This is a genomic window from Ruegeria sediminis, from assembly GCF_005938215.1.
Taxonomy (GTDB): domain Bacteria; phylum Pseudomonadota; class Alphaproteobacteria; order Rhodobacterales; family Rhodobacteraceae; genus Ruegeria; species Ruegeria sediminis.
The window spans coordinates 57,672-114,797 of the sequence record NZ_VCPD01000008.1 but is presented as its reverse complement, the minus strand read 5'-3'; the positions used below and the strand labels follow the sequence as shown (position 1 = coordinate 114,797).

The 57,126-nt window shown below is 61.4% G+C and carries 51 protein-coding genes and 1 pseudogene (2 of these 52 running past the window's edge); 23 read left to right on the top strand and 29 right to left on the bottom strand.

Annotated elements, in window-relative coordinates; translation table 11 throughout:
- Together FGK63_RS18520 and FGK63_RS18515 are read left to right on the top strand one after the other, a co-directional pair.
- A protein-coding gene (locus FGK63_RS18520) for a GH3 family acyl-acid amido synthetase (protein WP_171052709.1) crosses the window boundary here: on the top strand, positions 1-401 show its 3' end. It extends 1,189 nt beyond the left edge of the window; 401 of the gene's 1,590 nt are visible here — the last part of the coding sequence; its start codon lies off the left edge, out of view; its stop codon occupies positions 399-401.
- Positions 398-1,453, top strand: a complete 1,056-nt coding sequence (locus FGK63_RS18515) for a hypothetical protein (RefSeq protein WP_138845074.1) — start codon at positions 398-400, stop codon at positions 1,451-1,453. The genes FGK63_RS18520 and FGK63_RS18515 overlap by 4 nt, the downstream gene beginning before the upstream one ends.
- A gap of 5 nt (positions 1,454-1,458) precedes the next feature.
- Here FGK63_RS18515 and FGK63_RS18510 read toward each other — a convergent pair whose 3' ends face one another.
- Both FGK63_RS18510 and FGK63_RS18505 read right to left on the bottom strand, forming a co-directional pair.
- The gene (locus tag FGK63_RS18510; RefSeq protein ID WP_138845072.1) at positions 1,459-2,241 is read right to left on the bottom strand and encodes an SDR family NAD(P)-dependent oxidoreductase; all 783 of its coding nucleotides are present in this window, start codon (positions 2,239-2,241) and stop codon (positions 1,459-1,461) included.
- 10 nt (positions 2,242-2,251) lie between these two features.
- Positions 2,252-3,517 (bottom strand): aminotransferase class I/II-fold pyridoxal phosphate-dependent enzyme, encoded by a 1,266-nt coding sequence (locus FGK63_RS18505; RefSeq protein WP_138845071.1) that lies wholly within the window; start codon positions 3,515-3,517, stop codon positions 2,252-2,254.
- A 279-nt stretch (positions 3,518-3,796) separates the two neighbouring features.
- Here FGK63_RS18505 and FGK63_RS21060 point away from each other — a divergent pair.
- From FGK63_RS21060 to FGK63_RS18455, 11 genes and pseudogenes are all read left to right on the top strand, one after another.
- Positions 3,797-3,946: pseudogene (locus tag FGK63_RS21060) on the top strand (IS6 family transposase); the annotation flags it as partial.
- Positions 3,947-4,320: 374 nt separating this feature from the next.
- Entirely contained in the window at positions 4,321-5,517 is a 1,197-nt protein-coding gene (locus FGK63_RS18500) for an ABC transporter substrate-binding protein (RefSeq protein WP_218961164.1), read from the top strand.
- A gap of 81 nt (positions 5,518-5,598) precedes the next feature.
- Positions 5,599-7,761, top strand: a complete 2,163-nt coding sequence (locus tag FGK63_RS18495; RefSeq protein WP_218961163.1) for a YbhB/YbcL family Raf kinase inhibitor-like protein — start codon at positions 5,599-5,601, stop codon at positions 7,759-7,761.
- A gap of 16 nt (positions 7,762-7,777) precedes the next feature.
- Positions 7,778-8,182: a hypothetical protein gene (locus FGK63_RS18490; protein ID WP_138845068.1), complete on the top strand. Its 405-nt coding sequence runs from the start codon at positions 7,778-7,780 to the stop codon at positions 8,180-8,182.
- Positions 8,183-8,194: 12 nt separating this feature from the next.
- On the top strand, positions 8,195-9,148 hold the full coding sequence (locus FGK63_RS18485; protein WP_138845066.1) for an alpha/beta fold hydrolase: 954 nt from the start codon (positions 8,195-8,197) through the stop codon (positions 9,146-9,148).
- A 76-nt stretch (positions 9,149-9,224) separates the two neighbouring features.
- On the top strand, positions 9,225-10,562 hold the full coding sequence (locus FGK63_RS18480; protein WP_138845064.1) for an ABC transporter permease: 1,338 nt from the start codon (positions 9,225-9,227) through the stop codon (positions 10,560-10,562).
- On the top strand, positions 10,559-11,980 hold the full coding sequence (locus FGK63_RS18475; protein ID WP_138845062.1) for an ABC transporter permease: 1,422 nt from the start codon (positions 10,559-10,561) through the stop codon (positions 11,978-11,980). The genes FGK63_RS18480 and FGK63_RS18475 overlap by 4 nt, the downstream gene beginning before the upstream one ends.
- A gap of 9 nt (positions 11,981-11,989) precedes the next feature.
- Entirely contained in the window at positions 11,990-12,679 is a 690-nt protein-coding gene (locus FGK63_RS18470; protein ID WP_138845060.1) for a bacteriorhodopsin, read from the top strand.
- Between the two features lie 32 nt (positions 12,680-12,711).
- Positions 12,712-14,916: a flotillin domain-containing protein gene (locus tag FGK63_RS18465; RefSeq protein ID WP_138845058.1), complete on the top strand. Its 2,205-nt coding sequence runs from the start codon at positions 12,712-12,714 to the stop codon at positions 14,914-14,916.
- A 20-nt stretch (positions 14,917-14,936) separates the two neighbouring features.
- The gene (locus FGK63_RS18460; RefSeq protein WP_138845056.1) at positions 14,937-15,404 is read left to right on the top strand and encodes a hypothetical protein; all 468 of its coding nucleotides are present in this window, start codon (positions 14,937-14,939) and stop codon (positions 15,402-15,404) included.
- Positions 15,401-17,326 carry an SLC5/6 family protein gene (locus FGK63_RS18455; protein ID WP_138845054.1) on the top strand — a complete coding sequence of 642 codons (1,926 nt, stop codon included), beginning with the start codon at positions 15,401-15,403 and terminating at the stop codon, positions 17,324-17,326. The genes FGK63_RS18460 and FGK63_RS18455 overlap by 4 nt, the downstream gene beginning before the upstream one ends.
- 177 nt (positions 17,327-17,503) lie before the next feature.
- On the opposite strand, the gene FGK63_RS18450 is transcribed toward FGK63_RS18455, so the two are convergent.
- From FGK63_RS18450 to FGK63_RS18415, 8 genes are all read right to left on the bottom strand, one after another.
- Complete coding sequence (locus tag FGK63_RS18450; RefSeq protein ID WP_138845052.1) at positions 17,504-18,661, bottom strand: acyl-CoA dehydrogenase family protein; 1,158 nt, start codon at positions 18,659-18,661, stop codon at positions 17,504-17,506.
- A gap of 120 nt (positions 18,662-18,781) precedes the next feature.
- The gene (locus FGK63_RS18445) at positions 18,782-20,287 is read right to left on the bottom strand and encodes a fumarate hydratase (RefSeq protein ID WP_138845050.1); all 1,506 of its coding nucleotides are present in this window, start codon (positions 20,285-20,287) and stop codon (positions 18,782-18,784) included.
- A 1-nt stretch (position 20,288) separates the two neighbouring features.
- Positions 20,289-21,773, bottom strand: a complete 1,485-nt coding sequence (gene citF / locus FGK63_RS18440) for a citrate lyase subunit alpha (protein WP_138845048.1) — start codon at positions 21,771-21,773, stop codon at positions 20,289-20,291.
- Positions 21,766-22,590 carry an HpcH/HpaI aldolase/citrate lyase family protein gene (locus tag FGK63_RS18435; protein ID WP_138845046.1) on the bottom strand — a complete coding sequence of 275 codons (825 nt, stop codon included), beginning with the start codon at positions 22,588-22,590 and terminating at the stop codon, positions 21,766-21,768. Before FGK63_RS18435 ends, citF begins: the two co-directional genes overlap by 8 nt.
- A 39-nt stretch (positions 22,591-22,629) precedes the next feature.
- Positions 22,630-23,379 carry a glucose 1-dehydrogenase gene (locus tag FGK63_RS18430; protein ID WP_138845044.1) on the bottom strand — a complete coding sequence of 250 codons (750 nt, stop codon included), beginning with the start codon at positions 23,377-23,379 and terminating at the stop codon, positions 22,630-22,632.
- Between the two features lie 8 nt (positions 23,380-23,387).
- Positions 23,388-23,816, bottom strand: coding sequence for an ester cyclase (locus tag FGK63_RS18425; protein ID WP_138845043.1), 429 nt, complete (start codon positions 23,814-23,816; stop codon positions 23,388-23,390).
- A 34-nt stretch (positions 23,817-23,850) separates the two neighbouring features.
- Complete coding sequence (locus tag FGK63_RS18420) at positions 23,851-24,801, bottom strand: glutathione S-transferase family protein (protein ID WP_138845041.1); 951 nt, start codon at positions 24,799-24,801, stop codon at positions 23,851-23,853.
- A gap of 113 nt (positions 24,802-24,914) precedes the next feature.
- Complete coding sequence (locus FGK63_RS18415) at positions 24,915-26,060, bottom strand: CaiB/BaiF CoA transferase family protein (RefSeq protein ID WP_138845039.1); 1,146 nt, start codon at positions 26,058-26,060, stop codon at positions 24,915-24,917.
- A gap of 114 nt (positions 26,061-26,174) precedes the next feature.
- Here FGK63_RS18415 and FGK63_RS18410 point away from each other — a divergent pair, with 114 nt between their 5' ends.
- Positions 26,175-27,125, top strand: a complete 951-nt coding sequence (locus FGK63_RS18410) for a LysR family transcriptional regulator (protein WP_138845037.1) — start codon at positions 26,175-26,177, stop codon at positions 27,123-27,125.
- A 5-nt stretch (positions 27,126-27,130) separates the two neighbouring features.
- Here the strand turns inward: FGK63_RS18410 and FGK63_RS18405 are convergent, their stop codons facing one another.
- From FGK63_RS18405 to FGK63_RS18360, 10 genes are all read right to left on the bottom strand, one after another.
- Entirely contained in the window at positions 27,131-27,493 is a 363-nt protein-coding gene (locus FGK63_RS18405) for a FixH family protein (RefSeq protein ID WP_138845035.1), read from the bottom strand.
- Positions 27,487-28,206, bottom strand: a complete 720-nt coding sequence (locus FGK63_RS18400; RefSeq protein WP_138845033.1) for an ABC transporter ATP-binding protein — start codon at positions 28,204-28,206, stop codon at positions 27,487-27,489. The genes FGK63_RS18405 and FGK63_RS18400 overlap by 7 nt, the downstream gene beginning before the upstream one ends.
- The gene (locus FGK63_RS18395) at positions 28,200-28,952 is read right to left on the bottom strand and encodes an ABC transporter ATP-binding protein (RefSeq protein WP_138845031.1); all 753 of its coding nucleotides are present in this window, start codon (positions 28,950-28,952) and stop codon (positions 28,200-28,202) included. Before FGK63_RS18395 ends, FGK63_RS18400 begins: the two co-directional genes overlap by 7 nt.
- Positions 28,937-29,827, bottom strand: a complete 891-nt coding sequence (locus tag FGK63_RS18390; protein ID WP_138845029.1) for a branched-chain amino acid ABC transporter permease — start codon at positions 29,825-29,827, stop codon at positions 28,937-28,939. Before FGK63_RS18390 ends, FGK63_RS18395 begins: the two co-directional genes overlap by 16 nt.
- Positions 29,828-29,830: 3 nt before the next feature.
- Positions 29,831-30,733 carry a branched-chain amino acid ABC transporter permease gene (locus FGK63_RS18385; RefSeq protein WP_138845027.1) on the bottom strand — a complete coding sequence of 301 codons (903 nt, stop codon included), beginning with the start codon at positions 30,731-30,733 and terminating at the stop codon, positions 29,831-29,833.
- 16 nt (positions 30,734-30,749) lie between these two features.
- On the bottom strand, positions 30,750-31,469 hold the full coding sequence (locus tag FGK63_RS18380; RefSeq protein ID WP_138845025.1) for an ABC transporter ATP-binding protein: 720 nt from the start codon (positions 31,467-31,469) through the stop codon (positions 30,750-30,752).
- Positions 31,462-32,229 carry an ABC transporter ATP-binding protein gene (locus FGK63_RS18375; protein ID WP_138845023.1) on the bottom strand — a complete coding sequence of 256 codons (768 nt, stop codon included), beginning with the start codon at positions 32,227-32,229 and terminating at the stop codon, positions 31,462-31,464. The genes FGK63_RS18380 and FGK63_RS18375 overlap by 8 nt, the downstream gene beginning before the upstream one ends.
- Complete coding sequence (locus FGK63_RS18370; RefSeq protein ID WP_138845019.1) at positions 32,229-33,161, bottom strand: branched-chain amino acid ABC transporter permease; 933 nt, start codon at positions 33,159-33,161, stop codon at positions 32,229-32,231. The genes FGK63_RS18375 and FGK63_RS18370 overlap by 1 nt, the downstream gene beginning before the upstream one ends.
- Before the next feature lie 12 nt (positions 33,162-33,173).
- Positions 33,174-34,064 carry a branched-chain amino acid ABC transporter permease gene (locus tag FGK63_RS18365; RefSeq protein ID WP_171052708.1) on the bottom strand — a complete coding sequence of 297 codons (891 nt, stop codon included), beginning with the start codon at positions 34,062-34,064 and terminating at the stop codon, positions 33,174-33,176.
- Between the two features lie 119 nt (positions 34,065-34,183).
- Positions 34,184-35,383 carry an ABC transporter substrate-binding protein gene (locus tag FGK63_RS18360; RefSeq protein ID WP_138845016.1) on the bottom strand — a complete coding sequence of 400 codons (1,200 nt, stop codon included), beginning with the start codon at positions 35,381-35,383 and terminating at the stop codon, positions 34,184-34,186.
- A gap of 362 nt (positions 35,384-35,745) precedes the next feature.
- On the opposite strand from FGK63_RS18360, the gene FGK63_RS18355 reads away from it, so the two are divergent.
- Genes FGK63_RS18355 through FGK63_RS18340 form a run of 4 tightly spaced genes read left to right on the top strand, consistent with a single transcriptional unit; the run spans position 35,746 to position 40,164 of the window.
- Positions 35,746-36,543 carry an SDR family NAD(P)-dependent oxidoreductase gene (locus FGK63_RS18355; RefSeq protein ID WP_138845014.1) on the top strand — a complete coding sequence of 266 codons (798 nt, stop codon included), beginning with the start codon at positions 35,746-35,748 and terminating at the stop codon, positions 36,541-36,543.
- Between the two features lie 9 nt (positions 36,544-36,552).
- Entirely contained in the window at positions 36,553-37,149 is a 597-nt protein-coding gene (locus tag FGK63_RS18350; protein ID WP_138845011.1) for a glutathione S-transferase family protein, read from the top strand.
- 47 nt (positions 37,150-37,196) lie between these two features.
- On the top strand, positions 37,197-38,657 hold the full coding sequence (locus FGK63_RS18345; protein WP_138845009.1) for an aldehyde dehydrogenase family protein: 1,461 nt from the start codon (positions 37,197-37,199) through the stop codon (positions 38,655-38,657).
- A gap of 28 nt (positions 38,658-38,685) precedes the next feature.
- Positions 38,686-40,164 carry an aldehyde dehydrogenase family protein gene (locus tag FGK63_RS18340; protein ID WP_138845007.1) on the top strand — a complete coding sequence of 493 codons (1,479 nt, stop codon included), beginning with the start codon at positions 38,686-38,688 and terminating at the stop codon, positions 40,162-40,164.
- Positions 40,165-40,269: 105 nt separating this feature from the next.
- On the opposite strand, the gene FGK63_RS18335 is transcribed toward FGK63_RS18340, so the two are convergent.
- The 6 genes from FGK63_RS18335 to FGK63_RS18310 form a co-directional block, all read right to left on the bottom strand.
- Positions 40,270-41,217, bottom strand: coding sequence for a phosphotransferase family protein (locus tag FGK63_RS18335; protein WP_246044081.1), 948 nt, complete (start codon positions 41,215-41,217; stop codon positions 40,270-40,272).
- Positions 41,218-41,312: 95 nt separating this feature from the next.
- Complete coding sequence (locus tag FGK63_RS18330) at positions 41,313-42,521, bottom strand: acyl-CoA dehydrogenase family protein (RefSeq protein WP_138845004.1); 1,209 nt, start codon at positions 42,519-42,521, stop codon at positions 41,313-41,315.
- A 92-nt stretch (positions 42,522-42,613) separates the two neighbouring features.
- The gene (locus FGK63_RS18325) at positions 42,614-44,347 is read right to left on the bottom strand and encodes a thiamine pyrophosphate-binding protein (RefSeq protein WP_138845002.1); all 1,734 of its coding nucleotides are present in this window, start codon (positions 44,345-44,347) and stop codon (positions 42,614-42,616) included.
- 36 nt (positions 44,348-44,383) lie between these two features.
- Entirely contained in the window at positions 44,384-45,895 is a 1,512-nt protein-coding gene (locus tag FGK63_RS18320) for a class I adenylate-forming enzyme family protein (RefSeq protein WP_218961161.1), read from the bottom strand.
- Positions 45,896-45,918: 23 nt separating this feature from the next.
- The gene (locus FGK63_RS18315; RefSeq protein ID WP_218961160.1) at positions 45,919-46,584 is read right to left on the bottom strand and encodes a GntR family transcriptional regulator; all 666 of its coding nucleotides are present in this window, start codon (positions 46,582-46,584) and stop codon (positions 45,919-45,921) included.
- Between the two features lie 350 nt (positions 46,585-46,934).
- Positions 46,935-49,301 carry a 1-deoxy-D-xylulose-5-phosphate synthase N-terminal domain-containing protein gene (locus FGK63_RS18310; protein ID WP_138844996.1) on the bottom strand — a complete coding sequence of 789 codons (2,367 nt, stop codon included), beginning with the start codon at positions 49,299-49,301 and terminating at the stop codon, positions 46,935-46,937.
- Positions 49,302-49,722: 421 nt separating this feature from the next.
- Here FGK63_RS18310 and FGK63_RS18305 point away from each other — a divergent pair, with 421 nt between their 5' ends.
- The 5 genes from FGK63_RS18305 to FGK63_RS18285 all read left to right on the top strand — a co-directional run bounded on the left by FGK63_RS18305 (position 49,723) and on the right by FGK63_RS18285 (position 54,902).
- On the top strand, positions 49,723-50,913 hold the full coding sequence (locus tag FGK63_RS18305) for a CaiB/BaiF CoA transferase family protein (RefSeq protein WP_138844994.1): 1,191 nt from the start codon (positions 49,723-49,725) through the stop codon (positions 50,911-50,913).
- A 90-nt stretch (positions 50,914-51,003) separates the two neighbouring features.
- Positions 51,004-52,299, top strand: coding sequence for a TRAP transporter large permease (locus FGK63_RS18300; protein ID WP_138844992.1), 1,296 nt, complete (start codon positions 51,004-51,006; stop codon positions 52,297-52,299).
- A 27-nt stretch (positions 52,300-52,326) separates the two neighbouring features.
- Positions 52,327-53,364, top strand: coding sequence for a TRAP transporter substrate-binding protein (locus FGK63_RS18295; protein ID WP_138844990.1), 1,038 nt, complete (start codon positions 52,327-52,329; stop codon positions 53,362-53,364).
- A gap of 73 nt (positions 53,365-53,437) precedes the next feature.
- On the top strand, positions 53,438-53,944 hold the full coding sequence (locus tag FGK63_RS18290; RefSeq protein ID WP_138844988.1) for a TRAP transporter small permease: 507 nt from the start codon (positions 53,438-53,440) through the stop codon (positions 53,942-53,944).
- 55 nt (positions 53,945-53,999) lie between these two features.
- Complete coding sequence (locus FGK63_RS18285) at positions 54,000-54,902, top strand: hydroxymethylglutaryl-CoA lyase (RefSeq protein WP_138844986.1); 903 nt, start codon at positions 54,000-54,002, stop codon at positions 54,900-54,902.
- On the opposite strand, the gene FGK63_RS18280 is transcribed toward FGK63_RS18285, so the two are convergent.
- The 3 genes from FGK63_RS18280 to FGK63_RS18270 all read right to left on the bottom strand — a co-directional run.
- A complete protein-coding gene (locus FGK63_RS18280; RefSeq protein ID WP_425471872.1) occupies positions 54,899-55,432 on the bottom strand; it encodes an Lrp/AsnC family transcriptional regulator in 534 nt (177 codons plus the stop codon). The two genes, FGK63_RS18285 and FGK63_RS18280, sit on opposite strands and share 4 nt — an antisense overlap.
- 120 nt (positions 55,433-55,552) lie before the next feature.
- Positions 55,553-56,533 (bottom strand): NADPH:quinone reductase, encoded by a 981-nt coding sequence (locus FGK63_RS18275; protein ID WP_138844984.1) that lies wholly within the window; start codon positions 56,531-56,533, stop codon positions 55,553-55,555.
- On the bottom strand, positions 56,530-57,126 hold the 3' portion of the coding sequence (locus tag FGK63_RS18270; protein WP_138844982.1) for a mandelate racemase/muconate lactonizing enzyme family protein. Its footprint extends 558 nt past the window's final position; only the last 597 of its 1,155 coding nucleotides appear in the window; its start codon lies beyond the right edge, outside the window; its stop codon occupies positions 56,530-56,532. Before FGK63_RS18270 ends, FGK63_RS18275 begins: the two co-directional genes overlap by 4 nt.

Sequence of the window (57,126 nt, the reverse complement as noted above, 5' to 3'; positions counted from 1 at the left end):
CCGAAATCGCGCAGGCCATTGCCAAGGCTACCGCGTCGTTCGGGCTTTCGGTGCTCGACTATTGTGTTGGTGCCATAACTGCCGAAACTGGCGGGCATCATCTCTACCTTCTGGAGACGATCGAACGCCCGTCCGCCGAGGTCCGGACGAAGATTTCGGAACGAATAGATGCGCATCTTTGCGCGCTGAACGAAGACTATTCCGAATTGAGGAGAAGGAATCTTGCACTTGACGCGCCCGAAGTCCGGTTCGCGCAACCGGGCGGGTTCGTGCGCTGGATGGAGCTGCGACGCAAACTTGGTGGTCAGAACAAGGTGCCGCGGATCATCACGGATGAGCCGCTGTTCAAGGATATCCTGGCGACCGTTCCGGTCGCGGATGACGGAGAAGCAGGGCCATGACCGAGGTTTTGTGGCGCGATGCGGCAAAGGACAGGGTCATCACCCGCTCTGACGTTCCGTCCGAACAGACGCTTGCGCTGTTGAATGCCACCGTCTGGGGCAGCAGGGATACAAGATACAGGATCCTCGGGGTTTCATCCAAACTGCAACGGTTGCGGGAACCGAGTTACTTTGTTCTATCCGAAGAGAATGAGGAATTGTGTGTCTTTGTGCTGGACAGGTGCAGCAAGCCGGTCGGGTCAACGATGTGCGAAGCGTATCATTTCGCGATGGCCGCGACGGTCGGGCACCGCCGGAACGAAGGACTCGCCAGCATCCTCATCAAACACATCCGCAGGTATTGCGAGGCGACAATGGCCAAGCCTGGTTTCGGGTTCGGCTATGTCGAGGCAACCACCGAGTTTTCACTCAGGTTGTCGGAACATGTGGGCCACGGCATCGAGGCTGACATTCCGCTGCTGCTTTTCACACGCCTATTTCCGCGGGAGGACTCGCATGTCCGGATGATCGCTGAAGGCGAGGTCGACGAGCTTCTCAGCGGCCTTAAAAGGCTCTATGGCGATCACGAATTGGTGGATATCGACAAGTCCCTGAACGCGAATGAATGCTTCGTTTATCGCCGCGACGGTGCCGTCTTGGCGGGTGTTCAGGCCGAGGTGCTGACTTGGTCCATCGACGCCCTGCCGGGAATGATCGGCGCTATCCTGCTGGGTGCGTTGCCCAGAATGTGCGGCTTGAATCGGCTGATCGATCTGCGCAACTTGCGGATCTTGCGGTTTGGAAACCTGCTGGTCCCGATCGGGTCCGAAACCGAGTTCTTTGCATTGCTCTCGGCCTGTCTTGCTCGCCACGACGCTCACATCGGTCTGGTCATGCTGGACAGGCGCAGTCCGGTCTTGGCCCGGCTGCAGAGTTGCGGGAGGTTTGGCCTGCTGTCAAAGGCAGTCAAGGGATCCGTCAAACTCTGCATTGACACGGTAGGGCTCGAGGCAAGTCTGGCTGCTCGCCTGGCCAACAGGCCGCTTCATGTGAGTGCAGCCGACGTTTTCTGATGGTGCTAACGCACCAAGCGGCGGGCCAGGGCCGCCGGCAAGAGCTTGAAGGCAGCCGCTACCGTTTTGTTGACAAGCCCGGGGATCACGACTGCCTTGTTGGCCTCGACCGCGCGGATGGCGGCCTCGGCCACTTGCGCCGGCGAGGTCCAAAGCCAGCGCGGCACCGAAACGGATTCCACCGTTCCGCCCGCGGCCGCCTGGAAATTCGTCTCGGTGAAGCCGGGACAAACCGCGGCCACGTGAACGCCGCCCTCACGCATCTCTTCGCGGAAGGCCAGCGAGAACTGGTAGAGGAAGGATTTCACAGGGTAATAGAGTGTTCCTCCCGCATGGGGCGGCAGCAGGGCGGACAAGGATGAAACGTTGATTATCCGGCCATATCCGCGCTCGAACATGGATGGCGCAAAGAGATAGGCGAGCCGCACCGGCGCGACGGCCATGACTTCGATACAGGACCGGTGTCGTTTCCAGGCGACCTCACACAATTCTCCCGGCACTCCGAAGCCTGCGTTGTTGACCAAAATGTCGACCCGCTTGCCTGCTGTGCGCAGAGCGTCAAAGATATCCTGTGGCGCTTCGGCCTCCGAAAGATCCATGGGCAGGACCGTGCTCTTCACTCCGTAACGTTCCGACAGGTCCGCCGCCAGCGCCTCCAGAGGGCCGATGCGCCGTGCCACCGCAACGATATTTACGCCGCGTGCCGCATATGCATGGGCGAAGGACCTTCCGATCCCGGACGACGCCCCGGTGATCAGGGCTGTTATTTGTGGTGCCTCCCCGGACAATCAATGCCTTTCACAAATTCAGGGTTTCGCGCGCCTCGCCGAGGCACTTCAGCAGGAAATCGATCTGGTCGCGCTCATGTTCACAGGTCATGACAAAGCGGATCCGAGCCTGACCCAGTGCAACCGCAGGAAATCGCGCATGCGGTGCAACAATGCCGCGATGCCGCAAGAGGCGGGTGAATTCGGCGGCATCCATCTCGTTTCCGATCAGGACCGGCACGATATGCGCCTCGCTGCCCAAGGTATCGAATCCCATCGCCTGAACCTCGCGCCGGAAATAACGTGCGTTTTCCATTGCCTTTTCGCGCCGCCAAGGCTCGCGTTCAGCTATGTCGATGGCCTCGGCCACTCCCGCCGCGACCGCAGGCGGCAACGGAGCCGAGAAAATATAGGTCCGGGCCGAGATGCGAAGGAAATCAATAATCTCGCGATCGCCTGCAATATAGCCTCCGACGCCCCCAAAGGCCTTGGTGAAGGTGCCCATCTGAAGATCGACCTGCGACGTAGAAACTCCGAGATGTTCAAGGCTCCCACGCCCGTTTGGTCCAAGCATCCCGACGCCATGTGCATCGTCGATCATCAACAGCGCGTCGTGATCCTTGGCCAGGTCCACAAGCCGCGGGATAGGCGCGATGTCGCCATCCATGCTGAACACGCCATCGCTGATGATGAATTTGGTCTCGCTGTCGGATGCGGCCAACTGGGCCTTGAGCGTTTCCATATCCTTGTGCGGAAACTTTGAAATCTTCGCCTTCGCCAATCGGACACCGTCAACGACGCTGGCATGATTGAGTTCCTCGCTGAAGATCTCCCAGGCCGGTGTGACCGAGGCCTCTTCCGGCAGTGTGCTTTCGTAGCCCAGATGTACCTTTGCCAGAGCCTCGATGAAATCCACCTTGAGAACGGCGGGAATGGCGCCGACATTGGCCATGTAGCCCGCCGCAAAGCATATCGCGTCTTCCTGCCCGACGTATTCGGCAATGCGCCGCTCCAGCGCCCGGTGCACGTCTATGTTCGCCGCCATCTGTCGCGAACCACCCGAGCCGAGGCCATATCTGTTCAGGGCCTTGGCAGCCGCTTCCTTGACGTCGGGGTGGTTCGACAAGCCCAGAAGGTTGTTGGAACAGAACAGCAGGTGATCACGCCCGTCCACCCAGATCACAGGCTCGGTTGTCGCGCTGTTGACGATCGGGTTCTGCGGATAGAGGCCGGAGTTCTTGATCAGCCGGATCAGCGACTTGATCCGCTCGGGTGGGCGTTTGGGGGTTCCATCCATATCGTCCTCGCAAATGTGCGGACTGCCCGGTCCGTCGCCGCGTCTTTGGAATGTTAACGGTCCGGTACAAATGACGATTTGATTTGCATCATTGAGATCGCCGACCAACCTTTGGTCAGTTTCTGCCGCCACGATCCCCTTATGCGTCGGTCATTGGTCCGGTTGGCATTGTTAGCGAAAACCGAAATTAGACTGGGAGTGCACAGCGCCGGGTTTGCCGGAGGCTGGTTTCCGTTGGTTCCACGGCTATTACCTCAGTTTCCAGAACTTCGTAGAAATCGGCTTCCGCTTTCGCACCCGAATGTGGAGGATCTTTTGCAAGAGCGCGGTATCGACGCGAGCCGTGACACGGTGCGGTGCTGGTGGCGGCGGTTTGCGCCGAAATATGCAGCCGATTTTCGAAGGAACTGCGTCCAACACCTGCGTGCATGAGGTTGTTGCTTCAACAGTTTCTGCAGCAAATCGTAATTTGGTGTATCCAAATACTCGCCGATCGACCTCGGAGTTTAGGACAAGCGCGTCCTGCTTGGGCGGTCGCACCAAACTGTGCGTTCGCAAGTCGACCTCAATGTTTTTCTTCTAACCGTATTGGGTGCACGCATCCGGCGATAGTTAACTATATGCAAAAAATATGAATTTTGGCCGCCAACCTGGAGGTCGGAATGGAATGCAGCCAAGGAGCCCGCATCCAATATAAGTTTTCCAGATAGTAGGTATCGGTGATTGATATTTCCGATTCCCCTCGATCGATGCTGGACTTCTCTGGGATTGCCATCGTGTTGATCAATCCTGGAGGAGGGGAAATGAGAAATACCATCTCGCACATGCTGCGGGCCGCTGTCGTTACAGCATCAGTCGTCGCCGCATCGGCTGCAAATGCCGGCGTCGATGAACTGCCGGCCGAAATCCAAGAAAAGCTTTACAACCCGGATCTGATGGATCCCAACCAGCCCTTGGGCGACAGCGCGTATCGCGACTGGGTTGCCAAAAACCCACCGCCCTGGAAGATCGGCTACGCATCGTCCTATGCGGGAAACACCTGGCGCGCGGCGGTCATGGACCGGTTGCAGAACGAGCTCATTCCGAAATGGAAAGAGCTGGGCATGATCGAAGAGGTGATCGTAACACAGTCGAACCTGAATGACGCTACGCAGATCCAGCAGATCCGTCAGCTTGTCGATCAGGGCGTGGATGCGATCATCGTCTGTTGCTCGAACCCAACGGCGCTGAACGCATCGGTCGAATACGCCTACAACAACGGCGTTGCCGTGTTTTCGGGCATCGGCTACTTGACCAGCCCCTATTCCGTCAACTCTTCGGCGAACTTCGTCGTCGGCGGCCGGATGATGGGCGAATGGATGGCGAACGAGATCGGCGGCAACGGCACCGTCCTGAACGTCGAGGGCATCCCCGGTGCTTCGGCATCGGACAGCCAGAACGTCGGGATCGAGGCCGCCATGGCTGAAAACCCGGACATCAAGGTCAAGGGTCCGCTGGCTGGCATGTGGACCGATCAGGTCGCACAGGCAGAGATTCAGCGCTGGCTGGCGACCAATCCAGGCAAGCTGGACGGCATCATCATTCAGTCGGCATCCGAACTGGGCGCCTTGCGTGCGCTCCAGCAATCCGGCCGCGAAATGATTCCGATCACCATCGGTTCCGAACTTGGCGCGCTCTGCTACTGGCGGAACAACCCCGACTACGTGTCCGCTGCAATCCACGCCTGGCCTCCCGGTGACGATTTCGAGATGATCTGGAACATCATGATCCGCACGCTTCAGGGGCAGGGGCCCAAGGTCCAGTCGATCCTGACCGAGCCGGTGATGATGACGCGCGACGAGATGATGGAAGCCATTCCGGCGGATTGCTCGGAGCAGTCCGACCAGTGGTATCATCCCGGCATCGAAGCGTGGGCCGGCAAGGAGTTCCTGGACAATTTCTTCCTGCGTCCGGCTGATCCGGAAGCCTATGATCCGGCGTCCCATCCCAAGTCGAACTGATACAGAGTGATCGGCCGCCACGTGCGCGGCCGATCCCCAAACCAGCCAATCAATCCAAACCACTGGCCCGGAGCAAGGATCGTGTCCGCAGTCGCCGCAGAACTCATCGACGTCAGGAAGACCTTCGGGCCGACCGTCGCGCTCGATCGCGTCAGCCTGCGGGCCTACGAGGGCGAAGTTCACGCGATCATCGGGGGCAACGGATCGGGAAAATCAACGCTTGCCAAGGTGATTTCGGGTGTTCTTGTTCCGGACTCCGGGCAGGTCTCCATCTTTGGCAAGACGGCAACGAACCCGTCCGAGTCCAAGGCCCTGGGCATCGCGAACGTGTACCAGGAAGTTCTGGTTGCGGATGAATGTTCGGTTCTCGACAACCTTTTCCTTGGTGCGGACGGGCTTTTCGCCACGGCCGAACCGCGGGAGGACCGATATGCGAAGGCGCAGCGGATTCTCAGCGACCTATTGGGGTTTGATCTCGATCCCAACGCGATCGTCGGGGAACTTCCGCTTTCGATCAAACAGTGGATCACCATCGCGCGCGGAATGCTGACCAATCCACGACTGTTGATCCTCGACGAAAGCTCAGCCGCGCTCGATTTCGAAGCGACCGAGCGGCTGTTCAAGAAGATGCGCGAGATGAAGGCCAAGGGCTGCGCGATCTTCATCGTAACTCACAGGATCGCTGAACTGGTCCGCATCGCCGACCGTGCGACCGTTCTGCGGGACGGCGTGTCGGTAGGGGCGCTGAGCAAGGACGAGATCACCGAGGAGAACATCCTGCACCTGATTGCCGGACCGGAGAGAGAGCGCGCACAAGCTGCAACCGAACCGGTCAAGCGGTTGCTCGACCGTCCGGTTCTACGGGCCGACGATATTCGCGTTTGGCCTGACACGGCCCCGTTCGACTTCAACCTATATCCCGGCGAAGTCGTTGGCGTGACTGGTCTGGACGGTCAAGGCCAGGCCGACTTCGTGCGTGCGCTCGCCGGTGTGCAACCTTTGGAAAGCGGCAGCATCAGGCTGGTGCGCGACAACGTCGCCGAGCCCATCGTAGACCTGCGGAGCGCCCGCGATAACGGTATTTCCTACGTGTCAGGCGACCGGAAGAAAGAGGGGATCTTTCCGAACCTCTCGATCTTCGAGAACATGTGCATGTCGATCTACCGGGAATATGCCGCCGGCGGGATATTCAGTTTTCTCAATCGCACCAAGCTCGACCCGATTTTCGAACATGAAACCGGGCAATTGGCCACGAAGATGGGTGATCCCGGCAACCTGATCACCTCTCTTTCCGGCGGAAACCAGCAGAAAGTTCTGATCGCGCGGTCATTTGCGGAACGCCCGCGAGTTCTGATCCTCAACGATCCGGCGCGCGGCATCGATGTCGGCGCCAAGCTCGACCTCTACCGAAACCTTCGGGAATTCGCGGGGCGAGGAAACGCCGTGGTCTTTCTGTCGTCGGAAATCGAGGAATTCCTCGATCTCTGCAATCGGGTGCTCGTGTTCCGCGGAGGAGTGGTGTCTTCAACCTTCGAGCCTCCATTCGATACCCATGTCATCCTAAACGCCACCTTTGGGCGCAAGCCGGACGCACGCCTGCCGGGCGAAGAGCCGCACAACGTCGTGCGGATCGAGAGGTGGCACCCGCACGCAGAGGATGGGCGTCCCGATGCACGCCCGGTCCGCCTGCGCCCCGACATCCCCAGGAGAATTGCGATGAACCAATCCGGCTTCTTGCTTATGGCTCCGGACATCCCACAGGGCAGCGTGATCCCGGGTCGTTTCGCCGAAACCAGCAAGGTTTCTCCGGCGCTGGAGTGGGAAGGCATTCCCGACGGCACCCGGAGTTTTGCGCTGGCGGTCACGGACCCGGATCTTCCCGCCGAGTTCAATTTCCATCGCAGCTTTGCACACTGGCTGGTCCATGACATTCCCGGCGATGTGCGCAGGTTGCCGGAGGGCGCGTCGATGAGCTCGGCCATGCCGTCCGGATCGCAGGAACTGAATTCGGATTTCGTGACCTTCGGCATTCCCGGCTTCGGGCGCGGATACGGAGGTCCTTGGCCTCCAGACCGGGCGCACCGCTACGTCTTCACGCTTTACGCGCTCAAGACGCGGACGCTGAACATCCCAAGAGACGCAGACCTGACCGCGTTCGCGCAAGCGGTAATGCCGGTCACGATCGACCAGACAAGTTTCACCGCAACCTACGGTCCGGCCAAGACGGCGCTGCCGGCGGCCTGAAAGACAGGAGAATGAAATGAGCTACCAAGGCGGCAGAAGGGCTTTCGACCTCGAATGGGTTGAACGCTGGGCGCGTCGTGTGAATGAGGACCGGGTTCTGCCTGTTACAGGCCGGTTCTTCACCGCGCGCTTTGTACTGGGTATCGACGATACCGACTATCTTTGCCACGTGCGCAAGGGCAGGATCGAGAAGATCTCGGAAGGGCTCGAACCCTCGGATCTCGGATATGAATTCGCGTTGCGTGCTCCTTCATCGGCCTGGGCGAAATTCAGCCAGAAAACGCCTCCGCCGATGTTCAACGACATCTGGGCCATGGCCCATCCGCTGCACAAGCAGCTTCGGATCGACGGCAACACTCTGCCGTTCTGGCAGAACATGCGTGCGCTGACCTGGATGCTGGCGCTTATGCGCGAAGTTTAAGGAGTTGATGCGATGAACAAGCATGATCCGATCGTTGGCCGCTATGTCTATGTGACCTGCCAAGGCAAGACTTATCGGACCTACTACGAGGAAGCCGGGGAAGGTATTCCCATGGTTTGTCTACACACCGCCGGAGCAGATGGGCGGGAGTATCGCCATCAGCTTTGCGATCCGGACATCACCGCGAATTTTCGCGTGATCGCGTTCGATCTGCCGCGTCATGGCAAATCGATACCGCCGGCCGGTTGGCATCTGGAGGAAGATGAATACAAGCTGACCACCAGCTTTTATTCTGAATTCATCCTTGAATTCTGCCGCGCGCTCGACCTGCACAAGCCGGTGATCATGGGGCAGTCGATGGGCGGCAACATCTGTCTTGAGCTGGCGTTGCGCTATGAGAACGAGTATTCGGCGCTGATCTCACTCGAGGGTTGCGACCACTCGCCGGGCTGGTGGATCGACCCGCTGCATCACCCGCACATCCACGGCGGCGAGGCGGTCGCGACCTCTGTCTTCGGCCTGATGGCGCCCGACAGCCCCGACGAGTACCGCTGGGAAACCTGGTGGTACTATGCCCAGGGCGGTCCAGGTATCTTCAAGGGTGATCTCTACTACTACTCGGTGGATTCCGACTACCGCGACAAGGTTCACAAGATTTCAGGCAGGGTCCCGATCTATTTCTTGACCGGCGAATACGATTTCGCCTGCACACCGGAAATGACCATGCGCACGGCCGAGAAGGTCAAGAACAGCGAGTGCATCATTTTCGGAGGCGGCCACTTTCCGACCGCGGAAGACCCCGACAAGTTCAAGGAAGTGATCACGCCGGTTCTGAAGAAGATCATCCAGAACGACCCCGAGCGCCGGGGGGCCAGTACACGCGACTGGTCGTCGCGTGGTTCGGAAGGCGGCGCGCGCAACCGCTCGGCCGAGCGGCCGGCATCGCGCCGCGTTGTAGACCTGTGACCTGCGACGGGTGATCAACCAACCGCTCCCCGCAAAACCTTGCGGGGAGCAAAACCCAGAATGAACGCTAGACCCGATGACGACGCAATCATCCTCTCCCAATGCCTATCTGTTGGTGCCGATCGTTCTGATGGCGGCGCTGCTGGGAACGGCCGTCATCCGGGGACCGAGCCTGGTTTCACCATCGGGCATCGGCAGCGCGATAATCGTGGCCGCCCCGCTGATCCTGGCCACCTACGCGCTCATGGTGCTGGCCGTGGCGGGGAGAGGGACTGTCGACCTGGCGGTCGGGCCGCTTTTGGCTTTCATCAACGTGGTCGTCGTGAAACTGAGCACCGCGGGGCTGCTCTCAAGCCCGATCGCGACCTTCATCGTCGCGCTGGGGTTGGGGATGCTTTATCAACTGCTTTTCGCGCTGATCGTGATCTATGTCCGGGTGCAGCCCATAATCGTTGCATTGTCGGGGTTCCTTGCGCTGACCGGCATCAACCTGGTCATCCTTCCGCGACCCGGCGGGGTCGCGCCCGAGTTCATGGCGAACTGGGGGCTTGGCACCACCATATTTTCGCCGGTGCTTCTGATCCTCGTGATTGCGACGCTGGGCTGGTATCTGTTCACCGCGTCGACCATTTACGCCAATCTCAAGATGATGGGTTATGACGAACGCGCCGCGTGGACCTCGGGTGTGAAGACTGACCTGGTCCGGATCGGTGCGCATTTGATCGCCGGGATCTATGTGGGGCTTGGCGCCATCTGCTATACCGCGCTGATCTCGTCGGGCGACCCCACCCAAGGGCAGAACATGACGCTTACTGCCGTCACGGCCCTGGTACTTGGGGGCGTGGCGCTGTCCGGTGGGCGTGGCGGAGTTACAGGTGCGCTGCTGGGCGCCGTAAGCCTTTGGCTGATTGGCTACGTGCTGGCGACATTCAATTTCGGCGCCATTCAAGCCTTCATGACGCAGATGGTCTATGGGATCATACTGGTGCTGTCGCTGCTGCTGACGCTGCTGGTCCCGGTGATTGGCCGCTACGTCAGCTTCATCTCACCCTGGAGCGCGTTCCTGATTCTGGGCGTCGTCGTGATCGGAATCATGCTGCAGGTCGCGACCTACGGGACCTATGCCGAATTACCTGTGCAGCATGTCGAGGCGCCGCTGGCATCGCGGTACTTCCTGCTCGAACCCGCCCGTGTTTCGGGCGATGGTTTCGCAATTTCCCAGGTTCAGGCCTTTGCGCTGATGGCCGGGCTGGCCGCCATCGCCTTCGTGCTTGTGGCGCGGCTGACGGATGCCGAGGCCGGCGCACGTCGTATGGGGCTTTTTCTTTATCTCTTCGTGGCGGTCCTGCTCGTCGCCTTGTTCGTTGCGATCATCGTCCAGCCGGAAAGTCAGCTTTTCGGAGCGCCACGATGAATGAAGCTCGGAAAACCGCCAGGTGGCCAAGCGCGTTGCCGATCTCGAAATCCCGTCTGGTGACTTGGGTCAATGTCGCCGTTTCGCTGGTGGTTGCCGCGATCGGCCTCGGCGTCGGTTTCGCGCAGGAAGTTCTTCCCGCGCAACAGGTGATCCTGTTCACGATTGTCACTGCGGCGGTGTTGTTTCTGCTGCTGAACTATGTGGCCGTGGTTTTCGAGACGCGCGCCGAACTTCGGGCCGCCGAGACCGAGGAAGAGCAGGAGGAAAGGGGGCGCAGCGCCCGCCGGGCGTGGCGGGACAACCGCCTGCTTGTTCTGGCAATGGCGGCATTGCTGGTACTCTATCTGCTGCTGACCGCGTCGATCCCGGAGTTCCGCTCGATCAAGAACCTTATCGCGTTTCTGGTGCTGGAACTGATCCTGCTCTTCGCCGTCAAGATCTCAGGGCAATTCGCGAACGGACGAAGCGCGTTCATCGGCCTGATCGTGTTGTTCGCGCTGATCCTGATTTCGGCCTTTTCGATCGAAGGGTTCCTGTCTGGTCCCAACATCAAGGCGATCCTGCTTTTTGCCGCCTTCCTTGGAATAGCCAGCGTAGGCCAGACCATGGTTGCTCTGCTGGGCGGACTCGATCTGTCGATCCCGTTTGTGATCGGCTCGTCCAACATCGCGCTGCTATTCCTTATTACCGTGGGAGTACCGTCCTATGTCGCTTTCGGCTTCATCCTGGTGCTGGGCGGCGTCATCGGGCTGTTGAACGGGATCATCAGTTTCCGGCTACAGGGACAGGCGCTGATCGTGACGCTGGGAACCGGGTTCGCTGTGGCTGGTTTCACCCAGATAATGACCTCCATTGGCTCGCAATTCGCCGGCAACGTCTTTGGCACAGTGCCTGGCTGGCTATCCAACCTCGCCGCGATGAACGGGCGTTTTCTTGGGCTCGCTTTTCCGCCGACAATCGTCATCTGGATCGTGATCGCGATCGTATTGATCGTCGGGCTTCGCACCACGTCCTGGGGGCGGAACCTTTACGCACTCGGCGGCAATCGCCGTTCGGCCAGCCTGATCGGCATCAGCGAGTTCAAGTACTGGGTGGGCTGCTACGTCATCTCTGGCGTGTTCGCTGCGCTGGCGGGCTGCCTTCTACTGGGCTGGTCGGGCGGAGCCTTCATCGGCGTCGGCGACCCCTACCTTTTCACCACGCTGGCGGCTGTCGTTATCGGAGGCACCTCGCTTCTAGGTGGCAACGGCGGCTACGGCTTCACCGTAATCGGTGTCCTTGTCCTGCAGGTTCTGACCTCATTTCTGCTGGGCATTGGCCTCGAATACGAGTGGCAACAATTCATCTTCGGCCTGCTGATCCTGCCCATGGTCGCGCTTTACGGCCGTTCACCGCATATCCGGGCCACTGTCTGAGGAACCCCGATGTTCACTTCTCTCTATACCTCTTCGGATGTGGTCGCGAGTACCCTGACCGGCCTTGCCGTCATGAGCCTCGCCGCGGCGCTCATCTGCTTTCTCGGCCTCAGTTGGTCAAACGAACGCTGGCGGGTACCGTCGGCACTGGTCGGGGCGGCCTGCCTCGTGACATCGATCTACTATGCCGGCGCAGCGGGTTACTGGAATAGCGCCGGGGAGGCCAGCGCCGGTGTGCGGTTCTCGGCATGGTACAGCGTTCACCCGCTGCAGGTTGCGGCAGTCTATTTCTTCGCCCGAACCCAAGGGCCGGTTCCGGTGGGCGTCTTCTGGCGGCTTATCTGTGCCGCGTTGCTGATGGTCTTTGGCCGCTGGTTGGGCGATGCGTCGTTTTTCAACCCTACACTCGGCGCGCTGCTGTCGATCGCATTCTGGCTCTACATCCTGGGCGAGATGTATTTCGGCGCCATGGCCGAGGCCATCCGCAAATCCGGGCGGGCCGTGACGCTGGGATACTTCTGGATCCGTCTGCTGATGACCGTCGGTTGGGCGATCTACCCGATCCTGCACTTCGTCGACATCGTCATCGGTGTCGGACAGTCGAGCGGCGTCATCGTGCTGTACAGCGCGTTTGACATCGTAAACCTCATCATTCCGTCCCTCATCGTCGTGGCCGTTGCCGGCCAGGACCGCTACTGACCGCCCTCCGGCGCTAACGAAGGAAAAACGTCATGACCGGTGCCGACATCATCGCAATCATCATTCTGATAACGATCCTGATCGCAGTGGGCGTCTATCTGCTGCACTGGCTCTATCGCCACTCATCCAAGGACCAGAGCTTTGTCCGAACAGGTTCGGGAGGAGAGCGCGTGGTCATGGGCGGCGGTGCGCTGGTGATCCCGATCATTCACGACATCACGGTCGTGAACATGAACGCCATCCCGATCGAAATCCGGCGGCAAGGCGAACAGTCGCTCATCACGCGCAACAAAATGCGCATTGATATTACCACAGAGTTTTTCGTGCGCGTCGTGGCCACCGAGGAAGGCGTTTCGACCGCCGCCCGGACGCTTGGCGCCCGGACCCAGGATCCGATGTCGCTGAAAGAGGTCGTTCAGGGGCGACTGGTGGACGCCATGTCCTCGGTAGCGGCGTCGATGACGATGGAGGAAATCCACCAGGACCGCGCAGCCTACGTTCAGAAGGTGTCCAGCATTGTCTCGGGCGTTCTGGCGAAGAACGGGCTCGAGTTGGAGACCGCCGCTTTGACGACACTGAACCAGGCCGACATTTCATATTTTGATCCGACCAACCATTTCGACGCCGAAGGTCTGACGCTGATCGTCCGCGAAACCGAAGAGCGCCGCAAACTGCGCAACCAGATCGAAAACGAAACCAAGGTTCAGATCAAGACGCGCGACTTTGAAGCCGAACAGAGGGTCATCGAGATTGACCGCGATCTGGAATTCGTCCGCATTGACCAGGCCCGCGACATCGAGGCGAAAAAGGCCCAGCAAACGGCGGCCGTCGAAGCCGAGCGCGCCAGTTCGCAGATCGCGGTGACCCAGGCTCGCACCAGGGCAGAGGAGGAGGCAGAACGCGTCAAGATTGCCAAGGCCCGCGCCATCGACGAGGCAAGAATTACCAGCGAGAACGAAGTCAAGGCCCTGGAGATCGAGCGCCATCGCGATACCGAACTGACCGAGATCACCTCGAGGACCCGCATCGAGACCGAGCGCATCCAGACCCGCCAGCAGATCGAAGCCGAACGCATCGCCCGCGAACGCGAGATCCGCGAGGCCGAGATCAAGTCACGGCTTGATGTTGCCACCTTCGAGACAAAGAGCGACGGCGAGATCGAGAACACGCGCTACATCACCCAGCAGGAGGTTGAAAAGGCGCGGATTGCGACTGAAAAAGCCATCGAATTGCTTGGCGTTGAACGCGAGAAGGTTATTCGCGTCTCTGCCGAACAGGCTCAGGCCGAGAAAGAGCGCGCCGCACTGGCCAAGAAACTGGCCGTCGAAAGCGATCGGCTTCAGACCGAAGAGGCGCTTCAAGAACGCGACATCGCGCGGCAGCACAAGATCAAGCTGGCCGAAACTTCCAGCATGCGCGAGGTCGAGGACAAACGTATCGTTGCCGATCGCGAGATCGAGGAACTGCGAGTTGCTGCCCGGAAATACGTCGAACGGTTCGAAATCGAACAGCAGATGGAAATCGAACTTGCCGACAAGGAGCGCCTGATCGCGGTCGTCAACAAAGCCATTGACGAAGCAGTCGCTCGCACCAACGAGGCCGAGGCACGCAAGAAGTTGGCCCTTACGGAAGAGCGGGTCGAATCCACCCGGGCGGAGGAAAAAGCCAACCGCGCCAAGGTTGTCGAAGTCATCGAAGCACAAGCCCGCGCGGAACGCGAGACAATCCGCGTCGTCAAGATGGCCGAGGCTGAGAAGGCCGCAAGCGAGCAAAAAGCCGAGGGCGAAATGGCCGAAGCCAAGGCCGCCGAATTCCGCTATGGCGTGGATTCCGAGGGTCGTCGGAAGCTCAACGAGGCGGAAAACCTGCGAAATGACGAAAGCCGCCGCAGTGCCATTCTCGAGGGCGTCGTCACCCGACTGCCCGAGATCATCCGCGAACAGGTCAAACCGATGGAGAACATCGAGTCGATCAAGATCCTGCAGGTCGATGGTTTGCCCGGTCTCAACAGCCCGTCCGAAGGCGGTGGCGTCGGCGGTACGGGGGGCGGCACCGGTGGCGGCGGCAGCGTGTCTGATCAGGTGGTCAACTCTGCCATGAAATACCGGACGCAGGTCGCATTCGTCGATGGGCTCATGGAAGAGATCGGGCTGCCCCTGAAGAACCTTGGTTCCGCCGGCGGCATGTCGTTCCGCAACTTCCCTTCGTCCGGCAAACCTGACGGCAAAGACGATTGACAGAATAGGGGCGTGCGACGATGGCAAATCCCAACCTCACCGATCGTTTGGACCGGCATGCGCTTGTCATGGCGATCTGGACCCCGGCCGCCTTCGTCGTGATTGCCCTGTTGCACATGGGAATGACTGGAGGCGGCGGGTGGTGGATCGCCGCGGGTTTTGCCGGGATTATCTCAGCTTTCGCCGGCCACGTCATCGTCAACACGGTTCTCAAGACGGGTTTCACGGCGGGTGAAACGGCGCTAGGCGTGTTCGCCTTCGCCGTCGCGCTGGTCGCGCTACTCCTGACGGCGCTTCTGGCCTCGCCGGATGTCGTCGATCGCGTCTTCATACCTGTCGGATTGGGGCTGGTATCGTTGGTGATTGCGGTGGTCGTTTACATGGTGATCGCCTTCGGGCCGCGCAAAGCCTTCGAAAAGTTCGACGTGATCCGCGACAACAACCTTCGCCCGGCGTCCCGTCTGCCACATCGCGGGGGTCGCAGGTGACAACGCCTCTCCTCATCACGCTGGTTCTGCTCGCGCTTTACGGGCTGTACTTCGCAGCACGCGTGGCGCGGACCGATGCGGATCCGGGCACCTTTCTGGATGCCGGGCAGGCGCTTCCGGGCTGGTCGGTGATGTTTTTGCTGCCGGGTATCGTCATGGCGGGGTACGGGATCGACCGCCATCTGTTCCTCGTCGGGCGGTTCGGCCTTCAGGCAACTCATGTGACGGTCGGCTTCGTGTTGGTCGCCATTGCAGCACTTCTCGTCTTCAATCGGCTTTGGCTGGCGACCCGGGTTGCAAATCTGTACACCCCCGGCGAGGCGCTTGGCAGGTACTACGGCAGCGTTGCCTTGCGGGTTGCGGTCATGGCGCTTGGCCTCTTGTTCGCGCTGCCATTCGCCGCCGATCTTCTATCCTCAGCCGCCCGCATTCTCGAGGCGGCGACCGACGGGATCATCCCGCGGGTCGCAGGTGTCTGGCTGATCGCCTTCTCGCTTGCGATACCCGCGATCGTCGGAGGTTGGCGTGCAACCGTCTTGGTGCTGGCGATGGAATCCATCCTGCTGGCTGTGTTGTTGCCGGGTGTTGCCGTCTTTACCGAGATGACGTCGCAGGGTGACGGATTTCCGTCGCTGCCCATACAGGTCGCTGACGGAGTGTTATGGGACCGCATCCCCGGCGTGCTGCAGAATTCCGCGGGTATCGGCAAAAGCGTTCCGTCCGGCGGGATCTTCACGGCGGTTGGGATAGCTTCGACTGTGATCGCGGCGATCGGAATCATTTTCAGCCCGGCGACGCTGTATCTGGGGCAAACCGTGCGTGCCGGGCGCGCGTTCGGGGTTTCCACCGTTTGGATGACCGGCGGTTTCGCCACCGGAGCAATGGTGCTGGCGGTTCCGTTGCTGGTGGCGCGAATGCCGGATGGATCGGTTGCGCTGGCTGATGATCTTTTTGCAATCGAACCCCTTGCCGGAGTGGGTCTGCTGCTGCTCAACCTGGTCGGTGCGCTTCTGGCGGTGAGCTTCTTCGTGACCGGCGGCGCAGTTCTCGTAACCCGCGAGTTGCTATTCGCCTATCTTTTGCCCAGCCTGTCGGATCGGCAACAACGGCTGGCGGCGCGCATTGCGTTGGGTTTTGCTTACTTCATTATGGCGCTGATGGCTGCTTTTTCTCCCTTCGTTTCAGCTGTTGCCGCGAGCGTTGCTCTACCTCTCTCGGTGCAGATGTTGCCGGCCATTCTTGGCCTGACATTCTTTCGCTGGATCAGCCGGGGCGCGGTCCTGGCCGGGATGACGATCGGTGTGCTGATCGTGGTTTTCACCGAACCGCTTGGATTGATCCTTTTCGAGGCGTTGTTCGTGGAACTGCCTTGGGGGCGTTGGCCCTTGACGATACATTCGGCAGTCTGGGGCCTTGCGTTCAATGTCTCGTTCGTACTTCTTGCGTCCGGCGTCACCCTGCGGGCGCCCGATCGCTTGGAACGTGACCGGCTGCACGATGCGATGGCGACCCATCAGATGAACAATGCGGGTGGGCGCGGCCTGCTGTGGACCTTGATGCTGCTGTGGGGATTTCTTGCCTATGGTCCCGGGGCAATTCTGGGAAACACGTTTTTCAGCCGCCCAATTTTCACCAAGGTCGAGGCTGGGCTGGGAGTTCCCTCGCTATGGGTCTGGCAGATATTGTTCTGGCTGTTTGGAGTGGTGCTGGTTTGGTGGCTAGCCTACCGTGTCGGGTTCGGGCAGACGTCCGAGGACGGGATAAAACCCATTCAATTGGGCGAGGCCCGCGCAAAGCGGACGCCGGACTGGTTGGCCGCGGGGCTGGCCCGGGTGGCAGAACGGCCCGCCCGCCTTGGCGCGCGGAGGTATTCTGCCGAGCCAGCGAAAGGGTATGCCAAGCGTGCCGAACGAAGCGGGTAGATACCTGGTGTTTGGCAGCTGACGACCGCCGGTTCTCAGTTGGCTCCCGACAGTTCCGGCGTCATCTTGTTCTGTACGATGATTGCGGCTGGCTTCCCGTCGCTCGGTGTCACGGTCGGCTGCCAGGTCGTGGTGCAGCGCCCCTGTCCAATTCGGGTGCGGGGAGTGTTGGTCGGATCAATAACTGCGCGGCATGCCCAGGACATGCTCGGCCAGATAGGATAGGATGAGGTTGGTCGAGATCGGTGCGACCTGATACAAGCGCGTTTCCCTGAACTTGCGTTCAACGTCATATTCCTCGGCAAAACCGAAGCCGCCGTGGGTCTGGACGCACGCCTCGGCGGCTTCCCAACTGGCTTCGGCGGCCAGCATCTTGGCCATGTTGGCCTCTGCTCCGGGATTGCCGCCTGCCTCGTAAAGGCGGATGGCTTCACGCAGCATCAGCTCCGCCGCCCGCATCCGGGCATAGGCCTTGGCGATGGGGAACTGAACGCCTTGGTTCTGACCGATGGGCCGGCCGAAAACCTCGCGCTCGGAGGCGTATTTTGACGCGGTCTGGATGAACCACTTGGCGTCGCCGATGCATTCCGAAGCAATCAGGATCCGCTCGGCATTCATGCCGGACAGGATGTAGCGAAAGCCCTTGCCCTCATCGCCGATCAGGTTCTCGGCAGGTACTGGAACGTCATCGAAGAACAGTTCGGTCGTGTTGTGGTTCATCATCGTCCTGATCGGACGGATCGACAGACCGTTCTTGAGAGCGTCGTTCATTTCCACGATCAGAACGGACAAACCGTCAGTCTTCTTGGTGACTTTGTCGGCGGGGGTCGTGCGGCAGAGCAAGATCATAAGGTCGGAATGTTCCGCGCGGCTGATCCAGATCTTCTGCCCGTTGACGATGTATTTGTCGCCTTCCCGCCGCGCCGTCGTGCGCAGGGCAGGGGTGTTGGTGCCACTAGTCGGTTCGGTGACGCCGAAGGCTTGGAGCCGAAGCGAGCCATCTGCGATCCGGGGCAAATAACGCGCCTTCTGGTCGTCCGACCCATGCCGGAGCAGGGTGCCCATCGTGTACATCTGGGCATGGCAGGCGCCCGCGTTGCAGCCGGCGCGATGGATTTCCTCGAGTATGGCGCAGCCCGCTGAAAGCGTGAGGCCCGCTCCACCATACTCTTCGGGGATCAACGCAGCGAGGTAACCCTGGTCTGTCAGCGCCCGGACAAAGTCGCTGGGATAGCCGCGCTCCTGATCGAGCTTGCGCCAGTAGTCGCCGGGAAATGCCTCGCACAGCTTGGCGACCGCGCTGCGGATGTCATCATGGTGTTCGATAGTGGTCATTCAGGTCTCCATTGCGGAGCAAACTACCATCGGTCGCATGGCCCGGGCAGGTCTGATCGATGATCGCAGGCATAGATTTGCCCTATATCAGGTGCTCACCGTCGGCGGGTAAATTGCTTGCTAGGTCGAACCGGACTTCCGGCGCCATTTGGCGGGGCCTGTGGCGTGGATCGAATTGCCTTCGCTGTCCACCGCCACCGTGACCGGCATGTCCTCGACCTTCAACTCATAGATCGCCTCCATGCCGAGGTCTTCGAACGCCACGGGTCGCGCCGCCTTGATCGCCTTGGAGACCAGGTAGGCGGCCCCGCCCACGGCGATGAGGTAGGCAGCGCCGTGGCGCTTGATGGCCTCGATCGCCGCTGGGCCACGCTCGGCCTTTCCGATCATCAGCCTCAAGCCGGTGGCCGCCAGAATGCGGTCGGCGAATTTGTCCATCCGGGTCGAGGTGGTCGGTCCCGCCGGGCCGATGACCTCGTCCCCCACCGCGTCGACCGGCCCGACATAATAGATGGCGCGCCCCTTGAGGTCGACGGGCAGGGCGCCGCCGTGGTCAAGGATCTCGACCATCCGCTTGTGCGCGGCGTCGCGCCCGGTCAAAAGCGTACCGGACAGCAGCAGCGTTTCCCCGGGGGTCAGCGAGGCAATCACCTCGTCGGTAAGCGCGTCGAGATCGATGCGGCGGGCATTGGCGTTCGCCTTGTCCAGCAGGATCTCGGGCCAGTCCGCCAGCTCCGGAGGCGCAAAGACCGCCGGGCCGCTGCCGTCGAGGACAAAATGCACGTGCCGCGTCGCCGCGCAGTTGGGGATGAGGCCCACGGGCAGCGAGGCGGCATGGGTCGGGAAGCTGCGGATCTTGACGTCGAGAACGGTAGTCAAACCGCCCAGCCCCTGGGCCCCGATGCCAAGCGCATTGACCCGGTCGTGGATCTCCAGACGCAGTTCCTCGGTCCTGTCGCGCGGACCCCGCCGCTGCAACTCGAACATGTCGATGGGATCGTTCAGCGCCTGCTTGGCCAACATCATTGCCTTGTCGGACGTGCCGCCGACACCGATGCCGAGGATTCCTGGCGGGCACCATCCCGCGCCGAGCGTCTCGACGGTCTGCACCACCCAGTCGGCGACCGAGGCAGACGGGTTCAGGACATTGAACCTGGCCTTGTTCTCGGACCCGCCGCCCTTGGCCGAAACATGGATGTCGACCGTATCCCCGGCCACGATTTCGGTCGTCAGCATCGCGGGCGTGTTGTCTCCCGAATTCCTGCGCGCACCGAACGGGTCGATGACCACCGAGGCCCGCAGCGGGTTGGTATCCAGGCGGTAGGCCCGTCGCACCGCTTCGTCCACCGCCTCCTGCAGTCCCGCGGACAGATCCAGCCGGGCGCCCGCCCCGACGCGGATCGTGATATTGGCGGTACCCGTGTCCTGGCAGATGGGACGGCGGCCAAGCGCGCACATCCGGGAATTGACCAGGATCTGCGCCATTGCGTCTTTCGCGCCGGGGCTTTCCTCGCGCTCCCACGCGGCGGCCAGCGCCCGGATGAAGTCGGGTGGGTGGTAGTAGGAGATGTATTGCAGCGCCTCGGCGATGCTGTCGATCAGATCGGCTTCGCGGATCACCTTCATGTCAGTCCTCCTCGACCTGTCGTATCACGTCCGTGACGCTGCCGTCGCGGTACTCGGATACGGCGACCACGCGGCCTGTCGATCGGCGGGCCGGCGGGTGGCTTGCGGCCTCGGACGCGCGGGCCTGCATGTCCTGGATGGACAACACCGGCAGACCTGCGGTTTCCAGGCGGTCGCGCAGGTCTTCGCGCAGCGGGTTCACGGCGATGCCGGCCTCGGTGATCACTGCATCCACGGTTTCGCCCGGGGTCGTCAGTGTCCCAACCTCGGGAACGATCTTGGCGTGACCGGCGGCGGTCAGCCTGGTGGTGATCAGTGTCAGCCGCGCGCCCTGCGCGGTGTCGGAATGGCCGCCCGCGCCGCCAATGATAAGCCCGTCGGCCCGGGTGGTGACGTTGACGTTGAAATCCAGATCGACTTCGGCGGCGCCAAGCACCACAGCACTCAGCCGATCGACCACCGCGCCGCCCACATGCGGCCCGGCATAGGCGGCCGCCGACATGGACTGGTGGCGTGGATCGCTCTGGTACGAGCGCACTGCGTCCAGATCGAAGCACTGGACGTCCATCAGGTTGCGAAACAGCCCGGCGCGCAGCATCTCGACGTGAAATCCTGTGATGCCGCCCGAGGCAAAGCTGCCGGATATCCCGCGCTGCGTCATTTCCTGCCCGACCGCCGCCGCGGTGGCGAGAGAGATGCCGCCGGCGCCGGTCTGGAACGAGAACCCCTCCACCAGAAGACCGCTGGCGGCAATCACCGCCGCGGTGCGTTCGGCAATGCCGAGGCTGACGGAATCCGCAGCCGGGCGCGTCGTGCCCGAGGCGATGCCGGCGGCGTCGCCGATGCTGTCCACTGGCGCCACGAAATCGACCTTGTGCTGCGGGATATCGATCGGAACCGCCGGGTAGGGAACCACGCTGTCAGTGACCGCCACCACGTGCCGGGCGCTTTCCACGTCGGCTAGGGGATACCCCATCGTTCCGAATGGCGAGTGTCCGATGCGGCCGCTGAGATTGCCCAGCTCATCCGCCGCGGATGCCGCGACGAAGGCCACATCGACCGGCAGGTCGCCGGTGTCGAGCGCACGCGCGCGGCCGCCGTGACTACGCAGGATTACTGGCTGGTGCAGGGCGCCGCGGCTGACCGCTTCGCCGACCGGCCCCGCGATGAAACTTGCCGAAATGCGTGTGACGGTGCCGTTGCGGATATGGTCGACCAGAGGCGCATGGACCGGAAAGATCGAAGAGACCGCCAGATGCAGGTCTTTCAGCCCCCGCCGCGCCAGCGCCGCCACTACCGTATTGAGCACCGCATCGCCATTGCGAAGGTGGTGATGGAAAGAGATCGTGTCGCCATTCTTCAGCCCACAGGCCGAGATCGCGGCATCGATACCGCTCAACAGCTTGCTGGTGCCGCTGGTGCGCCCGGTCGCCTCATGTTTTCGGAGAGGTCCCAATCCGGCAACGCTTTCGGGCAGTTTACGCATCGGCCAGCCCTGTTGTGCGGCCAGCCCGGGCGAGGATCCGCCGCGCCGCATCCTCGACAGGTTTGTCGACCATCTTGCCGTCCACCGCTACAGCCCCCGCGCCGCCTTCGGCCAGGGCCGCCAGCACACGTTCTGCCCAGTCGCATTCGGCGGGCGAGGGCGCAAAGGCCAACGCCACCGTCGCCACCTGGGCCGGGTGGATCAAAAGCTTGCCGCCAAAACCGAACCGCCGTGCAGTCTCGGATTCCAGGCGCAGTTTGTCCGTGTCCTTGATGTCCGGGGTCACGCTGTCGATCGGGGCCTCGGCGCCCGCCAGACGGGACCGCAGAACCAGTTCGGAGCGCACCAGCGCCAGCGCATCCCAATCGGGGGCCGCTCCGAGGTCGAGCGCGAAATCGAGATGCCCGAAAGCCGCGCGACGCACATCGGGAACGGCCAGCAAGGTCTGCAGCCGGTCGAGACCCCGGGCGGTTTCGATCTGCGGCAGCAGTTCGACCTTGCGGCCCGCTGCCTGGCGAACCGCAGTCAGGGATTCCGTCGTTTCCGCCTTGGGCAGCATGAAGGCCGCCGCAGGCGCGCTTGCCACGCAGTCGAGGTCGGCCGCGAAATGCGGCGAGGCCGCGTCGTTGATGCGCACAACCACGCGGGACCAGTCGATATCGGCTTCGACCAACCCCGCACGCGCCTCGGCCTTCCTTTCCGGGCGCACCGCGTCCTCAAGGTCGATGATGATCCGATCGGCGCCGGAACCCAGCGCCTTTTCAAAACGTTCCGGACGGTCGCCCGGAACGAACAGGTAGGTGACAGCAGAATTCATACGCCTCATCCAACACAAGACAACGGCGAAGTCGAGGGGTCAGATGGTGCGTCCGCCATCGACTTCGAGAACGACGCCGGTGATGAACTCCGCTTCGTCCGAGGCCAGATAGAGACAGGCGCTGGCCACGTCCGACGGTTCCGCAAGCCGGCCCAGCGGCACGGTGGAGATGAATTTCGCCCGGTTTTCGGGCGTGTCCGGCATACCCATGAAGCTTTCCAACAACGCGGTAGCGCCCATTACCGGCGCAATGCAGTTCACGCGGATCTTGTCCGGAGCCAGTTCCGCCGCCATCGAACGCGACAGGATGTTCACCGCCCCTTTGGTCGAGTTGTACCAGGTCAGCCCCGGGCGCGGCCGGATACCGGCGGTGGAGCCGATGTTGAGGATGACGCCCCCGCCTTGCTCCCGCATCACGGGAACGGCGGCATTCGTCATTTGGTAGATCGACTTCACGTTTATTGCGTAGACCCGGTCGAATTCCTCTTCCGAGACCTCCAGCATCGGTTTGTTGCGATGGGTCCATCCGGCATTGTTGATCACGATGTCCACCCGCCCGCCAAAGTCGCGCGTCCTGGCAACCGCATTCACAACGTCGGTCGCCGAAGTCACGTCACCCTGAACGGCCAAGGCAGATGCGCCGATGTGAGACGCCGTGGCATTGGCACCGTCTCCATTGAGGTCCAAGATCACCACCTTCGCGCCTTCTCGGGCGAATGCCTCGGCGGTGGCCGCGCCGAAGCCGGATGCGGCTCCGGTCACCAGTGCGGTCTTTCCTTTCAGACGCATTGCGAACCTCAGGCTGGCAACAAGCCGATCTGCTGCTGCAGACCGACATTGTCGATGGCAGGCCATTGCTCGGCGATCTTGCCGTTTTCCATGCGGAAAAGATCCAGCACCGCCACGTCGAACCTCTTGCCGGTTGCGGCGTAGTCTCCGAAGGGGCCGGAATGCACGCCCCGGAACTGCAGGCGGACCAGAACCTTGTCGTTCTCGGCCACCGTATCCTGAATGTCGAGTTCGATTTCCGAGAATGCGCCTAGCAGCAGGTCGCCCAGCTGCAGCACGCCTTCGGGACCTACGACTTCGAAGGGCAGGGTGGTGTCGCGGCGCACATAGGTCTTGGCGACATTCGCTTCGAGCCAATCGCGGTCCTTCGTCGCGAATGCCTTGAAGTAATCCTTGGCGCGTTGGCGGTTCGCCTCGATGGTCGCTTTGTCGGTCATGGGCATATCCTTCATATAAAGAGCTTTCCTTGCGTCAGGCCGCGGTTTGCGCCGCCGAGCCTTCAGCGGCGAGCGTTTCGAAACCGGCGCGCGGGAAGTGGATGTGAATGGTACCGGTCTCGGCGTGGTCGCGGGCGATGACGACCTCTTGCGCATCGGCGGCGACCAGCACACCTTCGACCGGTACCTTGGCGTTGTCGTCCGGGGTCACGGTGACGCGTGTCCCGAGCTTCAGTCCGGATGGATCTGCATCGGCCGCAAAACTGTCGGCAGGCGTAGCATTCGCAGCGACCGCGAGCGCCTCTTCGGGAGTCATGTCCGTTACGGATCCGTGGCCAATGGCGGCGATCCGGTCCATCCAGGCGATAATGGTGGCGCTGAGCTTCAGTTGCGCGTCGATCGTCTCGGCGCCGCAGTTGGCGCGCAGAAGCCAGAGCGAGTGGTAGCAGGTCAGGTCGGCGACGCTGAGCCTGTCGCCGGTCAGGTAAGGTCCGTTTTCAGCCAGTATCGACTCCAGCCACTCGGAGAAGGCCGTCATTTGCTGCACGTAAACCGGCAGCATCGGCGCCATAGCTTCCTTGGAGATGTCGTAGCCCAGGTAGTGATCTCTGCGGTCCTTGATGAATTCCTCCGGCAGATGCTCGCCTATATGATCCACAAGAACTCCGATCGCCGGTTTCCAGGTGGAGCGGTCCCACCATTGCGACAGCGCCTTTGAAATGCCTTCGCCTGTGGGGTAGAGCGTAGGTTCAGGCTGGACCCGCTCGAGCGCCCGGAAGATCACCTGAGTGTCGCAGTAGATGTCGGCCCCGATCTGCATTACCGGCACACGCCTGTAACCTCCGGTCAGCGCGTCGAGCTGAGGGCGAGGGGGCACCGCTTCGACCTTGACGGAACGCCAGGCCAGCCCCTTGTAGCCGAGTGCCAGCCGGATCTTTTCGGAAAATGGCGAGAGGTCATAGTGGTGAAGAATGACGTCGGACATCTGTCGTGCGCTCCCTTCGCTGCAATGTTCGTGTCGCGTTTCCGGGCCAAAATAACATGCGATCCGAAAGCACCGGTAAGACCGTTTCGGTTCCGGCCGTATAGGAATACCCTCTAGCGTTGGGCGTGGGTCGCTGGCTTCCGCGCGAATTCCGCACGCAGTGCCGCGTCTTGTGCGCCAAGCGCCGGAACAGGGCGGAACTGCTGTGCCTGGCCGGCCACCACCGCGCCTGGCGCTAGCATTTCGATTTCACCTGCGTCGGTCTGAACGGTGATCAGCCGGTTTTGCGGATGGCTGAGCAAATCGTAGAGGTCGGAAAGCCGGCCAAAGGCTATCCTGGCTCGGGTCAGCCGCTCGATCATCTCTTCGCGCCCTAGCGCAGCGAATGCGGGGGCAACGACCTGCTCCAATGCCGGACGGTTGGCCACCCTTAGCGAGTTGGTGGCAAAGCGCGGATCTCTGGCCAATTCCGCATCGCCGAGAACTTCGGAGCACAGCCGGACCCATTCGCGCTCGTTCTGGATCGAGATCAGAACCGCTTTGCCGTCGGCACAGGTATAGGCGCCATAGGGAGCGATGGTCGGATGCTTCAGGCCGACACGGCCCGGTGGCTTGCCGCCGTATCGGGTCTGCAAGTAAGGCACATTCATCCAGTCTGCCATCGCATGGAACAGGGAAACTTCTATAGCGCGGCCGCACCCGGTGCGTTCGCGCGCAAAAAGCGCCTGCAGGATTGCCTGAAAGGCCGTCATTCCAGCCGCGATGTCGCAAACCGACACGCCAACGCGCGCGGCGCCATCCTCGGTGCCATTGATCGCACACAAGCCGCTTTCAGCCTGAATCAGCAGGTCATAGGCCTTTTGGTCGCGATAGGGACCGGTCTCGCCATATCCGGATATCGAGCAACAGATCAGCCTTGGGTGCCGTGCCAGCAGCGCGGCCGCGCCAAGCCCCAACCGGGCGGCTGCGCCCGGGGCTAGGTTTTGGATGAAGACATCCGCCTGTTCCAGCATTGCGCCCACCAGCGCCTGGTCTTCTGGTGTCTTGAGGTCCAGCCGGATCGATTCCTTGCCGCGGTTGAGCCAGACGAAATAGGCGCTTTCGCCGTTGACCAGGCTGTCATAACCGCGCGCGAAATCACCCTCGGGTCGTTCGATCTTGATCACCCGCGCCCCGGCATCGGCCAGCCGACCCGAGGCGTAAGGAGCCGCAACGGCCTGTTCCAGAGCGACGACGGTGATCCCATCGAGATCCTGCATGACTTGCTCCAATACGTGATGTGTCGTTTTTCTATCCCACGCGCGGGCAGTCACTTGGAAATATCGCTTTCCTCGGTTGGCTATAAGAATCTACTATGGGTCAGGGGGGAGCGGATGGACATCAAGCAGCTACGCTATTTCATCGCGATCGCCGAAGAAGGTTCGCTTTCGGCCGCCGCGCAGCGTGTCAACGTCGCGCAGCCGTCTCTGTCGCAGCACGTGCTGTCGCTGGAACGCGATCTCGAGGTCAAGTTGCTGGAACGTTCACCGCGCGGGGTGACGCTGACGCAGTCGGGCGAGATCCTGCTGAGCCACGCGCGGGAAATTACCCGGGCGATGGAAAATGCGGTCGAGTTGGTACGTCAGTCCGGAGCCGAACCGGCGGGCGACGTCAGTTTCGGCCTGCCAAGTTCCGTGTCGATGGTGCTTTCGGTGCCGCTGGCCGAGACAGTGCGGCTTGAACTGCCCAAGGTTCGGCTGACAGCGATCGAAGCAATGAGCGGCTTCATCAAGACCTGGCTTGAAGACCAATCCATCGACCTTGGAATGCTCTACGATGTCAGTTCGGTGCGCCACCTCAGCTACACGCAACTGATGACGGAAGAACTGCATTTTTTTTCGGCGCCCGACGCGTGGCCCTTTCGGATCCGGGCCGGAACTGCGGTCCGGCTGGCTGATCTGGCGGGGGTGGAACTGGTGCTTCCGTCGCCGCATCATGGCCTTAGGAACATGATCGATCGATTCACACGCACGCACGGTGTGACTCTGAATGTCGCGACCGAGATGGACGCCTTGGCGCAGATCAAAACCATGGTGGCGCGCGGCAGTGGTTACACTATTCTCGCTCCTGCGGCCGCCTACGATTTTGTGGAACGCGGCGAATTGATCATGGCACCGATTATCGAGCCCAGGCTGATACGTCCGGTCTATCTTGTGCGCAACCCGGCGAAACCCGTGACCCGTGCCAGCCAGGAAGTGGAACGGATCACTCTGGAGGTCATACACGACCTTGTCCGGCGCGGCATCTGGCAGGCGATGGACCAGTCCGATGAAGACAGCGGCTGAAACTCCTAGTGCGGAAGGAATTCCTTGTCGATGATGACCACGTCGCGGGCCGGTGCGGAAACGTCCAGCCGTAGCGCCCACTGGCCGTGCATGTCCAACTTGAGCTTTGCCCGGTAAGCACCAGTGGAGTCTTCGAAACTTGCCGCCACCGGTTCGATGTTGTGCGCCATCGGCATGCTTGGCATGTCCGGTTTGACGGTAAAGACTGCATCTTCGACCGGCTCGCCGCCGCGCGACAGGTGAAAGACGCACTCATAAGTCAGGTCGGCATCGGATGGGCTACAATCGGCCTCGGCCTGCAGGCGGTCGGCCAGTGCCGGCCCTGTTACCGCGATGAGCGCGCCAAAAGTGACGATGGTTTTCAGCATGGGTTTTCTCCTGTCGAGTTGTTGCCAAGAAGGACTTCTTCGAAGCGTTCCGCCTGCTCTCGCGTGGGAGTACGGCCCGCGCCGACGGCCAAGCCATGCCGGAGAAGCAGGTAGCGATCCGCAAATCCCAGCGCCATGTGGATGTTCTGCTCGACCAGCAGAAGCGTGAGGCCGTCGTTCCGCAACTCTTCCAAAACGTGAAATACACGTTCGGCGGCGGACGGAGAAAGGCCAAGGGTTGGTTCGTCGAGCAAAAGGAGACGGGGCGAGGCCATCAAGGCCCGTCCAAGCGCCAGCATCGTTGCCTCTCCTCCACTCAGCGTACCGGCGCGCTGACCAAGCCTGCTGCCAAGTTCGGGAAACCGCGCAAGCACCTTGGCCCGGCATTGGTCATGTTCTCGCCGGTTCACCCGCCCTGCGCCCAGGCGCAAGGTTTCGGCGACTGTCAGCGATGGCGCCAGAATCCGCCCTTCCGGCATCAGCGCAATTCCGTCCATCCGATGAAGCGGCTGCCCGGTGATATCGCGCCCGTCAAAGGTGACACGCCCGGATCGTGCCTGAGCCAGGCCGCAGATGGCATTGACGAGGCTCGACTTTCCGGCGCCATTCATGCCCGCGACGGCAAGAACCTCGCCCGGAGAAATGGTCAGCGACACGTCCTGCAAGGCGCGGATGCGCCCATGGCTTACGCTCAGTGCCGCGACCTCTAGCATGGTTTCGCTCCGAAATAGCTTTGCCGTACGGCGCTGTCGGCCAGGACCTGACCGGTCGGGCCGTCCGCTATCTTGCGCCCCGCGTTGAGCACAGCGATCCGAGGGCAGAGCGCCGCCACCAACTGCATCTTGTGCTCGATGACTATGGCGCTGCGGCCGGGCAAGACGTGGGTCGCGATCACTTCGGTGATCGCTTGCGTCTCGGCCGAGGTCATGCCGGCCGCAGGTTCGTCGAGCAGAACCAATTTCGGGTCCGCCGCAAGCAGTCGCGCGATTTCCAGGTGCCGCATCTGCACCAGAGTCAATTCCGCAGGGGTTTTTTGGGCTTTCTCCGACAGCCCAAATATGTCGAGCAGGTTCATGAGCGAGTCACGCTCTTGCCGTCGCGCCGCGGGGGATAGCCAGAAAGCATCGCGCAGCGGAGCGCAGGCGTGTCGGGCGGCCCGCACGTTTTCATAAACCGAGAGCCTGCGAAGAAGGCGCAGGTTCTGGAAGGTTCGTGCAATGCCGAAGCGCGCGATCTGCGACGGCGACTGACCGGCCAGGTCAAGCCCGTCGAGCAGGATCGCTCCGGCTTCGGGATTGTGATGTCCGGTCAGCAGGTTGAAGAGGCTCGTCTTACCGGATCCGTTCGGTCCGATGAGGCCAAGCACCTCGCCGGGCGAAAGGCGGATGTCCACCGCGTCGAGCGCCTTGACGCCGCCAAAGCGGCACGACAACCCTTGGATCTCTACCGCCGCAGCCATGCCTGAATCCTGCGAACGGTTTTCTCGTCCAGAATTCCTCGCGGACGCAGGATCAACACCAGCGCCACCAGGCCGCCAAACACAATCATCCGGTAGCTCGAGAAGACGCGCAGCGATTCCAGAAGACCGATATCCACCAGCACCCCCAAGATGGGCCCGAACACAGTGCCGAGTCCTCCGATCAAGCCATAAGCCAGGGAGTGCACGCCGATCATGACGCCGAATTGCGCCGGTTCGACGTAAGTGGCGAGATGGGCATAGAGCGCGCCGCCAAGTGCGGCGATTCCGCCTGCCAGCGTGGCGGCAGCGATCCTAATGCGGTTCACATTCAGCCCTTGCATGCCTGCCAGAATCGGATCTTCGCCAACGATCCTAAGCTGTGCCATACCGCGTCCGCGGGCCATGCAGGCGATGAGGCCGATCACCGCCGCCAAACCGGCGGCGATGATCCCGAGGTATCCCAGCGGTTCCACACCGGCCTCATAGGCCCAGCGAATGTCGCGGAACCCGTTGGCGCCATCGGGGCCGGTCAGGTAGCCGTCGACCTCGCGCTGGTAGGAAAACACGTTCAGGCAACTGCGGACGAACTCGGCAAAAGCCAGTGTGGCGATGGCGTAATGCATCCCCGACAGTCGGGTTGTCGGCCAGGCGACCAGCCCGCCGATGACAGCACCCAGTACAACGCCAAAGCCGACGCCAAGGGCAAAGGGCCATTGCCAGACCGCGGTGGCGATGCCGCCCGCATAGGCGCCTATGGCAAAATAGGCTTGCTGCCCGAAACTGATTTCTCCGCAGATCAGCAGCACCCAGGCGGAAATCGCCAGAAAGGAGAAAAGCCCGATATTGGACAGGACCGAGATGGTGAAGGCATCCATCACTCAGAGCCTCCGCAATGCTTCGGTACGCGCACCGGCATCGGCGCGGCCTGCCAGCCCGGACGGGAGCATCACGAGGGCGAGGAACAACAAGGTGTAGGTCACGATCTCGCGTCCCGCAGCCCCGAGGAACCACTGCGCCTGCGCCTCGACGACGCCTAGGACAAGCCCTCCGATAAGCGCCCCGCGCAGCGAACCCAAGCCACCGATCACCATGGCGATGAGGCCCTTCATCGTCGCCCAGAGGCCAATCTTTGGCGTGATCTGGCCATCCGTCGCCGCGATCAAGAACCCGGCAACGCCGCCGATGACGGCGGCCAGCAGAAAGGTGAGGAACGCGACTTGCGCCACATTGACGCCCGACACGCGTGCGGCTTCGGGGTTGTCGGCCAGCGTGCGGACCTCCAGTCCGAACCGGGTGCGGGTCAGGATCCATTGCAGCAGCAGGATCAGCGCGGCGGCGGTCAGAAACATCGCGAGGTATTCCGGGCGCAGGAAAACCGGACCGATCTCCAGCATTGGAATGGTTTGTAAGGTCGGGAAAGCGTAGGTGCGGCCCGGAAAGACATGCACTACCGCCTCTTCGAGCTGCATCCAGATTGCAAAGCTCGACGCCATCGAAGCAAGTGCCGCGTCCCCTCGGATCGCGGCGAATGAAATGCGCTCCACATAGGCCGAGGCCAGAACCGCGCCTGCAAGGGTGGCCAGAAACACCGGGATCATCCCCGCCGACCATTGCGAATGCAGCCAGGCCCCGGCGAATATGCCCACCATGATCGATGGCCCGAAAGCGATGTTGAGCCGCCGCATGACTCCGAAGATCAGCGTGAAACCGATGGCAAGCAGGCCATAGGCCGAGCCGATGGCGAGACCGTCCAAGGTGTTCTGGACGATATCGAGCAGCATCGGCCCGGCCAGTCGATCAACTTGCCTTGCGCGCGCCGAGATAGGCGCGCTGGATCAGTTCGTCGTGATCCACTTCACCGGGCCGACCGCCGAAGGTCACATGCCCCTGTTCGAGCAGGTAGAAATGATCGGCATAATCGAGCGCCAGATGCGCGTTCTGTTCGACAAGGAAAATGGTGCGCCCTTCGTCGCGCAACCGGCCGATTATCTCGAATATCTCCTCGACGATGATCGGCGCGAGGCCGGTCGAAGGCTCGTCCATCAACAGGATCTTCGGCCGCGCCATCAGCGCCCGTCCCACCGCCAGCATCTGCTGCTCTCCGCCCGAAAGCGTGCCGGCCTCTTGATTGGCGCGCTCGCGCAGACGCGGGAAACGCTCCAGCACCTCTTCCAGGTCATCGAGCCCGCCGCCTTTTTCCTTGCGGCGGCTGAAGGCGCCCGCAATCAGGTTGTCCTTCACTGTCATTTCAGGAAAGACCAATCGGTTTTCCGGCACCGTCACCACACCTTTGCTGACGATGCTGTGCGGGCGCATCCCCGAGATTTCCTCGCCGTCGAGTTTCATCGATCCCGAATGCGCCTTCAGGATGCCGGCAATGGTCCAGATCAACGTCGTTTTTCCGGCGCCGTTCGGCCCCAAAAGACAGGTCAGGCCGCCGTCGGCGATGTCGAGCGAAACGCCCTTGAGCGCGGCGATCTTGCCGTAGGAGGTGCGGATGTCGCGGATCTCAAGCATGGATCAGTTTCTCCTTCTTGTGCGAACTGCCGAGATAGGCGGCGCGGACGTCCTCGTTGGCCTGAACCTCGGTTGGGCTGCCCTCGGCAATCTTGCGGCCGAAATTCAGCACCGCGATCCGGTCGGTGATGCCCATCACCAGTTCCATCATGTGCTCGATCAGCAGAACGGTGACGCCGCGGTCACGCACGGCTCGGATGCGTTCGGCCAGAAGCTGTCCGTCCTCGAGGCTTGCCCCGGCGGCGGGTTCGTCCAGCAGCAGGACACGCGGGTTCGACGCCAGGGCGCGGGCCATTTCCAGCCGCCGCATCTCGCCGAACGACAGTGCGCTCGCCTGCACGTCGCGTTTCGAGTGGAGCTGCGAGAACCGCAGCAACTCCTCGACATCGGGCGCGTGTTCACCGCCGGCCTTGAACCAGCGCGACAGAAAATGCGCGCGTCGCTGCTCGTGCCCGTTCTGCGCGACCCACAGGTTCTGGGCGACGCTCAGATTGCCGAACAGCCGGATGTTCTGGAACGTCCGGGCGACGCCGACCGAGGTGCGTTCGTGCTGAGCCATGGCCGTCAAGTCCCATCCGTCCAGCGTGACCTTGCCGGCGGTCGGAACGTAGAGCCCGGTTATCAGGTTGATGATCGTGCTCTTGCCCGATCCGTTGGGGCCGATCAGCCCGAAGATTTCGCCTTCACTGATGGTCAGGCTGACATCGTCGACGGCGCGGACACCGCCGAAGTGCTTGGAAAGGTTTTCGAGCGTCAGCATCACTCCGCTTCCTTCAGTTCCAGGGATTTGTCATGGTCGTTGGTCTTGCGGCCGAAAAGCTGTGACAGGCGCGGAGCGTGCTCACCCAATAGGCCGGTCGGCCGAAGGTTCATTGCCAGCACGATCAACGCGCCGAACAGCAGCGACCGCCAGTCTCCCATGAACCGCAACCCTTCGATCAGGAAACCTTGAATGAACAGAACCGCGATCAGAGTGCCGAAGATCGAACCAAGTCCGCCAAGGATCGGGTACGCGATGGCGAAGGTGGCGAGCAGCACACCAAAGACGCCGTGTTCGATATGAGTGACGGTGTGAGCATATATCCCTCCGCCGATTCCAGCGATGAAACCTCCGGCGGTCATCGCGCCGACCTTGACTGCGGTCAGGTTCAGACCGATTGACTGGGCTGCGGTTTCATCGTGGCCGACGGCGCGCAGAACGGCGCCAGCACGGGTGCGGTCAACCCACCACAAAGCCACCATGATCACTGCCACGATGATCCATATGAAACCGGTGACCTGCCAGATCTCCCAGCCGTTTTCCGGGAAGTAGCGGATCGAGCGAAAGCCCTCGGCGCCATTCGGCCCGACCATTTCGCCGCCGCGCTCAACCTGCCAGGTGAGGTTGAAGAAGAACAGCCGCACCATCTCGCCGAAGGCTAGTGTCGCGACGACGAGCATCAGTCCTTTCACCCGCAGCGCCGGGAACCCCACGACACAGGCGACCACGGCGGTCAGCAGACCGGCAATCAGAACCGCGGGCAGGATATGCATGCCGAACATGGCGGTGCAGGCCCCGGCGGCATAGGCGCCGATCGCGTAAAACCCGGCCTGGGCCATGCTGACCTGGCCAGTCAGCAGCACCACGTAGGCCGAAAGTCCCAGCAGCGTGTGGACGCCGAAGATCTGGAGAAGTCCGAAATAGAAGTCCATCTTGACCTCCGATCAGTCGCGGCCCGCGGTCGAGCCGAACAGCCCGCCGGGACGCAGCGTGAGAAACAGGAAGAGCAGCAGCATCACGTAGATGTCGCGCTCGGTGACGCCGCGCAGCAGCAGAAAAACGTTCTCGGCCGCTCCGACGAGCAGCCCGCCGATGATGGCGCCGGGGATAGATCCCAACCCACCGATCACCACGACAATCAGTCCCTTGACGGTAAGTCCCATCGCGATGATCGGAGACAGTACGCCCACGGCGGCGGCCGTCATCGCTCCGGCGACCCCGCCCAAGATGCCGGCGATCACGAAGGTCAGCGCGTTGACGCGGGTGCTGTCGATGCCGCAAAGCTGAGCGGCGCGCGGCTGTTGCGAGACGGCCCGCGTGGCAAGGCCGAGGGGCGTACGGTATAGCAGCCAGAACAGCACCGCCATCGCTACAACGCACATGCCGAAGACGAACAGCAGGTCGCCGCGGATCCAGATATCGCCTAGTTCCAGCGTCGCGTCGCTGAAGACGGACGGGTAGGGGAATGGCATGCCGTGGCTGAGATGGATCACCACTTCATCGATGAAAAGCAGCATTCCTACCGACGCGAGAAGCGAAGCCATCGGATAGCTCGTGGGCGTGAAGCGGAAGCAGCAATAATAGACGACCAACCCGATCAGGCCTGAACCCAGGGCCGAAGCCAGAAACACGACAGGCGGCGGCGCGTCGAATGCCAGAAAGGCAGCAAGCCCGATATAGGTGCCCGCCAGCGCAGCGGCGCCGTAAGCGAGGTTGAGCTTGCGCATCACGCCGAAGATCAGCGTGAAGCCGATACCAATCAGCGCATAGGTCGTTCCGAACAGCAGCCCGTCTACGAGCGATTGGACGAAGTCGATGATGAAGAAATAGTCCATTTTGGCAGTCGCCTCATTGGCCCCGGACGCGTCCGCCATTCAGACTTGCGCGGCGGCGTCTTGTTGGGTCGATGGTCGGGATATGGGGCGCGCCGATGGGACGCGCCCCGAAGTGAGGGTCAGCTGCCCGGATCGTGCAGCACTTCCCAGCCTGCATCCTTCGCGTGCACGAAGACGTAGGGCTTGACGGCCTCACCGTCGGGAAGGCGCTGGTTCACGCCGAGCAGGCCCTGGGCTTCGGTCAGGGTGGACAGACCGTCGCGGATCTTGCGGCGGTCGGCGTCCAGCGACTCGGGGGTTCCTTCGATGCCGGCGGCGTTGATAACGTCGCGCAGGATCATCGCGTTTTCCCAGGCCGAGGCGCTGTGCAGGTCCATCTGGCCGCCCTTGGCAACCACCGCTTCAGCGGCCGAGCGGGCATCGTCATTGACCGGCGCGAAGCTGGTCGGGATGGTCAGGCCCTGTGCTTCGGCCGCGCAACCCGACAGAGTCTCGAGGCTCGACGAGCTGGTCAAGCCGACCAGAACCTTCGGCTGGATCTTTTGCCGGGCCATCTCGCGCAGCATCCCGCAGGTGGTGAAGGGGTGGGCGGAAATCGCGACGATATCCGGTTCTTCGCGGCGCATCCCGCGCGCCTGGTTTGAAAAGTTCGTGTCGCTCAGCAGCCACTGGGCTTCGCCGACAACCTCAAAGCCGTGCTGTTCGGCCGCCTTTTTCATTACCTCATACCAGGTGAAGCGGGAGTGGGCGAAATCCTCTTCGACGCCGCCGTAGATCGTTTTCAGGTCGGGATGGGTCGCGCGGATCCATGCGAACAGATCGTCATACATCTTTGCTTCGGAAGGCGTGTTGCGGAACACCCATTCCGAAATGCCGGCAAGCCCGCCCTTAATGGCCACGTCGGTGAAAACAGGGAACTGCAGCCCGGTGTCGCCGGAATCGTCGACCTTGGCCTGCAGGATGCCAAACAGGGGTTCGGCGACGTTTGAACAGGTGGGGCCGATCGCGATCAGGGCGTCGGTGGTGGCGATACGGCGCAGGACCGAAATCCCTTCCTCGGCATTGCAGCGATCGTCGTAGTATTCGGTGACGATCTGCGCCTTGCTGCCGTCGGCAAGCGTGACGCCGCCTTCGGCGTTGATCTTTTCGAATGCCGCGGACATTGCCGCGCTCGAGTTCTGGCCGAAAATTCCGACGACGCCCGAACTGGCACCGAAGCCTACAATGCGTACGGTCTTGTCTTCTGCCATGGCCGCGGTGGACATCGCCAGCGCCGAGACGCTGACCAGCCCGGCCGCCAGGAATGATTTCAGTTTCATGGGTCTCCTCCAGGTGACTGCAATGGTCCGGAACGGTCGGGGTCTTGCACGTCTTTAGTCCGTCCATGATCCGGCGGCGTCAGAATGCAATTGCTGAGGCGGAGCCAACAAATAGCGAATTTCCATGTCTCTTATACGATTTCCCTATATCGGGGCCGGGCGCGCGCCCGATAACAAGGTCGCTGACCAACTGTTCCGCTAATTATCCCAACTTGCTTGCCTTGAATTGAGCGAGACGATTGGTTCCTCGGCTTCGATATAGAAAAAATCTATGACGCTTAGACTGCACCGGTATTTGCGCCGGTGCGGTTTCCCGGCGAGTATTCCCCGGAAACGGATCAATTAAATTAGGGAATGTCGCGATGGGCGATCGCTTGAGGGACAAGGTGGTTTTCGTAACGGGCGCTGGTTCGATCGGACCGGGCTGGGGCAATGGCAAGGCGGCCGCGGTGGCCTTTGCCCGCGAAGGCGCCAAGGTCTTTGCACTCGATCTGAAGCCGGAAGCCCTGGAGGAAACCGCTGAGATCATCCGCAGTGAAGGCGGCACGGTTGAAACTGCCGTCTGCGACGTAGCCAAGCCAGATCAGGTTGAGGCCGCCGTGGCATCGGCGATGGAGAAATTCGGACGCATCGACGTGCTGCACAACAATGTCGGCATCATCGATCCGGGCGGGCCCGAGGATCTGACCGAGGCGCAATGGGACCGGCTGATGGCGATCAACGTCAAGTCGATCTACCTGACCTGCCGCCATATCCTGCCGATCATGACCAGGCAGGGGGGCGGTTCGATCATCAACATCTCGTCCATCGCCTCGACCCACTCGCTGGGATATTCCTGCATCAGCTATTCGGCGTCGAAAGGTGCGGTGAACGCCTTTACCCGCGACATAGCACTGAACTACGGTCCCAAGGGTATTCGTTGCAACTCGATCCTTCCGGGGCTGATGAACACGCCGCTCATCCATATGGGAAATGTCACCGACGTATACGGATCGACCGAGGAAATGGTTCGCCAGCGCGACGCGCTGGTGCCGCTTGGCCATATGGGCGACGCTTGGGACGTGGCCTGGGCGTCTGTTTTCCTTGCCTCGGACGAGGCAAAGTTCATCACCGGCATCGAACTTGTCGTCGATGGCGGCATCACGCTCAAGGTGAAATGAGGGCTTTCCATGCATCTCTACATCAACACCACTTCGCCCTTTGTTCGACTGGTACGGCTCGCCATCGAAGAGAAGGGGCTGAGCGATAGGGTCGAACTGGAGATCGTCGATCCATGGGCCGATCCCAAGGCGTTTCTCAAGGCAAATCCGGCGGGTCGGGTGCCAACCCTCGTGACCGACGAAGGACATGTCATCGCCGAGGCGCACCTGATCTTGCGTTATCTCGACGACATCGCGGAGCCGTCGGTCTTTCCGTCGGAGGATCTGGCCGCCACGCTCGCCATCGCGGCGCCGGCGCTTGGCGCGACGGAAGCCGCGACGGCGATCATCATCGGGCGTAAATCGAGCGACAATTTCGATACTGACATGGTCGGCTCGAAAAGGTACCGCACCATGGCTGACGGTCTTGCACGGCTCGACGCCAACTTGCCTCGCGATTTCGACGATCGGCCCGACATCGCCAATTTCGCGGCCGTCACGGCACTGGATTACATCACCTTCCGATTCACCGACCGCGACTGGCTTGCCGAACTGCCAAACCTGCGTGCGTGGCGCGAACGGCAGAAAGGCCGGCCTTCGGTCGAGGCCACCATGCCCTACGTTTGATTGCATATCTCAAGCAACCAACCCGATCCGAATTCAAGAGGCTTCTCATGACCAACCAGGCGACGCTCAGCAAGGACACCGACACGCAGCTCAGTCACCTCGACCATTGGATCGACGGTGCTTCCGTCAAGTCGTCAGGCGGCAAGTATCTTGAAACGGTCAATCCGATGACGGGCGAGCCGGCGCTGAAGGTGGCATCGGGCAACGCCGAAGACGTGGCGGCCGCCGTTTCGGCAGCAAGCCGGGCCAAGGAGGGATGGCGCCGTTTTCCCGCTGCCGAACGTGGAAGGCTGATGCAGGCGCTTGCGCAGGCGCTCCGTGCGAACAAGGATCGACTTGCGGAACTGGAGCGCGCCGACACGGGCAAGCCGATGGCTGGCGCCCTAGCTGAGATCGAGGGCAGCGCACAGTATTTCGAGTTCTACGGCAGCCTCGTCTACTTGCCGACCGGAGACGTTCTGGACGTGGCCCCCGATCAGCACGTCTTTACCAAGCGCGAGCCATACGGCGTCATCGGCGTTATCACGCCGTGGAACCTGCCGTTGAACCAGGCGGCGCGCGCCATCGCGCCGGCGCTGGTCGCCGGCAACGTCGTGGTCGCAAAACCGTCCGAGATCACCTCGCAGACGACAGTCGAAATGGCGCGCCTGGCGTCAGAGGTCGGCTTTCCGAACGGCGTCATTAACATTGTTCTGGGCACAGGTATTGAGGTTGGCGAGGCCATTGTCCGCCATGACGACGTGCGCAAGGTGGCCTTTACCGGTTCGGTCGGCGTGGGCCGCGCCATCGGTCGGATCGCCGCAGAACGGATCATCCCCCTGACACTGGAACTGGGCGGCAAGTCGGCCAATATCGTGTTCGAGGATGCCGATCTCGACACGGCCGCGGCCGAGGCCGTAAAGGGTTTCACGCTGAACGCGGGTCAGGTCTGCTCGGCCGGAACGCGAATTCTGGTGCAGCGGTCGATCTATGCGACGTTCATGGAGAAAGTCGCCGCCGAGATTGACAAGATCGTGCCCGGCGAAAACCTTGGACCCATCATCACGCCTGCTCAATACCAACGCGTCCAAAGCTATTTCAAGGTCGCCGAGGAAGACGGCGCACGTCTTGTCGCGGGCGGCGGAGTGGCGCGGGTCGAAGGTTCGGAAGGTGGCTTTTATGTCAAGCCCACCGTCTATGCCGATGTCGAAAACACCATGCGCATCGCTCAGGAAGAGATCTTTGGCCCGGTCGGCGTCGCGATCCCTTTCGACACCGAAGATGACGCCGTCCGAATTGCCAACGACAGCGACTATGGACTGATCGGTACCGTCTGGAGCCGCGACATCAGCCGCGCCCTGCGGGTCGCCGACCGGATCGACGCCGGGCAAATCTTCGTCAACGTCTGGAATACAATGTCGGTTCAGACGCCTTTCGGTGGCCACAAGAACAGCGGCTACGGGCGCGAGAAGGGGATCGAAGCGATTCACCACTATTCCCACCTGAAGACCGTGACCGTGAAAATCTGAAACTCAACCGCAAGACCGGAGGGCAACCATGAACGTGCGAGGCGGCTCAGCAGCGGCCAAAGCCACGATCGCACAAGGCCAGGTGTTCATCGACAATGCGTGGCGCCCTTCCGCGTCGGGCAAGTCGCTCGACTTGGTTGAGCCCGCGACCGGAAAGGTTTTTGCCCGCATAGCCGCCGGGGACGCCCGCGACATAGAAGCTGCCGTCACGGCAGCCAGGCGTGCGCTCGCAGGCGAATGGGGAAAGCTGGCGGCGTTGGAGAGGGGCAGGCTGTTGACCCGATTGTCGCACCTTATCAACAAGGACTCCGAGGCGCTTGCAGCACTCGAAGCTCGCGATACAGGCAAGCCGATCGGTCAGGCGAGGAGCGACATCGCTGCCGCGGCGCGCTACTTTGAATATTATGGCGGAGCCACCGACAAAGTGCATGGCCAGACCATCCCTTATTCAAACGGACAGATCGCGCTTTCGGAACGGGTGCCGCATGGCGTAACCGGTCACATCATTCCCTGGAACTACCCGGCCCAGATGTTCGGCAGGACGTTGGCGCCAGCACTGGCCATGGGCAACGCGACCGTGTTGAAGCCGGCCGAGGACGCCTGCCTGACCGTGCTGGAACTGGCGGAGCTGGCGCGTGAAGCTGGCTTTCCCGCCGGCGCGATCAACGTGGTGCCGGGGAGGGGAGAGGCGGCGGGAGCCGCGCTTGCGGCGCATCGCGGTGTCGATTTCCTGTCTTTCACTGGCAGTCCGGAGGTCGGCACGTTGGTGCAGATCGCGGCAGCTCGAAATCATTCGGGTTGCATCTTGGAACTCGGAGGCAAGTCACCGCAGATCATCTTCGCCGACGCGGACCTCGACGCGGTTGTTCCGGTTGTCGTGGCGTCGATCGTTCAGAACGCGGGGCAGACTTGCTCGGCCGGATCGCGGGTGCTGGTCGAAATCGCATTGGCCGAGGAACTGGCCGGGCGGCTGCGCGACGCCTTTTCAGTGTTGCGTGCCGGACCACCGGAGAGCGACCGGGACCTTGGACCGGTCATCAACGCAACGCAGAAACGGCGGGTCGAGCGGTTCTGCGGTCTAGCCGAAGAAGCCTGCGTGCCGATGGTTGCAGAGGGACGCATCGACGAAGGAGCGGCGCCCGAGGGTTATTTCGTGCCGCCCCGCGTCTATGGCCCGGTACCACGTGACCACCCGATCGCGCGCGAGGAAATCTTCGGCCCCATCCTCGCGCTCATGACTTTTGAAAACGAAGAAGACGCGGTGACGCTTGCAAACGGCACCGACTACGGCCTTATGGCCGGGGTATGGTCCGGCGACGCGTCGCGGGCGATCCGCGTGGCCCGCCGCATCGGTGCCGGGCAGGTCTTTGTGAATGACTATGCCTCCGGTGGCGGTGTCGAACTGCCCTTCGGAGGGATGAAGAAGTCCGGCCACGGGCGCGAAAAGGGCTTTGCCGCACTTTACGACTATTCCACGACGCGCACTCTCGTCGTCAAACACGGCTGACATGTAAAATCGCCTTTGGCGATTTTGACTGCGCAAACTTAGCCAGGCAAATGTATTTTTGCGTTTGGCCTTCGGAGCCGAGGGGGCGAAACGGTCAACTCAAACTCAGGTCTCGTGCGGCTGGGCATTTGCGATTTCCAAACCACGTATCGCGAAACGCTCGGCCAGAGGAGCAAGTTTGGCAGCGTCGGGGTCGGCAGCGCTTCCGGCAAGCGCCCGGTCCGATATCCCGACGAAGATGACCGCAAAGCGATAAAGCGCGAACGCTTTGTGGAAGGGCAAAAGTGGCGCGGAGTCCGGACGTGCGCGAAGATAACGCGCGAAGAAATCGGCCTCGGTCGGAAGCTTCATCGCATCCAGATCAATCCCCAGCAGTCCGCCATACTCGTCAGGTGAGCAATGCCAGGGCATGCAGCAGAAACCCAGATCTGCCAGGGGATGCCCGAGCGTCGAGAGTTCCCAATCAAGGATCGCGACGACACGCGGCTCGGTAGGGTGGAACATCAGGTTTCCCAACCGGAAGTCCCCATGGCAAAGTGCGACGGCTCCGTCGTCGGCTGGAATATTGTTCTCGAGCCAGCGATGCAGTTGCTCGATTGGCTGAATTCGCCGGGAAGGCGACGCACGGTATTGCCGATCCCATCGTGCGATCTGACGTTCGAAATAATTGCCCGGTCGCCCGAAATCAGCGAGGCCGACCGACTCGGGCCGGATCGCGTGCATCGCGGCCATGGCTTCTGCTGCCGCCATCCAGATCAGCAGCCGTTCGTTGGGCGAGACGTCGGCGAGGGACGTGTCGGTGAAGATCCGGCCTTCGACCCTATCCATCAGGTAGAACGGCGTGCCAAGGGGCGAGGTGTCCGCATTAAAAAGCACGGGCGTCGGTACCGGAACATCCGTAGCGACAAGCGCCTCAAGCACTCGATACTCGCGATCGATCGCGTGGGCGCCATTCAGGATCGGACCCTTGGGCTGCTTGCGCAGGACCAACCGGCGGTCGTTCCAGTCGAGGAAATAGGTCGGATTGGATTGCCCTCCGCCGATCCGGTTCAATTTGAAGGTGCCGCCATCGGGGCCAAGGCGGAGTGTCAGGAACTGACCCAGTGTTGCTGCCTCGAAATCCAGATTGTCGGTGACGTCCGCCGCTGTCACGATCCGGCCTCCCAAGTCCAGAAGCCACGCCCTTCCTTTTCGAGGCTGCGGTGCAGAACCATCTTGTGCACCTCGTCGGCGCCGTCGACCAGCCGTGCCTGCCTTGCATAGCGGTAGATCCATTCCAGCACCGTGTCCTTGGAATAGCCCCGCGCACCGTTGATCTGGATGGCCACGTCCGCTGCATTGTGCAAAAGGTTGGCGACGTGGACTTTGGCCATCGAGACTTCCTTGCGGGCATAGCTGCCTTGATCAAGCGCCCAGGCGGCCTTCATCACCAAAAGCCGGCCCACTTCGATCTGCATGGCCAAATCGCCCAGCATCATCTGGATGCTTTCGCGGCTGGATAACCGGGTGCCAAAGGCGAAACGCTCGTGGGCATATGTGTTGGCGATTTCGACGCACCGCTTTGACAGTCCGAGCCAGCGCATGCAATGGGTCAACCGCGCGGGACCCAAGCGCATTTGGGTCAGCTTCAAGCCGTCGCCCTCTGCCAACAGGACATCTTCGGCCGGGACCTCCATGCCTTCGTAGACGATCTCGCAATGACCGCCATGCTCTTCCGGTCCCATGATCGGAATCCGCCGGTCGATACGAAACCCAGGGGAGTCTTGGTGGTGCAGAAAGGCCGTCAGCCCCTTGCGCGGATCGTCCGACGTGCGGGCAACCAGAATGAAATGATCTGCTTCAGCGGCTCCTGTGATGAACCACTTGCGACCCCGGATGACATATTTGCCGCCTGTTTTCTTAGCGGTGGTCAGCATCATGCCCGCGGGATCCGAGCCGGATCCGGGATGCGGTTCGGTCATCACGAAGGCCGAGCGGACCTTGCCCTGGACGATGGGCTGCAGCCAACGTTCTTTTTGTGTGTCGGTCGCGGCCAGTTCAAGCACCATCATGTTGCCATCATCCGGGGCGGCCGAGTTGAAGACCGCCGGGCCGAAGATCGAGCGGTTCATTTCCTCGTAACAGACGGCCATCCCGACCTTGCCGAACCCCTGACCACCGGTTTCCTCTTTCAACTGAAGACACCACAACCCTTCGGCGCGCGCCTTTTCTCGCAGGTGCTCCAGCGCATCAAGGCGGATGTTTTCATGGGCGTCGTAGTGCGCCCGGTCTTCTTCCAAGGGTAAGACATTGTCTTCGACGAAACGGGCGATGCGGGCGCGATAGTCTTCGATACGGGGGGAAATGGTGAAATCCATGAAAATACCTCACTGGTCGACAAAGAATGCCTCTGGTACACAGCGGCATCCGCTCCTGTGTTTCTGACGTGCGTTTTGGACCGGGCCTGTTTTCACGCCAATTCGCGCCGCTTGCGCTCGGCATCGTCCCAGGCGGTCAGCGCCTGGTAGTCGGGCACGAAGCCAAGCCCTTTCTGCGCATCCGACGAAACGGCCTGCTGGGAGGTCACGACGTCTATGACAGCAGGAGCATTTTCCAGTCCGCGTTTGATCGCATCGGCCAGGTCCGCCGGGTCTTCGACCCGCTCGCCATAGGCACCCAGCGCCGTCGCCATGGCGGCATAGTCCGAGTGGCGCAGCATCGTTCCAACGACACGACCGCCATAGTTGAATTCCTGGTCGTGGCGTTCGATGTTCCACGCGGCATTGTTCGAAACGATGAACACGGCTTTGGCGCCGTGACGTACGGCCGTGTCGATTTCCATTGCGTTGATCCCGTAGGCGCCGTCGCCGTTCACGGAAATCACCTGCCGGTCGGGACAGGCCAGCGCCGCGGCGACGGCAAAGGGAACGCCTACACCTAGGCAGCCGAAGGCTCCGGCGTCGAGATACGTGCTGGCGGCAAGGCCAACGCGCGCGAAACTAAGAAGATCTCCACCGTCGGCGACCGCGATGTAATCCGGATCGGCGACTGCCTTGATCGCCTCAAACACGGCCATAGGATGTATCTTGCCGTCACTACCGGTTTTGGGGGCAGGGTTGTTTTCGCCTTTGGCGATCCGTTCCCGATGCTTGCCACGCAGTCCGTCAAGCCAGTCGCCGTCTCGTGCGCCCACATCATTGCCAAGCGCATCGGTCAACGCGTCCAGCGCGATGTCTACCGGAGCAAGGATTTCAGGCGCGCCGCGGCGGTTGTCGATCAGTTCGCCCGTGGTGTCAGAGACGCGCAGAAAACGTGCCTGGGGAAAAACCGCGGGGGAACCGAAGCCGAGCTGGTAGTCAAGCTTTCGACCCAGCGTAATGACCAAATCGGCCTGGCCCATTGCGGCGGCACGTACCGCGCCAACCACCGAGGGATGATCAGAGGGTACCAAACCGCGGCTTTCCTGCGTGTCCAGATAAAGCGCATTGATCGTGTCGAGGAACCTTACAATTGAATCGCCGCAATTGCGTGCGCCGCGCCCGCTGACGACAAGCGGCCGTTTGGCAGAACGGATAGCCGCCACCGCTTCTTCCACTCGATCCGTTTCCGGGCGCACGCGGCGGGTTTGCGGCGGCGCAATCCAGTCAGTTGGGATCATGTGCTCGGGCACGTGGGTTCTCAGAACGTCCGTGGGAACCTCGAGGTAGCTGGGACCGGGTTCGCTCAAGTCGCCGAAGGTGTGAGCGATGGCGTCGCCAAGTTCGCGGATGACCTGTTCTGGCACTCGCGCGGTGTTTGAATAGCGGGTTACGGGCCGCATGATGTCCACATGAGGAATGTCCTGAAGCGGTCCCATGTTGGCTTGCGGGCGCGAGGTGCAGCCGCCGATCAGCAGAACCGGCGCGCGGGCCAGCGACGCATTCGCAATCCCGGTTACGCAGTTGGTGACGCCGGGGCCGGCGGTCGCCATTGCCACGCCCAGAGTCCCGGTCAACTCGGAGTGGGCATGGGCCATGTGCACCGCCGCGCCCTCGTCGCGAACATCGATGATGCGGATCCCCAGCTGCGCCGCATGATCCCAGATCGGTTGGATATGGCCGCCTTGCAGCCCGAAGATCCTGTCAACGCCCCGCGCTTTCAGTGTCCGTGCAATCCAGGCGGCGACGCTCAACTCGTCGGTGTTCAGGTCTTGGCGTTCGGTCATTGCCGGCTCCTATTTTCTTGGTCAACATCGGGCAGGTTAGGCGAACATCTCGCGCAGCGTTCGGTGCAATATCTTTCCGGTTGCGTTGCGAGGCATCTCGTCCGGGGACAGGAATGAAATCGTGCGAGGCCGCTTGTAGCCTGCCAGCCGCGTCTTGGACCAATCCAGAAGCTCCTCGACGCTGGCGCTGGCGCCCTTGCGCAGGACGACAGCGGCAACAACACGCTCGCCCCACTTTTCGTCAGGCAGTCCCACGACCGCGACGTCGAGGATCGCCGGGTGCTGTGACAGGACGGCTTCGACTTCGGAGGGGTAGACATTCTCGCCCCCTGTGATGATCATGTTCTTTTTGCGGTCGATCAGGCGGATGAATCCGTGGGAGTCGCGCAACGCCATGTCGCCTACGCTCAGGTAGTTCCCGCGGAAGGCTTCGGCTGTCTTTTCCGGCAGGTTCCAATAGCCCTCGAAGGCATAGGGTGAGCAGGAAAAAAGTTCACCGGGTTCTCCGTCAGGAACTTCGTTGCCGTCATCATCCAGCAGCTTGATCGGCGCCGATCCCACGACCTCGCGGCCGACGGTGCCAAGGTGGTCGAATTGTTCATCTGGATGCAAAAAAGTAACCCAGCCTGCCTCGGTGGAGCCATATAGTTCAAAAAGCTTGGAGCGCGGGAACATCTGCATGATCGCGCGCTTGGTCTCCACTCGGGCTGGAGCCGAGGAGATCATCAATTTCTCTACCCGCTCGAATTCGGCACCGCTGCGTTCGGTTTCAAGCATCATCGTGTAATGCGTCGGCACCATGGACGAAAAGGTCACGCCGGTCTCGCCGATGGTGCGCAGACACAAGACCGGATCGAAGCTCTGGCGGGAAAAAACCGTCACCGTGGCGCCGATCGACAGGAATGATGTGAAGAAGTTCAGCGAGTTCGCATGGCACATCGGCATCACGAGCAGCGCATCGTCGTGCCGGCCGAGACCCAGCTCAACTTGCGTCATCAAGGCCAGCATCGCCATTCCGCGATGGCTTCGGATGGCGCCTTTGGGGTTGCCGGTGGTTCCGGATGTGTACATCAGGCACCAAGTGTCTTCGGGCAGAACCGCTACGTCCGGTTCGGTCGACGCGGCGCCGGCGATCATGTCTTCGTAGGATGTCCAACCGGCCACCGCGTCTCCGCCGATCAGCAGGTAGCGCGAAGGATCAAGGCCAAGGTTTCCCCGCATCTCCTCGGCGATTTCGGCGAGCGCGGCTTCTGCGATCACCGCCGAAACGCTGCAATCCTGACAGATGAACGATGCTTCAGGCGAGGTGAGTCGAAAATTGATGGGAACCGCAACCAATCCGGCTTTGGCAACCGCGGCATAGATTTCAGCCCACTCGACGCGGTTGTAAGCCAAGACAGCCACGCGGTCGCCCTTTTCAAGACCCAACTCCAGCAGCGCGTTGGCAAGTTGGCAGGCGCGCTCGTTCCATTTCGCGAAATTCATTTCGCGCTCCAGGTCTCTGGCGCCGATGCGATCCGGTTGCAGCCTTGCCTGCGTTGCGAGCATTTGGCCGGCAGATAGCAACATAGTCATGACGGTGCGGCCTGTGACTTGGAGGCGAAAGCTGACGAAAGGGCTTTGGCCGCATCGAGGTCATGGGCGACAATCAGGCGTTCAGCAGTGTCGGCATCGCCCGCGATGATCGCGTCTAGGATGTCACGATGCTGGCGCCAGATCTCTTTCGGCAGCTCTCCGTACCGTAGTACTTCGGACATTGCGCGGCGTAGGAACCGCCAATGGGGCTCGGCGGTTTTGGCCAGCAGCGGATTGCCGGAAAATTCGTAGATCAGGGTGTGCAGCGCCACGTCGTGGCGCACTTGTTCGCCGACCGCGCCTCGTGCAACGGCTGTTTCGCCGCGCTTCAGGATGTCTCCGCCGCGGTGCGCCAGCGCTTGGGCTGTCGTGGAGGATTTCTTTGCTTGCTGCGCTGCGCTGCGCGCCGCAAGGCCATCGAGAGCGGCCCGAATGTCGTAGTGATGCTGCATCTTGTCCAAGTCCAGAGGAGCGACCTGCAAGCCGCGTCTCCCGATCTGTTCGACAAGCCCATCTGCCTTGAGCATGGACATCGCCTGCTGAACGGGTTGACGCGAAACGCCAAGCTTTTCGGCCAGCTGCTCCTGAACGAGGTGCTCGCCGGGCGTGATTTCTCCGTTGCAGATCTCCTCCACGATCGCCTCGTAGACCTGATCCGTCATGCTGGGTTGTGGGCGGAGTGTCTTCATTTCGCTTCGGGGATTGGAATACTGAATTCAGAATTCAATAACCCATGACCGTTTTTTGGTCAAGGTGTTTTGAAAGGGAGGTCAAAGGGCAGCTGGATGAAGAGGCCAGGCGAATCTTCGACCTTCCGCACGCGCGAATGCGATCTGTCCAATAGTTGCCATTTCGAGCGACGAGCCGAAACGTCGGGGCAGTGGTCACTATCCCCCCCCATTTTGACCAGGTTATCAGCACCACTCTGCTCGAACGGTTTTGGCGCTGCCTCCCCTAAGTTCCTTCGCTTTCCTGAAAAACGAAATCTGCCAAAATCCACCCCGTAGCATTATCAAGCGGCCGTTCGTCCCAGGGTCAGTCGGCTGATCGACTGGGCAAGTGAATCCCGGTCGATCCGGAAGTGACGATAAAGGTCGCCGATGGTGCCCGTCTGTCCGAAATGCTCGACGCCATGTGCGAGCGTGCGGTGCCCCATGACCGATCCCAGCCAGCTGAGAGTCGTCGGGTGCCCGTCCACGACAGTCACCAGCGTACAGGTCGATGGCAGCCGCCTCAGCAGGTGTTCTGCATGGCTCTGCGCCGTCATGTCGCCCTGTGCCCTCGCGGTCTGAGCGGCGGTCCAGCCGGCGTTCAGGCGGTCGGCGGATGTGACGGCCAGAACGCCGATATCCCTGCGGTATTCGCCCATCATACCCGCAGCGGCAATCGCCTCGTCCGCGACGGCGCCCTGATAGGCAATCACGACGGAACAGTTCGGTCCCGGCTCGCGCAGCCAATATGCGCCGTTGATAGTACCCTCGCGGAACGCCGCATCGGATCGGATAACAGGTTGCTCTAGCGGTTTGGTGGTCAAGCGCAGATAGACCGAGCCCCCCGTCTGATCGCGCAGCCAGTTGGGGCTTTCGCCTTCGTCGCTGCCATCCCGCTGCAGATAGTCGAAGGCCCATTCCATGATGACGGCTAGTTCATCGGCAAAGGCCGGCTCGAACGAGGCGAGACCATCCTGGCTCATGCCTGTCAGCGGTGTGCCGATCGACTGATGGGCGCCGCCTTCCGGCGCGAGTGTGATGCCGGAGGGCGTACCGACGATCATGAAGCGCGCGTCCTGATAGCAGGCGTAATTCAGCGCATCGAGACCGCGGTGGACAAAAGGGTCATAAACGGTGCCGATGGGAATGAGACGCTTGCCCCAAAGCTGATGGGACAGCCCTGCGGCGCCCAGTAGCAGGAACAGGTTCATCTCGGCGATGCCCAGTTCGATGTGCTGGCCTTCGGGAGTGAACTCCCACTTGGCCGTTGAAGGAATCCGGTTCTCGATGAAGGCGTCCGACATTTCGGTTCTTGCGAATAGCTTGCGGCGGTTGACCCACGGGCCGAGGTTGGTGGTTCCCGTAACATCAGGTGAGGTGGTCACGATCCGCTGCTCGAATTCGCCGTCGCCCTTCGCAAGGTCATCGAGGATCTTGCCAAAGGCCGCTTGGGTGGAGATCTCGCGCGCGACCGGAGCCGAAAGGGTGGGAACAGTCAGCCGGGCGTCGCCAAATCGACGCGGGCCGTCAGCGAAGAACGGAACCGTATTCAGGAACTCTTGCAGTGCTTTCGGGTTTTCGACGGCGGCGAACGGTTCCCATTCCTGTCCTTCCGGCACGCCCATGTGCTTCTGCCACTGGGCCATCTGCGCCTTGTTCATCAAGCCGCCGTGGTTGTCCTTGTGGCCAGCGATCGGCGTGCCCCAACCCTTGATGGTGTAGGCCAGAAAGCAGGTCGGACGGTCATGGTCGATGGAGGCGAAGGTCTCGGCCATCGTTTCCACGCAATTGCCGCCGAGGTTCTCCATGAGCGCCGCAAGTTGGGCGTCCGAGCGGCGGTCGATCAGGGCGGACACATCCCCTTGGTCGCCGAGATCATCCATCAACCGTTTGCGCCAGACTGCGCCGCCCATGAAGGTCAGTGCCGAGTATTCGGCGTTCGGGCAATTGTCGATCCAGTCGCGCAGGGCCGTTCCGCCCGGTTCCTCGAACGCGGCCCGCTGCAGGGCACCATGTTTGACGCGGACAATATCCCAGCCGAAGGCGTCGAAGATCTTTTCGATCCGCCCAAAAAGACCCTCTCTCACGATTCCGTCGAGCGACTGACGATTGTAGTCGATGATCCACCAGCAATTGCGAAGATCGTTTTTCCACCCCTCCTGCAAGGCTTCATAGATGTTGCCTTCATCCAGTTCCGCGTCGCCGACCAGCGCGATCATCCGCCCCTGCGGCGCATCAGCGCCCCAAGCCTTGGCGCCCAGGTAATCCTGAACAAGAGACGCGAATGCGGTGATCGCCACGCCCAGCCCGACGGAGCCGGTCGAAAAATCGACGTCGTTAATGTCCTTCGTACGGCTGGGATAGCTTTGAACGCCGCCAAAGCCGCGGAAGTTTTCCATCTTTTCGCGGGTCAGATTGCCCATCAGGTACTGGATCGCATGGAAGATCGGCGAGGCATGCGGTTTGACGGCGACACGGTCTTGCGGCCGAAGAACAGCAAAATATAGCGCCGTCATGATTGAAACCATCGAGGCCGAACTCGCCTGGTGGCCGCCTACCTTGATGCCATCTTTGTTTTCACGCAGGTGGTTGGCATTGTGGATCATCCAGTGAGACAGCCAAAGCAGGCGCTGTTCGATGGTTTTCAGGTGGCTGGTCGTCTTTGGCATGGTTGTCTCCTTCGCAAAGAGATTTACCGCAAAGTCATTGGCGTTTTGCGCCAAAGACATCATGGGGCAACACGGTTTCGGCCATGACTGTTCAAAGTTTCGGTCCATATTGGCAAAAGATTCCAACATTTTTCGATACGGAAGCGGAAATGCCCAGTTTGCGCCGCCTGTGGTGGCGGGCGAATGAGTCGCATTGGAAGCTATTCGGGAACCATAAAGTTGTCCGAAAGAACGCGGAATCGTTCAGTTATGGCGCGCCGCAGGTCTGTGCCCAATCCCGAAGGATATTGGCACAAGTTTCCAGAATGAAGCTCATGGATGGCAGAAGGCGCTAAAAATAGTCTTTTCGATGCATGTTTTCGCAATCCGTGAAACCGCAACCGCGACTAATTTCGCGCGGTCGAAACGAAAGGACTGATTCATGGCGCCGCTCGAGGGTATTCGTGTCATCGAACTGGGACAGTTCATTGCCGGGCCGTATTGTGGTCAGTTGCTAGCCGACTTCGGGGCGGAGGTTATCAAGATCGAACCGCCTCAGCAGGGTGATGCGATGCGCCAATGGGGGCGCAGCGGTAGGAACGGCAGACCTGTCTGGTGGTCTGTCATCGCGCGCGGCAAGAAATCCGTTGCCCTGGATCTGCGTCGCGGCGAGGGGCAACAGATCCTGCGCGACCTTGTGCGCGATGCCGACGTCCTGATCGAAAACTTCCGCCCCGGAACGATGGAACGGTGGGGGCTCGGCTATGACGCGCTCAGCGCGATCAATCCGCGCCTCATCATGGCGCGAATTTCCGGTTATGGCCAGGATGGTCCGTACAGCGAACGGGCTGGTTTCGCCTCGGTCTGCGAGGCCGCAGGGGGGCTGCGCTACATCTCGGGCTATCCCGATCGGCCGCCGGTGCGCATCGGGCTCAGTCTTGGCGACACAATGGCAGGCATCAACGCTGCAATAGGCGTACTGCTTGCCTTGCAGCATCGTCACAAGTCCGGGAAAGGCCAAGTCGTCGACAGCGCCATCTACGAAGCCGTCCTTGGTCTGACGGAGTCGTTGGTGGCCGAGTACGACGCGGGTGGACATATCCGCGAGCGATATGGCTCGGCGCTTCCGGGAATTGCGCCGTCGAACGCCTATCCCACGAAGGACGGCAAGGAAGTCATCATCGGGGCAAATCAGGACAGTGTCTTTGGCCGGCTCTGCGAGGTGATGGGACAGTCCGAATTGGTGAACGACCCTCGTTTTTCGGATCACCGCGCTCGCGGCGTCAACCAGGAAGTCCTGGACGGCATTGTGGCCAACTGGACCAGAACACAGGACGCCAAGACCATCGTGGATCTGATGGCCGCGTCGGGTGTTCCGGTCGGGCAGGCCTACACGGCGAAGGAGATGCTGGAGGATCCTCATTTCGCGGCGCGCGAGAGCATCGTCCGTGTGAACGAGCCCAAGGGTGGGACACTGGCGATGCAGAACGTCTTTCCCAAGCTTTCGGAAACTCCGGGGCGGGTGACACGTCTTGGCCCGGACCTTGGTGAACACAACGAAGAAGTGCTTGTTAACGGACTGGGCTACGCGCCGGAACGCATCGCAGAACTACGCACGGCAGGCATCATCTGAAAAACATCAATGGCTTACGCGGACATTAGGGATGGCGTGGCCCAGGAGACGTACACATGCAAGTTGTGACCAATAAGTGCGGTCGGGCCAATGATTGAGCCGATTATCGTCGTGGCTGTGCTGCTGGGGATGATCGGCGCCGGTGCGCCGATCTTTCTGGCGCTGGGGGCCAGTGGTCTGGTCGGTCTGTGGATGGCGCGAGGATCGATGGCGTTCTTCTTTGCGCCCACTTCCTTCTTCGGTCAGCTCAATTCCTTCGAGTTGATCGCGCTGCCCCTTTTCATCCTGATGGGGAACATTCTGGGGGCGACGCCGGTCGGTCAGAACCTTTTCCGCGCAGCAGCGCTTTGGCTGCAGTGGCTCAGGGGCGGCCTTGCGATCGCAACGGTTGGCGCTTCCGCCATTTTCGGTGCGGTGTCCGGCGTATCGGTCGCCGGGGTGGCCGCCGTCGGCTCCATTGCCGTACCTCAGATGCTTGAGCGGGGCTATTCGCGCACGCTGGCCGCCGGCTCGGTCGCGTCCTCTGGCGCGCTGGCAATGTTGATCCCTCCGTCAGTGCCATTCATCATCTACGGAGCCGTTTCGGGGGTGTCGGTGGGTGCCCTTTTCATCGGGGGCATTCTGCCTGGCATCGTGCTTGCTCTGGCGCTGTCGGTCTTCATCTATTTCCGCGTCTTGCTGAAACCTGAAGAAGCTCCCTTGGGCGACGCCGACGAAGCCCCGTTGGGCGAGAAGTTTCGCGCGCTCGCGGGCATCTGGCATGCGCTTCTGCTGGTCGCAATCGTGCTGGGGTCGATCTACACCGGCATCGCGACGCCATCCGAGGCGGCGGCTTTTGGCGCGGCGGGTGCGTTCCTGATCGCCTTGCTCATCTTTCGGTGCCTGACATGGCGGAAAACGCTTGAGATCCTGACCGCGTCGGTAAAGGTCTCGGGTGCGATCCTGCTGATCATGGGCTGCGCCAAGATATTCGGGGATTACCTGAACCTCGTGCGTGTGCCGGAATCCGTTTCGGCGGCCCTGACGGCGACCGATCTGCCGCCCTGGGCAATCCTGACACTGGTCATGATCGCGCTGGTTTTGCTGGGAATGCTGGTCGATGCGGTATCGCTGATCGTCGTGACCACGCCCATCCTGCTGCCGCTGGTCACGGCCCTTGGCTATGACCCGCTGTGGTTCGGCATCGTTCTGGTGATGAACCTCGAAATCGCGGTGGTGACGCCGCCCGTGGGTCTCAATCTCTATGCGCTGAAGGGTGTGTGCCCGCAGCTCGAAGTGGAAGAAATCATCAAGTCCGTTGTTCCCTTCGTCGTGGTGCAATTCGCGATCCTGATGCTCTTCGTCCTGTTCCCCCAGATCAGCCTGTGGCTGCCGGGTCTCTTGTAGTCAAACGTCTTCCAAGGAGGAAAAGACATGAAACAGACACGACGCAATTTCCTGATGTCTTCCGCGGTGTTCGCGGGCGGCGCGACCATCGGTCTAGGAGGTTTCCCGACCTCGGCGCGGGCCGAAACGATGATGACCGGTGTCAGCTACCTGCCGCCCAGCTACAAGGCGCTTTCCTTCGGGTCGGCCGGGTTCGTCGACCGGCTCAACGCTTCGGATGCCGTGGCGGTGGACTACTACGACAGCGGCAAACTGCTGAAGGCGGACGAGCAACTGCCGGCGCTGCGGTCCGGGACGATCGACTTCATGTTCCACACCAGCAGCTACATCACGCGCTCTACGCCGATCCTCGGCATCACGGGTCTGCCGGGCATCGTCGAGGAACTTCACCGCAATCCCGGCCGCCTGGCAGCTGGCACACCGTTGTTCGACCTGATCAACGAGGAACTCGCCAAGGAAGACCTCTATATGGTCTCAATGATGGGCAACATCCTCGAACCGGAATACCTCTGGTCGACCGTCGCATCCCCCATCGGCTCGATTGACGAGATGGCCGGGCGCAAGATTCGTGTGGTCGGCTTCGAGGCGACGCAGGTGGCCGAAGGCTTCGGCGCTGCCGCGGTACGCATTCCTTCGTCCGAACTTTATCTGGCCCTGCAGCGCGGTACTGTCGACGCTGCGGTCGCGAACATTTCGACGATAATCGGGCGGTCCCTCCAGGAACAGCTCGGCACGGTCTACAAGCTTCCCATTACGGCTTACGGCATTGGCCTGTTCACCACGTTGAAGCGCTGGGAAGCCATGAGCGACGCCGAAAAAGCCGCCTTCACGGACGCTGGAAAGTGGTTGGACGAAAATGGCGCCAACGAGGCCAACAACACCATCTATCCCAACGAGTTCTGGCCGATGATCGAAGCGGCCGGGCTGCAGGTCGTCGAGCCGTCGGAAGAGGATCTGGCCCGCCTTGCAGAAGCCGCGCAGGCCGTGCAGGAAGCCTGGATCGCGGAAGTGGGCGAGGAGACCGGCCGCCGCGCCATCGCGCTCGCCATGGGCCAGGACGCCTGAATCATCGCCTCTGCCGGCCGCAGCATCGGCTGGCAGAGGTCTTCAGCAACGGGAATTTACCGGATAGGCAAACATGAGAAAGATCGCATCGACCCTTGAACGGACAACTGCCGTATTGGGCAATATCGTGCTCGCCTTCATGGTGGTGACGATCTGTTACGACGCCATCATGCGGTACGTCTTCACCGCACCCACCTCGTGGTCGTTGGAAGTCAACACTTTCCTGATCGTCTACGTGGCCGTTATGACCGCCGCCGAAGTGCAGCGCACGGACAGCCATATCCGCATCACTTTCTTCGCCGACAAGTTGGGCGCAACGGGCCAGCGCATAAACAGGGCGGTGATCAGCTTTTGCGGCCTCGTATTTTGCGCGATCATTGCTTGGCGTGGCTGGTTGATCGCCTACCAGTCCTGGGAGTTCGGCGAGCGCGTATCCTCAAGCTTTGGCACGCCGATGGTAGTTCCCTATGCGATGCTTCCAATCGGTTTTGGTCTTCTGGCGCTACGCTTCGCGTTTGACTTGTTCGACAGCTTGACCGGGCGTCCCTCGGACCGGGGCGAGGATTTGCAGAATGTCTGAGAAAATTCCCCCATGCCGGTGGCCGGAAACGACCGGCGCCCTTGAGGAAAATTCGATGACACGGAAGCCGCAGATTTGCGAAGTCGCACCGCGCGACGGGTTTCAGTCCATTTCCAATCCGCTGCCAACGGAAGAAAAAATCGGCATCATCAGGGCGCTCGCCGCCGCTGGCTGCGCGCGCATTGAAATCGGCAGTTTTGTGAGTCCCAAGGCGATTCCGCAAATGGCCGACATGGCCGAGATCGCCGCGGCCGTACGAGAATTGCCCGCCCGTCTCTGTGCGCTGGTGCCGAATGTGCGCGGCGCCGAAAATGCGCTGGGGGCCGGGATCACCGAGGTCTGCTACGTCCTTTCCATCTCGGAGCGGCACAATCAGAACAACGTGCGCCAGAGCTTTGCCCAATCGCTCGCCGGCTTGCAGGATGTCGTCTCGGTTCTGCCGGAGGATGCCATCCTGCGCGTCGATCTGGCTACGGCCTTTGATAGCCCGTTCGATGGAACGGTGCCACTGGCAGACGTGCTTTCGGCTGTGGCCAAAGTCGGACAAATCGCCCCTCGGGCCGAGATCGCGCTTTGCGACACCACCGGCAGGGCGAACCCATTCATGGTGACCACACGCTTTGCGGCGGCCATGTCCCTGCCCGAAACGGCAGGGAACGGCTGGGCCTTTCACGGGCATGACACTTTCGGACAGGGTGTCGCCAATGCCGTGGCGGCGTGGCAATCGGGCGTCGATGCATTTGACACGGCTGCCGCGGGATTGGGCGGTTGCCCATTTGCGCCCGGAGCGACGGGTAACACCGCGACCGAGGATCTGGTCTTCGCCTTCAACGAAGGCGGTTTTGAGACCGGCATTGACATCAAGGTTTTGCTGGACGTTGCGGATCGCATAGCTGCCCTGCCGGGCGCGGTGGTTGCCAGCCATCTGCGCCACGTTCCTCGCAGGCGTGCAGCCTAGGTGAGATGGTCGAGGGGCAGCGACGTGGTGTAGGCCACCTGCTGCAAGGCAAAGCTTGACCGGATGTTGGCAACGCCTGGGATCAGGGTCAGGCTTTCCTTTAGAAACCGTTCAAACGTGGCGATGTCAGGTACGACCACACGCAAAAGATAATCAGCCTCGCCCGTCATCAGGTAGCATTCCACCACCTCCTGCCGCTTGCGGACTTCCGTCTCGAATTCCTTCAGTCGTTCCTTTGTCTGCTTTTCAAGTTGGACCGAGACAAAAACGCTGACATTCAGCCCCAGAACCGCAGCATCGAGCAACGTCACCCGTTTCTTGATCACACCTGCATCTTCAAGAATGCGCACACGGCGCAGACAAGGCGACGGAGACAGCCCGATCCTTTCCGCCAGGTCGATGTTCGAGATATCGGCATCTTCCTGCAGGATCTTGAGAATTCGGAGATCTATGGAGTCGAGTTGAATAGGTCGCACGGGCGGATCATTGCTGCTGGAAAACTGACCACCAATCTCGCAAAACTCGCGCAATTGGGCAACTCAGCCTGAGTTGTCGATGCCGACTGGGCCGTAGGCCACACAAATGACCGAACAGCAGCGCCGAACGCTTATCTCCCCCAGGAACGACCAGAGGTCCGGTCACGAAACTACTCATCCCTTCGGGCACAAAACGACCTTTCCTTTCGCTCCGGGTTGCAGAACGGCCCTGTGAGCATCGGCTGCTTGTTTCAGTCCGAAACGCTGTCCGACCACCGGGCGGATCTTCCCGTTGGCAGCACCGGCCAATATCTCGGACAAGGCAACGGCAACGGAGTCTCGCGATGCATTCCAGACGGCCGTGCCGCGAATGTCGATCTCCTTGAGCATGGCGACACGCGGATTGATCGAAATCTCGCCGCGGCAGCCGACGATCACGATGCGGCCGGAATGGGCCACCAGGTCCATGTCGGCGGCAAGATTGACGTCGGCCAACATCTCGACGATCAGGTCGGGACCGCGGCCTTCGGTGGCATCCCGCACCCGGTCAAGATATCCGGGCGAACCGTGATCCACTGCAAGCTGAGCACCTTCGGCTTCGACGAGGGCAAGGCCCGCCGCCGACCCCGCGCTGCCGATTACCGTCAGGCCAGCTTCGCGGGCCAGTTGAATCGCCGCCGTTCCGACCGCACCGCTGGCGCCGTGGATGAAAACCGTCTCACCGCGGGCGGCACGGCCACGTGCAAACAGGGCGAGATGCGCGGTGACATAGGGCACTCCGAAACAAACCGCTTCGGCAAAGCCGATCCCGTCCGGAATCGGAAGAACGTCTTCCATCCGGTGCAAAGCCCTTTCGGCATAGGCGCCACTCATGATCTTGCTGAGTCCGGCGCTGACGAACACGCGGTCGCCGGGGTTCAGTCCGTACACGCCGGGACCAGTCGCAGAAACGACGCCGGCGCAGTCGCCGCCTGGGGTATAGGGTAGATCCGGTCGGAACACGTAATTCCCGGTCAGCATGTAGGTGTCGGCGGGATTGACACCGGCAGCTTCAACGTCGATCACGACCTCGCCCGGACCTGGAACGGGATCGGGAACATCGAAGAGAACCAGTTGATCGGGGCCACCGAAAGCGTTGACTCTGATAGCCTTCATCCGGCTTTCCTTTGGGTTGCCAGCGTATTGTCGGACGCCCATGTCACGAAGGGTGCGAAATCTGACAGATCGACTGACGTGCCAAGTCCGGGCGCATCGGGAACCGGAACACCGCCGTCGCTGACCGGCAGCAAGTCGCGCAGTATCAGTTCGCGCCCGGCGTTGGGGTGGCAATCGAGTTCCAGCCATCCACCGCCTCCGGCGGCGGCCAGCGCGTGCAGCGAGGCGAGATTGGCGATCCCACCACCGAAGACATGCGGACAGTAGACCAACCCCTCTTGAACGGCCTTTCGCGCGACACGCATACATCCCGTCACGCCGCCCCACTTGGTGATGTCCGGCTGGTAGAATTTCAACTCGCCGCGCGCCATCCATTCGTCGAATTGGCCTCCGCGCAGGTTCTCGCCACCGGCAAGGGGGATGGATGAGAATTCAGCCAGAAGCCACCAATCGTTATTGGCGGCATCAACGCGCAACGGCTCCTCCAGCCACGTGATGTCGTGTTTCGCCGCCAGTTCAATGATGTCTAGGGCAGCAGGCAGCGTCAGGGATTGATTGGCGTCAAGCATGAAATGCGCCTCGGGCCCGATCGC

Excerpts from the sequence above, each read along its gene's own strand:
- FGK63_RS18515 (WP_138845074.1), top strand. The coding sequence starts at position 398 with ATGACCGAGGTTTTGTGGCGCGATGCGGCAAAGGACAGGGTCATCACC.
- FGK63_RS18505 (WP_138845071.1), bottom strand. The coding sequence starts at position 3,517 with ATGGATGGAACCCCCAAACGCCCACCCGAGCGGATCAAGTCGCTGATC.
- FGK63_RS18500 (WP_218961164.1), top strand. The coding sequence starts at position 4,321 with ATGAGAAATACCATCTCGCACATGCTGCGGGCCGCTGTCGTTACAGCA.
- FGK63_RS18490 (WP_138845068.1), top strand. The coding sequence starts at position 7,778 with ATGAGCTACCAAGGCGGCAGAAGGGCTTTCGACCTCGAATGGGTTGAA.
- FGK63_RS18485 (WP_138845066.1), top strand. The coding sequence starts at position 8,195 with ATGAACAAGCATGATCCGATCGTTGGCCGCTATGTCTATGTGACCTGC.
- FGK63_RS18480 (WP_138845064.1), top strand. The coding sequence starts at position 9,225 with ATGACGACGCAATCATCCTCTCCCAATGCCTATCTGTTGGTGCCGATC.
- FGK63_RS18475 (WP_138845062.1), top strand. The coding sequence starts at position 10,559 with ATGAATGAAGCTCGGAAAACCGCCAGGTGGCCAAGCGCGTTGCCGATC.
- FGK63_RS18470 (WP_138845060.1), top strand. The coding sequence starts at position 11,990 with ATGTTCACTTCTCTCTATACCTCTTCGGATGTGGTCGCGAGTACCCTG.
- FGK63_RS18465 (WP_138845058.1), top strand. The coding sequence starts at position 12,712 with ATGACCGGTGCCGACATCATCGCAATCATCATTCTGATAACGATCCTG.
- FGK63_RS18460 (WP_138845056.1), top strand. The coding sequence starts at position 14,937 with ATGGCAAATCCCAACCTCACCGATCGTTTGGACCGGCATGCGCTTGTC.
- FGK63_RS18450 (WP_138845052.1), bottom strand. The coding sequence starts at position 18,661 with ATGACCACTATCGAACACCATGATGACATCCGCAGCGCGGTCGCCAAG.
- FGK63_RS18445 (WP_138845050.1), bottom strand. The coding sequence starts at position 20,287 with ATGAAGGTGATCCGCGAAGCCGATCTGATCGACAGCATCGCCGAGGCG.
- citF (WP_138845048.1), bottom strand. The coding sequence starts at position 21,773 with ATGCGTAAACTGCCCGAAAGCGTTGCCGGATTGGGACCTCTCCGAAAA.
- FGK63_RS18435 (WP_138845046.1), bottom strand. The coding sequence starts at position 22,590 with ATGAATTCTGCTGTCACCTACCTGTTCGTTCCGGGCGACCGTCCGGAA.
- FGK63_RS18430 (WP_138845044.1), bottom strand. The coding sequence starts at position 23,379 with ATGCGTCTGAAAGGAAAGACCGCACTGGTGACCGGAGCCGCATCCGGC.
- FGK63_RS18425 (WP_138845043.1), bottom strand. The coding sequence starts at position 23,816 with ATGACCGACAAAGCGACCATCGAGGCGAACCGCCAACGCGCCAAGGAT.
- FGK63_RS18420 (WP_138845041.1), bottom strand. The coding sequence starts at position 24,801 with ATGTCCGACGTCATTCTTCACCACTATGACCTCTCGCCATTTTCCGAA.
- FGK63_RS18415 (WP_138845039.1), bottom strand. The coding sequence starts at position 26,060 with ATGCAGGATCTCGATGGGATCACCGTCGTCGCTCTGGAACAGGCCGTT.
- FGK63_RS18410 (WP_138845037.1), top strand. The coding sequence starts at position 26,175 with ATGGACATCAAGCAGCTACGCTATTTCATCGCGATCGCCGAAGAAGGT.
- FGK63_RS18405 (WP_138845035.1), bottom strand. The coding sequence starts at position 27,493 with ATGCTGAAAACCATCGTCACTTTTGGCGCGCTCATCGCGGTAACAGGG.
- FGK63_RS18400 (WP_138845033.1), bottom strand. The coding sequence starts at position 28,206 with ATGCTAGAGGTCGCGGCACTGAGCGTAAGCCATGGGCGCATCCGCGCC.
- FGK63_RS18395 (WP_138845031.1), bottom strand. The coding sequence starts at position 28,952 with ATGGCTGCGGCGGTAGAGATCCAAGGGTTGTCGTGCCGCTTTGGCGGC.
- FGK63_RS18390 (WP_138845029.1), bottom strand. The coding sequence starts at position 29,827 with ATGGATGCCTTCACCATCTCGGTCCTGTCCAATATCGGGCTTTTCTCC.
- FGK63_RS18385 (WP_138845027.1), bottom strand. The coding sequence starts at position 30,733 with ATGCTGCTCGATATCGTCCAGAACACCTTGGACGGTCTCGCCATCGGC.
- FGK63_RS18380 (WP_138845025.1), bottom strand. The coding sequence starts at position 31,469 with ATGCTTGAGATCCGCGACATCCGCACCTCCTACGGCAAGATCGCCGCG.
- FGK63_RS18375 (WP_138845023.1), bottom strand. The coding sequence starts at position 32,229 with ATGCTGACGCTCGAAAACCTTTCCAAGCACTTCGGCGGTGTCCGCGCC.
- FGK63_RS18370 (WP_138845019.1), bottom strand. The coding sequence starts at position 33,161 with ATGGACTTCTATTTCGGACTTCTCCAGATCTTCGGCGTCCACACGCTG.
- FGK63_RS18365 (WP_171052708.1), bottom strand. The coding sequence starts at position 34,064 with ATGGACTATTTCTTCATCATCGACTTCGTCCAATCGCTCGTAGACGGG.
- FGK63_RS18360 (WP_138845016.1), bottom strand. The coding sequence starts at position 35,383 with ATGAAACTGAAATCATTCCTGGCGGCCGGGCTGGTCAGCGTCTCGGCG.
- FGK63_RS18355 (WP_138845014.1), top strand. The coding sequence starts at position 35,746 with ATGGGCGATCGCTTGAGGGACAAGGTGGTTTTCGTAACGGGCGCTGGT.
- FGK63_RS18350 (WP_138845011.1), top strand. The coding sequence starts at position 36,553 with ATGCATCTCTACATCAACACCACTTCGCCCTTTGTTCGACTGGTACGG.
- FGK63_RS18345 (WP_138845009.1), top strand. The coding sequence starts at position 37,197 with ATGACCAACCAGGCGACGCTCAGCAAGGACACCGACACGCAGCTCAGT.
- FGK63_RS18340 (WP_138845007.1), top strand. The coding sequence starts at position 38,686 with ATGAACGTGCGAGGCGGCTCAGCAGCGGCCAAAGCCACGATCGCACAA.
- FGK63_RS18330 (WP_138845004.1), bottom strand. The coding sequence starts at position 42,521 with ATGGATTTCACCATTTCCCCCCGTATCGAAGACTATCGCGCCCGCATC.
- FGK63_RS18325 (WP_138845002.1), bottom strand. The coding sequence starts at position 44,347 with ATGACCGAACGCCAAGACCTGAACACCGACGAGTTGAGCGTCGCCGCC.
- FGK63_RS18320 (WP_218961161.1), bottom strand. The coding sequence starts at position 45,895 with ATGCTCGCAACGCAGGCAAGGCTGCAACCGGATCGCATCGGCGCCAGA.
- FGK63_RS18315 (WP_218961160.1), bottom strand. The coding sequence starts at position 46,584 with ATGACGGATCAGGTCTACGAGGCGATCGTGGAGGAGATCTGCAACGGA.
- FGK63_RS18310 (WP_138844996.1), bottom strand. The coding sequence starts at position 49,301 with ATGCCAAAGACGACCAGCCACCTGAAAACCATCGAACAGCGCCTGCTT.
- FGK63_RS18305 (WP_138844994.1), top strand. The coding sequence starts at position 49,723 with ATGGCGCCGCTCGAGGGTATTCGTGTCATCGAACTGGGACAGTTCATT.
- FGK63_RS18300 (WP_138844992.1), top strand. The coding sequence starts at position 51,004 with ATGATTGAGCCGATTATCGTCGTGGCTGTGCTGCTGGGGATGATCGGC.
- FGK63_RS18295 (WP_138844990.1), top strand. The coding sequence starts at position 52,327 with ATGAAACAGACACGACGCAATTTCCTGATGTCTTCCGCGGTGTTCGCG.
- FGK63_RS18290 (WP_138844988.1), top strand. The coding sequence starts at position 53,438 with ATGAGAAAGATCGCATCGACCCTTGAACGGACAACTGCCGTATTGGGC.
- FGK63_RS18285 (WP_138844986.1), top strand. The coding sequence starts at position 54,000 with ATGACACGGAAGCCGCAGATTTGCGAAGTCGCACCGCGCGACGGGTTT.
- FGK63_RS18275 (WP_138844984.1), bottom strand. The coding sequence starts at position 56,533 with ATGAAGGCTATCAGAGTCAACGCTTTCGGTGGCCCCGATCAACTGGTT.